The organism is Lentzea aerocolonigenes, from assembly GCF_000955955.1.
Taxonomy (GTDB): Bacteria; Actinomycetota; Actinomycetes; order Mycobacteriales; family Pseudonocardiaceae; genus Lentzea; species Lentzea aerocolonigenes_A.
This window is the reverse complement of sequence record NZ_JYJG01000033.1, coordinates 1-44840: the sequence shown is the minus strand read 5'-3', so window position 1 is coordinate 44840 and position 44840 is coordinate 1. Positions and strand designations below refer to the sequence as shown.

At 68.5% G+C, this 44840-nt stretch carries 43 protein-coding genes and 1 riboswitch; of the genes, 27 read left to right on the top strand and 16 right to left on the bottom strand.

All coding sequences use genetic code 11. The annotated features are described in order from the left end of the window. Together UK23_RS06670 and UK23_RS06665 are read right to left on the bottom strand one after the other, a co-directional pair. The coding region (locus tag UK23_RS06670) for an epoxide hydrolase N-terminal domain-containing protein (RefSeq protein WP_045310487.1) at positions 1–312 on the bottom strand (312 nt) is incomplete at its 3' end. A 45-nt stretch (positions 313–357) separates the two neighbouring features. After that, positions 358–1029, bottom strand: a complete 672-nt coding sequence (locus UK23_RS06665) for a FadR/GntR family transcriptional regulator (protein ID WP_045310486.1) — start codon at positions 1027–1029, stop codon at positions 358–360. Positions 1030–1134: 105 nt separating this feature from the next. On the opposite strand from UK23_RS06665, the gene UK23_RS06660 reads away from it, so the two are divergent. Continuing rightward, complete coding sequence (locus UK23_RS06660) at positions 1135–2322, top strand: CynX/NimT family MFS transporter (protein WP_231114401.1); 1188 nt, start codon at positions 1135–1137, stop codon at positions 2320–2322. A 4-nt stretch (positions 2323–2326) separates the two neighbouring features. Next, positions 2327–3613 (top strand): BTAD domain-containing putative transcriptional regulator, encoded by a 1287-nt coding sequence (locus UK23_RS06655; protein WP_045310485.1) that lies wholly within the window; start codon positions 2327–2329, stop codon positions 3611–3613. On the opposite strand, the gene UK23_RS06650 is transcribed toward UK23_RS06655, so the two are convergent. Next, positions 3610–4176 (bottom strand): CHAP domain-containing protein, encoded by a 567-nt coding sequence (locus tag UK23_RS06650; RefSeq protein ID WP_196777642.1) that lies wholly within the window; start codon positions 4174–4176, stop codon positions 3610–3612. The two genes, UK23_RS06655 and UK23_RS06650, sit on opposite strands and share 4 nt — an antisense overlap. Before the next feature lie 176 nt (positions 4177–4352). Here UK23_RS06650 and UK23_RS06645 point away from each other — a divergent pair, with 176 nt between their 5' ends. Continuing rightward, positions 4353–4757, top strand: coding sequence for a VOC family protein (locus tag UK23_RS06645; protein ID WP_045310483.1), 405 nt, complete (start codon positions 4353–4355; stop codon positions 4755–4757). Here the strand turns inward: UK23_RS06645 and UK23_RS48335 are convergent. From UK23_RS48335 to UK23_RS06630, 3 genes are all read right to left on the bottom strand, one after another. Next, positions 4754–5167: a flavodoxin domain-containing protein gene (locus tag UK23_RS48335; protein ID WP_052684429.1), complete on the bottom strand. Its 414-nt coding sequence runs from the start codon at positions 5165–5167 to the stop codon at positions 4754–4756. The genes UK23_RS06645 and UK23_RS48335 overlap by 4 nt on opposite strands. Before the next feature lie 64 nt (positions 5168–5231). Then, on the bottom strand, positions 5232–6605 hold the full coding sequence (locus UK23_RS06635; RefSeq protein WP_045310482.1) for a mycothione reductase: 1374 nt from the start codon (positions 6603–6605) through the stop codon (positions 5232–5234). Positions 6606–6663: 58 nt separating this feature from the next. Beyond that, positions 6664–7629, bottom strand: coding sequence for a GlxA family transcriptional regulator (locus tag UK23_RS06630; protein WP_045310481.1), 966 nt, complete (start codon positions 7627–7629; stop codon positions 6664–6666). A gap of 71 nt (positions 7630–7700) precedes the next feature. On the opposite strand from UK23_RS06630, the gene UK23_RS06625 reads away from it, so the two are divergent. Then, the gene (locus UK23_RS06625; protein ID WP_045310480.1) at positions 7701–8612 is read left to right on the top strand and encodes a DMT family transporter; all 912 of its coding nucleotides are present in this window, start codon (positions 7701–7703) and stop codon (positions 8610–8612) included. Here UK23_RS06625 and UK23_RS06620 read toward each other — a convergent pair. Next, on the bottom strand, positions 8590–9117 hold the full coding sequence (locus tag UK23_RS06620; RefSeq protein WP_045310479.1) for a YbhB/YbcL family Raf kinase inhibitor-like protein: 528 nt from the start codon (positions 9115–9117) through the stop codon (positions 8590–8592). The genes UK23_RS06625 and UK23_RS06620 overlap by 23 nt on opposite strands. Positions 9118–9208: 91 nt before the next feature. On the opposite strand from UK23_RS06620, the gene UK23_RS06615 reads away from it, so the two are divergent. The 3 genes from UK23_RS06615 to UK23_RS06605 all read left to right on the top strand — a co-directional run bounded on the left by UK23_RS06615 (position 9209) and on the right by UK23_RS06605 (position 11010). Further along, positions 9209–9979 (top strand): polysaccharide deacetylase family protein, encoded by a 771-nt coding sequence (locus UK23_RS06615; RefSeq protein WP_045310478.1) that lies wholly within the window; start codon positions 9209–9211, stop codon positions 9977–9979. A 26-nt stretch (positions 9980–10005) separates the two neighbouring features. Further along, positions 10006–10470, top strand: coding sequence for an AMIN-like domain-containing (lipo)protein (locus tag UK23_RS06610; protein WP_156212879.1), 465 nt, complete (start codon positions 10006–10008; stop codon positions 10468–10470). Between the two features lie 63 nt (positions 10471–10533). Further along, positions 10534–11010: an AMIN-like domain-containing (lipo)protein gene (locus UK23_RS06605; protein WP_156212877.1), complete on the top strand. Its 477-nt coding sequence runs from the start codon at positions 10534–10536 to the stop codon at positions 11008–11010. A gap of 142 nt (positions 11011–11152) precedes the next feature. Here UK23_RS06605 and lon read toward each other — a convergent pair whose 3' ends face one another. Further along, positions 11153–13501 (bottom strand): endopeptidase La, encoded by a 2349-nt coding sequence (lon, locus tag UK23_RS06600; RefSeq protein ID WP_045310477.1) that lies wholly within the window; start codon positions 13499–13501, stop codon positions 11153–11155. Between the two features lie 145 nt (positions 13502–13646). Here lon and UK23_RS06595 point away from each other — a divergent pair, with 145 nt between their 5' ends. Next, entirely contained in the window at positions 13647–14441 is a 795-nt protein-coding gene (locus UK23_RS06595; RefSeq protein ID WP_045310476.1) for an SAM-dependent methyltransferase, read from the top strand. Here UK23_RS06595 and UK23_RS06590 read toward each other — a convergent pair. The 5 genes from UK23_RS06590 to UK23_RS06570 all read right to left on the bottom strand — a co-directional run bounded on the left by UK23_RS06590 (position 14414) and on the right by UK23_RS06570 (position 20953). Continuing rightward, positions 14414–15442, bottom strand: a complete 1029-nt coding sequence (locus UK23_RS06590; protein ID WP_045310475.1) for a hypothetical protein — start codon at positions 15440–15442, stop codon at positions 14414–14416. The two genes, UK23_RS06595 and UK23_RS06590, sit on opposite strands and share 28 nt — an antisense overlap. A 129-nt stretch (positions 15443–15571) precedes the next feature. Continuing rightward, the gene (locus UK23_RS06585; protein ID WP_045310474.1) at positions 15572–17452 is read right to left on the bottom strand and encodes a patatin-like phospholipase family protein; all 1881 of its coding nucleotides are present in this window, start codon (positions 17450–17452) and stop codon (positions 15572–15574) included. 66 nt (positions 17453–17518) lie between these two features. After that, positions 17519–18154 carry a CatB-related O-acetyltransferase gene (locus UK23_RS06580; protein ID WP_045310473.1) on the bottom strand — a complete coding sequence of 212 codons (636 nt, stop codon included), beginning with the start codon at positions 18152–18154 and terminating at the stop codon, positions 17519–17521. Beyond that, on the bottom strand, positions 18151–19983 hold the full coding sequence (locus UK23_RS06575) for an ABC transporter ATP-binding protein (RefSeq protein WP_419503869.1): 1833 nt from the start codon (positions 19981–19983) through the stop codon (positions 18151–18153). The genes UK23_RS06580 and UK23_RS06575 overlap by 4 nt, the downstream gene beginning before the upstream one ends. A 76-nt stretch (positions 19984–20059) precedes the next feature. Next, on the bottom strand, positions 20060–20953 hold the full coding sequence (locus UK23_RS06570; protein WP_196777641.1) for an alpha/beta hydrolase: 894 nt from the start codon (positions 20951–20953) through the stop codon (positions 20060–20062). A gap of 69 nt (positions 20954–21022) precedes the next feature. Between UK23_RS06570 and UK23_RS06565 the strand changes: the two genes are divergently transcribed. The 3 genes from UK23_RS06565 to UK23_RS06555 are packed head-to-tail and all read left to right on the top strand — an operon-like array spanning position 21023 to position 23582. Then, a complete protein-coding gene (locus tag UK23_RS06565; RefSeq protein WP_045310472.1) occupies positions 21023–22045 on the top strand; it encodes a M48 family metallopeptidase in 1023 nt (340 codons plus the stop codon). 15 nt (positions 22046–22060) lie between these two features. Next, positions 22061–22837, top strand: a complete 777-nt coding sequence (locus UK23_RS06560; RefSeq protein ID WP_045310471.1) for a S1 family peptidase — start codon at positions 22061–22063, stop codon at positions 22835–22837. Between the two features lie 22 nt (positions 22838–22859). Continuing rightward, complete coding sequence (locus UK23_RS06555; protein ID WP_052684430.1) at positions 22860–23582, top strand: S1 family serine peptidase; 723 nt, start codon at positions 22860–22862, stop codon at positions 23580–23582. On the opposite strand, the gene UK23_RS48330 is transcribed toward UK23_RS06555, so the two are convergent. Together UK23_RS48330 and UK23_RS06545 are read right to left on the bottom strand one after the other, a co-directional pair. Further along, complete coding sequence (locus UK23_RS48330; RefSeq protein WP_052684426.1) at positions 23570–25777, bottom strand: tetratricopeptide repeat protein; 2208 nt, start codon at positions 25775–25777, stop codon at positions 23570–23572. The two genes, UK23_RS06555 and UK23_RS48330, sit on opposite strands and share 13 nt — an antisense overlap. Before the next feature lie 15 nt (positions 25778–25792). Then, a complete protein-coding gene (locus UK23_RS06545) occupies positions 25793–26428 on the bottom strand; it encodes a LysE family translocator (protein WP_231114400.1) in 636 nt (211 codons plus the stop codon). Positions 26429–26549: 121 nt separating this feature from the next. Here UK23_RS06545 and UK23_RS06540 point away from each other — a divergent pair, with 121 nt between their 5' ends. Beyond that, positions 26550–27284 carry a serine protease gene (locus UK23_RS06540; RefSeq protein WP_045310468.1) on the top strand — a complete coding sequence of 245 codons (735 nt, stop codon included), beginning with the start codon at positions 26550–26552 and terminating at the stop codon, positions 27282–27284. Between the two features lie 13 nt (positions 27285–27297). Next, positions 27298–27756, top strand: a complete 459-nt coding sequence (locus UK23_RS06535) for a GNAT family N-acetyltransferase (protein ID WP_045310467.1) — start codon at positions 27298–27300, stop codon at positions 27754–27756. Here the strand turns inward: UK23_RS06535 and UK23_RS06530 are convergent. Beyond that, the gene (locus UK23_RS06530) at positions 27710–28903 is read right to left on the bottom strand and encodes an 8-amino-7-oxononanoate synthase (protein WP_231114399.1); all 1194 of its coding nucleotides are present in this window, start codon (positions 28901–28903) and stop codon (positions 27710–27712) included. The genes UK23_RS06535 and UK23_RS06530 overlap by 47 nt on opposite strands. A 43-nt stretch (positions 28904–28946) precedes the next feature. Here UK23_RS06530 and UK23_RS06525 point away from each other — a divergent pair, with 43 nt between their 5' ends. The 14 genes from UK23_RS06525 to UK23_RS06460 all read left to right on the top strand — a co-directional run bounded on the left by UK23_RS06525 (position 28947) and on the right by UK23_RS06460 (position 44666). After that, positions 28947–30008 carry a cytochrome P450 gene (locus UK23_RS06525; protein ID WP_196777640.1) on the top strand — a complete coding sequence of 354 codons (1062 nt, stop codon included), beginning with the start codon at positions 28947–28949 and terminating at the stop codon, positions 30006–30008. A gap of 22 nt (positions 30009–30030) precedes the next feature. Continuing rightward, positions 30031–30990, top strand: coding sequence for a threonine aldolase family protein (locus UK23_RS06520; protein ID WP_045310466.1), 960 nt, complete (start codon positions 30031–30033; stop codon positions 30988–30990). A 30-nt stretch (positions 30991–31020) separates the two neighbouring features. Continuing rightward, a riboswitch (cobalamin riboswitch) is annotated at positions 31021–31155 on the top strand. 40 nt (positions 31156–31195) lie between these two features. After that, positions 31196–33100 (top strand): putative cobaltochelatase, encoded by a 1905-nt coding sequence (locus UK23_RS06515; RefSeq protein WP_045310465.1) that lies wholly within the window; start codon positions 31196–31198, stop codon positions 33098–33100. Between the two features lie 12 nt (positions 33101–33112). Then, positions 33113–33727, top strand: coding sequence for a cob(I)yrinic acid a,c-diamide adenosyltransferase (gene cobO, locus UK23_RS06510; protein ID WP_045310464.1), 615 nt, complete (start codon positions 33113–33115; stop codon positions 33725–33727). Positions 33728–33773: 46 nt separating this feature from the next. Then, entirely contained in the window at positions 33774–35153 is a 1380-nt protein-coding gene (locus tag UK23_RS06505) for a cobyrinate a,c-diamide synthase (protein ID WP_045310463.1), read from the top strand. Positions 35154–35181: 28 nt separating this feature from the next. Then, positions 35182–36216 (top strand): cobalt-precorrin-4/precorrin-4 C(11)-methyltransferase, encoded by a 1035-nt coding sequence (locus tag UK23_RS06500; RefSeq protein WP_045310462.1) that lies wholly within the window; start codon positions 35182–35184, stop codon positions 36214–36216. Positions 36217–36221: 5 nt separating this feature from the next. Further along, positions 36222–37037, top strand: a complete 816-nt coding sequence (locus tag UK23_RS06495) for a hypothetical protein (protein WP_156212875.1) — start codon at positions 36222–36224, stop codon at positions 37035–37037. Positions 37038–37101: 64 nt separating this feature from the next. Then, positions 37102–38358, top strand: a complete 1257-nt coding sequence (locus tag UK23_RS06490; protein ID WP_045310461.1) for a cobalamin biosynthesis protein — start codon at positions 37102–37104, stop codon at positions 38356–38358. A 103-nt stretch (positions 38359–38461) separates the two neighbouring features. Then, entirely contained in the window at positions 38462–39832 is a 1371-nt protein-coding gene (locus tag UK23_RS06485; protein ID WP_045310460.1) for a M36 family metallopeptidase, read from the top strand. Positions 39833–39959: 127 nt separating this feature from the next. Further along, the gene (locus UK23_RS06480) at positions 39960–40736 is read left to right on the top strand and encodes a S1 family peptidase (RefSeq protein WP_045310459.1); all 777 of its coding nucleotides are present in this window, start codon (positions 39960–39962) and stop codon (positions 40734–40736) included. Positions 40737–40812: 76 nt separating this feature from the next. Then, entirely contained in the window at positions 40813–41709 is an 897-nt protein-coding gene (locus UK23_RS06475; RefSeq protein ID WP_045310458.1) for a cation diffusion facilitator family transporter, read from the top strand. Beyond that, the gene (locus UK23_RS06470) at positions 41702–42415 is read left to right on the top strand and encodes a PIG-L deacetylase family protein (protein WP_045310489.1); all 714 of its coding nucleotides are present in this window, start codon (positions 41702–41704) and stop codon (positions 42413–42415) included. The genes UK23_RS06475 and UK23_RS06470 overlap by 8 nt, the downstream gene beginning before the upstream one ends. Positions 42416–42466: 51 nt before the next feature. After that, the gene (cobA, locus tag UK23_RS06465) at positions 42467–43675 is read left to right on the top strand and encodes a uroporphyrinogen-III C-methyltransferase (RefSeq protein WP_045310457.1); all 1209 of its coding nucleotides are present in this window, start codon (positions 42467–42469) and stop codon (positions 43673–43675) included. 124 nt (positions 43676–43799) lie between these two features. Beyond that, positions 43800–44666 (top strand): RICIN domain-containing protein, encoded by an 867-nt coding sequence (locus tag UK23_RS06460; RefSeq protein ID WP_231114398.1) that lies wholly within the window; start codon positions 43800–43802, stop codon positions 44664–44666. The last annotated feature ends 174 nt before the right edge of the window (positions 44667–44840 follow it).

The following is a 44840-nucleotide window of genomic DNA, read 5'->3' as shown; positions in this document are numbered from 1 at the left end:
GCCCGGCCAGCCGTGGATCAGCAGCAACGGCAACGCGTCCGGCTTCTGCGAGCGGACATGCACGAAGTGGATGCGCTGGTCGCTGATCTCGGTCGTGAACTGCGGGTAGGAGTTGATCCGCTCCTCCTGCGCCCGCCAGTCGAACTCGTCGGCCCAGTACGAGGCGAGCGGGCGCAGGTAGCTCAGCGGGATGCCGTAGGACCAGCCGACACCGGGGAGGTCGTCCTCGGGCCAGCGCGTCCGAGCCAGCCGGGCGCGGAGGTCGTCGACCTCGGCCTGCGGGACCTCGATGCGGAACGGCGTGATCTCCATGGCCCCCACGCTATGAGCTCATGCGGACAACTTTCGTCCGCGTTTTCAGCAGAACTTCTCGATCAGCTCCTCGAAGAACCCGCCTGCCTCGATCGCCGCCTTCTCCTGGTCGCCGTCCCGCACCGCGTGCAGCAGCCCGGTGTGCGACACCTGGTCCTGACCAGGCTGCGTGGTGTCGACAGATGCCGCCACCGAAGCTTTGACCGCCTCGGTCAACCCCTGGTAGAGCTCCGCTAGAAGCGTGTTGTGCGAGCACTGCACGAGCAGCACGTGGAACGCGGTGTCGTGCTCGATCACCTCGGCCCACTGCTCGGCCTCCATCGCCGCGTCGCGCTTGCGCAGCAGCTCGGTGAGGCGCGTCAGCTCGGCGTCGGTGCGGTGCTTCGCGGCCAGGCGCGCGCCTTCCATCTCCAGCGTGCGGCGGACCTGGAGGACCTCTTTCAGCTCGGTCCCGCACATGCGGCGGACCGCGCCGGAGATCTCGCTGGTCGCGCGGACGAACGTGCCGTCGCCCTGCCGCACCTCCAGCAGGCCGGCGTGCGAGAGAGCGCGCACGGCTTCACGAACCGTGTTCCGACCCACCCCGAGCGCGGTGACCAGCTCGGGCTCGGGCGGGATGCGCTGCCCGACGGGCCATTCGCCGCTGGTGATCGCGCTTCGCATCTGCTCGATCACCTGGTCGACGAGGCCTGCACGTCGGGTAGTGGCCAACGGCACAGCGTCATCCTTTCATCCGAACATCCCATGTCTGCGATAGTGGTGCACGTGACGATTCAGCAGACGACTAGTGCCGCACAGACTGCCACCGATCCGGGTCGCAGGGTGACGGTCGTCAAGAATCGTCACGTTCCGCTGGTCGGGTCCACGCTGCTCGCGATCGGGGTCGCCCTCGCGGCGGCGAATCTCCGCCCTGCGGTGACCAGTCTGGCCTCGGTGCTCGTCGATGTCCGCGCCGCCCTTGGGGTTTCGGCCGCTTGGACCAGCGCGTTGACGGCCGTTCCGGCGCTCTGCTTCGGCTTCGCGGCGTTCGCGGCCCCCTGGCTGGGTCGCCGCCTCGGCATGGCCCGTGCGATCGGACTGTCCTTGGGGGTGCTGACGCTCGGCCTGGTGCTGCGCGTGATCGACGGTCCGTGGGTCGTGCTGGGCGGCACCTTCATCGCGTGTGCCGGTATCGCGGTGTCCAACGTGCTGATCCCGGTGGTGGTGAAGGCTTCCTTCCCGGACAAGGTCGGCCTGATCACGGGTGTCTACACGGGAACGCTCTCCGCGGGCGCCGCGCTGGCCGCCGCTCTCACGCCACGGCTTGAGGACTTCTTCGGCTCCTGGCGCCTGGCCGTCGGGGTGTGGGCGCTGCTGTCCGCCGGAGCGGTGATCGTGTGGTTCGCCGGTGCACGCCACGGCTCGGAAGCCTCGGTGGTCCGCTCGGCCGCCCCGGCCGAGAAGCGGTCGTTGCTGCGCAGCCCGCTGGCGTGGGTGATCACGGTGTTCTTCGGCCTGCAGTCGCTGTTCGCCTACACCGTCATGGGCTGGTTGCCCGCCATGCTCGTCGACTCGGGCGTGGACCGCAACACCGCCGGCATGCTGCTCGCCGTCTCGATGCTGCTCAGCGTCCCGGTCAGCTTGTTCGTGCCGCCGATCGCCGCTCGCTTCAAGAGCCAGGCGCCGATGGTGCTGGCGCTGGGCGTGCTGTCGTTCGCCGGCATCTTCGGCATGCTCGTCGCGCCGTCCGCCGCGCCCGGCCTGTGGGTGGTGCTGATCGGGTTCGGCATGGGCATGTTCCCGCTGGCGCTGCTGGTCATGTCGTTGCGCACGAAGTCCACTTCGGACACCGCGCGGCTCTCGGCGATGGCGCAGAGCCTCGGCTACCTGATCGCGGCGAGCGGGCCGTTCGCGTTCGGCGTGCTGCGGGAAGCCACCGGTTCGTGGACCACGTCGCTCGTGCTGCAGCTGGTGCTGCTGGCCGCGTTGACCGTTCTGGGCATGATCGCGGGCCGTCCTCGCTACGTTTGACCCCGTGAGACTGGGGTTCGGATTTCTCGGCGACGTCGTCGTCACGCGGGACGGGCAGGAGCTGAAGGTCGGGCACGCACGTCAGCAGTGCGTTCTGGCCGTGCTGGCGGTGGAGGCCGGGCGTCCGGTCTCGCTCGACCAGCTCACCGACCGGGTCTGGGGTGACGATCCGCCCGCCAAGCCGCGAGACGCGCTGCACGGTTACCTCTACCGGTTGCGGCAGGTGCTCGGCGACGACGTGATTCTGCGGAAGTCCGGCGGTTACGCGCTGGTCGCCGACGACGTGGACCTGCACCGGTTCTCGAAGCTGATCTCCGCCGGGCAACACGCGGAGGCGCTGCAGTTGTGGCGCGGCGAGCCGTTCACCGGGTTGCAGTCGCCGTGGCTCGACTCCGTGCGAGACCGGTTGTTGCAGGAGAAGCACGTCGCCGAGACCGAATGCGCCGAGGTCGCGCTGAAGGAGGGCCGGCACGGCGAGGTGCTCCCGGCGTTGCTCACCCGGGCCGCTGACCACCCGCTCGACGAACGCGTCGCGGGCCAGCTGATGCTCGCCCTGCACCGCAGTGGACGCTCAGCCGAGGCGCTGGAGTCGTTCGAACGCCTTCGCCGCACCCTCTCCAACGAGCTGGGCACGGACCCGAGCGCACTTCTGCGCGACCTGCACCACCGCATCCTGACGGAAGCCGAACCGCCCCACGCGGGGCCCTCTCGTGTGCTCCAGCCGAACGAAAGCGCCCCGCGTGCGCTCAAGCGACGGCATGCGGTGGTGTTCGCGGTGGCCGGGGTGGCGGTGGTCGCCTTGATCGCAGTGCTGGTCAACCAGGGCGCGCCCACCACGCCGTCGTCCGCGCCCACCGGCAAGTACGCAGCCCGGTTGAAGGCGGGTGATCTCTGCGTGACCGAGGGCCGCGACCGGCAGACGCACGACGGCCCGCCGATCGCCGTGCAGGGCGCGTGTTCCAGTGAACCGCCCAAGACGTTGATCGAACCGATCGGCGGAGACAACGACAGGATCTGGTGGGACCACCCGGCGAACGGCCTGGGGTGCCTGAGCGCGATGGGAGGTTCGGTGCGGGAAGGCGCACGGCTCGAGCCGTGGGACAAGTGCCGTGACGACATGGCGTTCCAGCAGTTCCGGTTCGAACGCGTCGGCCAGGACCGCTACCGGCTGCGGCCCCTGCACACCGACCTGTGCGTCGGAGTGCAGGAGCCGCTGGCACCGGGTGCCGAGGTGGTGCTGGAGCAGTGCACCGGTGGTGCCGATCAGGAGTTCACGGTCGAACGTCTCTAGAACGTCGGCTTCACGTAGCCGTAGACCGCGCCGCCGTTGGTGGTGGCGGTCTTCGGGTCGATGGTGCGCTTGGTGACCTTGTCGGACAGGTTGCCGTCGATCGTGGTCAGCTTGCCGTCGGCGTGCACCTTCACGACGAGCCCGACGTGGCCGTTGAGGCTGCCGGGAACGCCGAACACGATCGCGTCACCGGCCTTCGGGGATCCTCCGCGGGTGCCGGCCGGACGCTTCTTGAGCAGCCCCTGGTCCGCACCCCACTTGGCCCAGTACGTCGCCACCCACGCCTTGCCGTAGCCCGCCGGCGGGAGCTTCTTCACGCCCGCCTTGTTCCACACCCACCTGGCGAACATGCCGCACCAGGCCGCGCAGTCGCCGCTGTACTTGTTGCAGTTGTTCGCCCGCTCCTTGTAGCCCACCTCGGCGGTCGCGATGCGCACGATGTCGGCAGCGGCCGAGATCTGCACTTCCTCGGTGGGTGCGGCGGTTGCGGATGAGCCCATCAGCAGCGTGCTGATGATCGCGGACAACACTCCCGCGATGAACGTCTTCTTGATGGATCGCACGTTCTTCTTCGCCCCTCGCATGTCGTCTTGCGGTGTCCGTCCGGACGCCGGGATGAAGTCGACACGGAGGCTCTGGGACGCGTCTGGATCACGCTGGGACGTGACTGGAACGCCTGGTCAGAAGGTGGTCAGGAATCGAGAAGCGGGGTGCACGCGGTGCTTCTAGCGTTGTCGGCATGGACATCGACATTCACGCCACGTTCCTCCCGCACACCGACCCCGAGGCCTCGCTGGCGTTCTACCGCGACCTGCTCGGCTGGGAGGTCCGCGTCGACGTCGGCCAGGGCACGATGCGCTGGATCACCGTCGCCCCGGTGGGGTCGACGACCTCCGTCGTGCTTTCCCCGCCGGCCATGGCGGAGGGCCTCACGGACACGCAGAAGACCGCTATCGCCGAGATGATCGACGCCGGCTCGTACGGGTACATCCAGCTGGCCACGCCGGATCTCGACGGCGTGTTCGACAAGCTGCAGGCGAGCGGCGCCGACGTCGTGCAGGAGCCGACCGATCAGCCGTGGGGCAGCCGCGACTGCGTGTTCCGCGACCCGGCCGGCAACAACGTCCGCATCCTGCAGGCCTAGTTCGACACGAACCCGCGGTGCAGCACCGTGAGCTGGTCGGCGAGGTAGCGGGCCCACGCCTTCGCCCGATCCCAGTCCGGTGCCGCACCCGCGAAGCTGACCGGCCCACTGGCCCCCAGCTTCCGAACCATGCGGGTCACGTCGTTGGGCACGGGTGGAGTGCCGCGGTGGAACAACCACATGGGCGTGTGTTTCAGCGAAACCTTGTGCCGCCGCACGAACCGATGCGCATCGCGGGCCGCGGCGTCGCCCATGATCACGGCACCGAACCCGTGCAGCGTGTCGGCGGCGGCGACCGAGAGCACGGTGACTCTCAGCCCGCAGCCGGCGAGTTCGGTGCCGATGATCTCGGCGATCTCGTCGGTGGCGGCGATCTTCGAGGTGTACGCGACGAGGACTCTGTCAGTCATCGCTGCATGGTTGTTGGTGAATGCGGTTCCCGACAGCGGCGGAAGTCCCTGTCGGCCAAGGCATTCAGTCCAGCGGCAGGTTGAGAAGGGCGTTCTCGACCAGTTCGGGCATCGCCGGATGGATCCAGTACTGCCCACGTGCCATGGACTTCGCGTCCAGGCCGAAGCTCATCGCCTGGATGAGCGGCTGGATCACCGTCGACGCCTGCGGGCCGATGATGTGCGCGCCGAGCAGCTGTCCGGTGGCGGGATCGGCGATCAGCTTCGCGAAACCGGTCGTGTCCTCCATCGCCCAGCCGTACGCGATGGACGCGTAGGCCTGCGACGAGGTGACGTAGCGAATTCCCTTTGCCTTGGCCTGTTCTTCGGTGAGCCCGACGCTCGCGATCTGCGGGCTCGAGAACACGGCGGCCGGCACGAACCGGTGGTCGCTGGCCTTGGGCTCGTCCGGGTTCAGCAGGTTGTGCTGCACGACCTTGGCTTCGTGGTTCGCGACGTGCTTGAGCTGGTAGTCGGAGCTGATGTCGCCCAGCGCCAGGATGTGCGGCTGGCTGGTGCGCTGGAACTCGTCGACCTTGATCCGGCCGTCGTCGTGCAGCTCGAGCCCTGCCTTGCCCGCGTCGAGCAGGTCCGTGTTCGCCTGTCGGCCGACCGCGACGAGAAGCTGAGCCGCCTCAACGGTTTCCGCGCCGTCCGGGCCTTCCATGTGCAGCCGGACACCGGTCTCGGTCTTCTCCGCGCGGATCGTCTTGCGCTGCAGCCGGACGTCCCACTTGTGCTTCACGACGTCGGTGAACCGCTCGGCGATCTCCAGGTCCTCGTGGCGCAGCAACAGGTTCGAGCGCGCGATCATCGTGACCTTCACGCCGAAGCTGCTGAACACGTGCGCGAACTCGGACGCGATGAAGCCGCTGCCCAGGATGATCAGGCTCTCCGGCAGCTCGTCCAGGCGCATGATCGTGTCGCTGGTGTGGAAGCCGGTCGTCTCGATGTCCGCGATCTCGGGGACCGTCGGCCTGCTGCCCGCCGCCACCACGATCCGGTCGGCGGTGATCGTCTCGCCGGTGCCGGTGTCGATCGTGTGCGCGTCGATGAACTTCGCCGTGCCCTCGTAGACCGTGACGTTCGCGTTCTCGTTGGCGCGCCAGTTGCGGCCGCCCTCGGCGATCGGGTCGATCCGCCCGAAGACGCGGTCGCGGATCTGCGGCCAGTGCACCGCGTCGAGGTGCGCGTCCACGCCGAGCTTCTTGGCGTTCGCAGGCGCCGCGGCCTGGTCGGCGGTGTGGACGAACATCTTGGTGGGGATGCAGCCCACGTTCAGGCAGGTGCCGCCGAAGGTCCCCTTCTCGAGGATGGCGATGTTCCAGTCCGCCATCGAGTCGTTCGGGATGGAGTTGCCGGAGCCGGTACCGATGATGACCAGGTCGAAGTGCCTCACGTGTCGATCCAACCATCTGCCGCGAGCCGGTGTTCCCCGATCAGGTGTTACGCAGGTCTTACGCCGAGGTCGGGGTGCTGTTGGAGAAGGTGCGGCGATAGGCGTTGGGGGAGACGCCCACGTCCTTGTAGAAGTGGTGCCGCAGCAGGGCGGCCGTGCTGAACCCGCTGCGCCGCGCGATCTCCTCGACGGCCAGCGAGGTCTCCTCGAGCAGCTTGCGGGCGTGCAGGACGCGTTGCGCGGTCAGCCAGCGGACCGGGGTGGTGCCGGTCTCCGCGACGAACCGCCGCGCGAAGGTGCGTTCGGAGAGCCGTGCGCGGCGGGCCAGGTCGGCGACCGTGTGCTCGACGTCGAGAGACTCCAGCATCTGGTCGAGCACCGGCTGCAGGCTCATCGCCGCGTTCGTCGGCACCGGCATCTCGATGAACTGCCGCTGCCCGCCTTCCCGCTGCGGCGGCACGACCATGCGCCGGGCGATCGCGGTGGCCGGGCCGGTGCCGAGCTCGCGGCGCACGATGTGCAGGCACGCGTCGATCCCCGCCGCCGTGCCCGCGCTCGTGACGATGTCGCCGTCGTCCACGTAGAGCACGTTCGGGTCGACCTCGGCGCGGGGGAAGCGCTCGGTGAACGCGGCGGCGTGATGCCAGTGGACCGTGCACGGCCGGTCGTCGAGCAGGCCGGCCTCGCCGAGCAGGAACGCCCCGCTGCACACCGAGAGCAGCGTCGCGCCGTTCGCGTGGGCCTCGCGCAACGCCTGCAGCACGGCCGGTGGGTAGTGCTCGCGCAGCCTCGCGGCGGGCACCGCGATGAGGTCGGCGTCCTTGAGCGCGTCCAGGCCCAGCTCGGGGATCAGCTGCACGCCGACGTTGGTGCGCAGAGGCTCGCCAGGCCGTTCCCCGCACACCCTGAACTCGAACGGCGGCACGCCGTCCTCGGTCCGGTCGATGCCGAACACCTCGCACACGACACCGAACTCGAACGGCGCGACCCCGTCGATCAGGACCACGGCAACACTGCGTAGCATGGCAGGATCTTAGCGAAGGGTGTCAACGCTGCCACTGTTGGCGGTATGTGAGCCATCGCAAACTTAGTGCCATGAGCATTCAGGCGGCTGAGCTGCGGAAGAAGGGGATCGTCGAGCTGACGATCGCCATGGTGTTGTCCGGGACCATCGGTGTGTTCGTGTTCGAGTCCGGCGCGCAGCCGTTCACCGTGGCGTTCTGGCGGTGCGTTTTCGGAGCTGGGGCGCTGGGCCTGTACTGCTGGATCCGGGGCTTCTTCAGCGACACCGGCTTCACCCGAAAGACGTTCCTGCTCGCTCTGCTGGGCGGCGTCTTCATCGTCTACAACTGGGCGTTCCTGTTCTCCGCCTACGCGAAGACGTCGATCTCACTCGCGACCGTCGTCTACCACACGCAGCCGTTCTACGTCGTGCTGCTGGGAGCGTTGGTGTTCAAGGAAAAGCTCACCGCGGCCAAGCTCGGCTGGGTCGGTGTCGCGTTCGCCGGAGTCGTGCTGGTCACCGACATCACCAGTGTCACCGTGAGCGGTTCCTACCTGCTCGGCATCGGCCAGGCACTGCTCGCCGCGTTGCTCTACGCGTTCGCCACGATCATCGCCAAGCAGCTCAAGGGAATCCGCCCGCACCTGATCGCTCTCGTGCAGGTGACCGCCGGCATCTTCCTGCTGCTGCCGTTCGTCGACTTCTCCGGCACCGCGTCGATCGGCAACGGCTGGGCGTGGCTCGTCGGCATCGGCGTGATCCACACCTGCGTCATGTACGTGCTGATGTACTCGAGCTACCAGAAGCTTCCGACGTCGCTGATCGCGGTGCTGTCGTTCGTCTACCCGGTGGTCGCGATCATCGTCGACATGTCGGTGTACGGCACCAGGATCCACCCGCTGCAGATCGTGGGCATCCTGCTGATCTGCGGCGCGAGCCTGGCCAACTCGCTGGGCACGTCCCAGCGAGCCGGCCGCTTGCTCAATGCTGGTAAGTCGGCGTGATGATCGCCCTGGCCAGCGTGTGGAACGCGAGGTTGAAGCTCACCACGGCAGGCGAGGCGTCCCCGTCCACGTCGAGTTTGTCCACGTCGACCGCGTGCACCACGAAGTAGTAGCGGTGCGGGTGGTCGCCCTTGGGCGGGGCCGCGCCACCGAACGCACGCGTGCCGAAGTCGGAGCGCACGTGGAAGGCGTCACCCGGAAGTGTGCCGTCGTCGTTGCCCGCGCCGGTGTCCAACGAGGTGGTGGTCGCGGGGAGGTTCACGGCCACCCAGTGCCAGAAGCCGGAGGGGGTGGGGGCGTCGGGGTCGAAGCAGGTGACCACGAAGCTGCGCGTCTCGGCGGGGAAGCCGGACCACGAGAGCTGGGGCGAGGTGTTGCCGCCCTCGAAGACCTGGGCGTCGGGGAGCTGCTCGCCGTCGCGCACGTCCGACGACGTCACGTCGAAGGTGCCGACCTGCGGGAGCAACTGGTAGGGGTCGGGAGCGACTGGGCGCTCGAGGCTCATCGTTTCTCCTCCTCTTTGTGATCAGTTCGAGCCTATCCCCGTGCAACCATGAGGGCCTGCGCGGCGTCTTCCGCGTGGAGGGGGAAATACGATGTCCAGGTTGCGGCTTGCTGCTGCATTTGTACTGGTTGCCGGGCTCGTCTCATGCGGAGAGGCGCCCGACGCGCAAACCAGTGGTCCCGTTCTCACGACGTCCTCGCCGGCGCCGACGACGACCACTCCGGAGCGGCCGAAGCGCATGTTCGAGCCGCCGTACCCGTACGGCACGGTGCAGGCTCACGCGCCCGCGACCGCCGACGGCATGGTGCCCGTGGTCACGCACATCGCGACGGACAAGCCGTACGTGTTCATCACGATCGACGACGGCGCGGTGCAGCACCCGAAGGCGCAGGAGCTGATGATCAACGCCGGCGTGTGGCCCTCGTTGTTCCTCAACACCAAGTACGCCGAGGGGCACAAGGACTACTTCAAGCAGTTACCGGCCACGATCCACAGCCACACCACGAACCACCCGAACCTGCAGGGCAAGCCGTTCGAGTTCCAGAAGCAGGAGATCTGCGGCAACGCGGACTTCCTGGCTCACGACTACGGCAAGCGCCCGACGCTGTTCCGGCCGCCGTTCGGCAACTACGACGCGACGACCCGCAAGGCCGCCGCGAGCTGCGGGTTCAAGGCGCTCGTCAACTGGACGGCGGCGGTCAACGACGGCCACGTGCAGTTCCAGATGGGGGACAAGCTCAAGCCGGGCGACATCGTCCTGATGCACTTTCGTACAACGTTCGTCGAGGATTTCACGGCGTTTTTGAACCGCGCCAAGCAAGATGGGTTGACTCCAGTGCCACTGGAGGACTTTCTGGGGTAGCCAGATCCGTGAAGAGGGGGATCTTCATGAAGAAGTTTCTTGCTGGGCTCGCTGCTGTCGTGATGGCGGTGACGATCGTGCCGAGCGCGTCGGCGGCCGGCACCACGCTGCTGACCAACGTTCGGACGGGACACCACCCGACGTTCGACCGCGTGGTGTTCGACCTGACCGGTGCCGAGCCGGGGGCCAGCGTCACGCGGACCACCGAGCCGACGAGCTGCGGCTCGGGCAAGCCGGTCTCGGCACTGGGCGAGGAGTTCCTCGAGGTGCGGCTGCAGCCGGCCGCCGCGCACGAGAACGGGCACTCGACCTACCCCGGATCGCGCAAGTTCGAGACGGGTCTGCCGACCGCGCAGAGCGTCGCGTTCACGTGCGACTTCGAGGCCGTCCTGTCGATCGCGATCGGCGTGAACCGGAAGAACGCGAGCTACCACGCGTGGTTCACGACCGATGGCCCGTTGAGGTACGTCGTGGACATCGACCACAACTGACGCAACTGTGACGCGGGTCACGCGTCTGTTCTTATATCGAGAAGCCCTGAGAGGGGGCCAATGATGAAGAACAGACGCGTGGCCGCGGTGCTGATGGCAGTGCTCGCGGTCTTCACGTTCATCCCGACGGCGTCAGCGCAGAGCGTGCCGACGCTGTCGAACATCCGAACCGGCGCACACCCCGACTACGACCGGGTGGTGCTGGACATGTCCGGCGTGACTCCGGACTACCGGGTCAGGGAGGTCGCCGGTGTCGCCAGCTGCGGGTCCGGCGCCCCTGTCTCCATGCCCGGCAGCAACGAGGTCCTGTCGATCTACGTGCACGGTGCCGCCGCGCACGACGACAACGGGAACCCGACCTACACCGGGTCGCAGAACTTCGCGACGCCCGGCCTGAACAACGTCCGCAGGGTCGCCCTCCACTGCGACTTCGAGGCAGTGCTGGGAATCGCCGTGGGTTACGACAACGCCGGCACCTGGCACCGGGTGTTCCAGCTGACGAACCCGAGCAGGCTGGTCATCGACATCGGCCGCTACTGACGCGAAAAAGCCTCGTGGGGACAGCAGTCGCCGCTACTGCCCCCACGAGGGGTGAGTGGTGTGTCCACGGACCCTCGCCGGTCTGTCCCACCTGGACACGAACCAGGCCGACGAGGGCCCGTGGACACACCACGCGAAACTCTTACGCCGCAACGACTGCGACGTTCTCCTGCGAGAGCGCGTGTTCCAGCACCTCGGACACGTCCGACACCAGGTGCACGGTCAGCTGTTCGCGCACCGACTCCGGCACGTCGTCCAGGTCCGGCTCGTTGCGCGACGGCAGCAGCACCGTCGTGATGCCCGCGCGGTGGGCGGCGAGCAGCTTCTGCTTCACGCCACCGATCGGCAACACCCGGCCGGTCAACGAGATCTCACCCGTCATCGCCACGTCGGAGCGCACCGGGCGGCCCGACAGCAGCGACGCCAGCGCCGTCGTCATCGTGACGCCCGCGGACGGACCGTCCTTCGGCACCGCACCCGCCGGGACGTGGATGTGCACGCCACGACCGTCCAAAGCAGCCGCCTTGTCGTCGTGCGAGCGCAGGTACGACAACGCGATCTGCGCGGACTCCTTCATCACGTCACCGAGCTGACCGGTCAAGGTCACACCGGAAGCTCCAGTGTCCTTGGGTGCCAAGGAAGCCTCGATGAACAGCACGTCGCCACCGACACCCGTGACGGCCAGACCCGTTGCCACACCGGGAACCGAGGTGCGCTCGGCCGACTCCGGGGTGTTCTTCGGGCTGCCCAGGTACGACTTCAGCGACGGCTGGTCGACCACGACGGGCAGTTCCGAATCGCCCAGAGCCACCTTCGCGGTCACCTTGCGCAGAACCCGTGCCAGCGCACGTTCCAGTTGCCGCACACCGGCTTCACGCGTGTACTCGCTCGCCAGCTGGTGCAGCGCGGGCTTCTCGAACTTGACGTCCTCGGAGGTGAGGCCGGCGCGGTCGAGCTGGCGCGGCAGCAGGTGGTCGCTGGCGATCGTGACCTTCTCGTCCTCGGTGTAGCCGTCGAGCTGCACCAGTTCCATGCGGTCGAGCAACGGCGCCGGGATCGACTCCAGCACGTTCGCGGTCGCGAGGAACACCACGTCCGAGAGGTCCAGCTCGACCTCCAGGTAGTGGTCGCGGAACGTGTGGTTCTGCGCCGGGTCCAGCACCTCGAGCAACGCCGCCGTGGGGTCGCCGCGGTAGTCGGAGCCGACCTTGTCGATCTCGTCGAGCAGCACGACCGGGTTCATCGACCCGGCCTCGCTGATCGCGCGGACGATCCGGCCCGGCAACGCGCCTACGTACGTGCGACGGTGGCCCCGGATCTCGGCCTCGTCCCGCACGCCACCGAGAGCCACGCGCACGAACTTGCGGCCCATCGCGCGTGCCACGGACTCGCCGAGCGACGTCTTGCCGACGCCGGGAGGGCCCGTCAGAGCCAGCACGGCACCGGAACGACGTCCACCGACAACGCCCAGACCGCGGTCGGCGCGACGCTTGCGCACGGCCAAGTACTCCGTGATGCGCTGCTTCACGTCGTCGAGCCCGGCGTGGTCCGCGTCGAGGATCTCGCGCGCGGCCTTGATGTCGTAGGAGTCCTCGGTCCGCTCGTTCCACGGAATCTCGAGAACGGTGTCGAGCCACGTCCGGATCCAGCCCACCTCCGGCGACTGCTCCGAGGTGCGCTCCAGCTTGTCGACCTCGGTCAGCGCGGCCTTGAGCACCTTCTCCGGCAGGTCGGCGGCCTCGACGCGAGCCCGGTAGTCCTCCTGCTCGGTGGCGGGCTTGCCGTCGAGCTCGGCCAGTTCCTTGCGGATCGCGGCCATCTGCTGGCGCAGCAGGAACTCCCGCTGCTGCTTCTCGACGCCTTCCTTGACGTCCTTCGCGATCGTCTCGTTGACGTCGAGCTCGGTCAGGTGCGCCTGACCCCACTCGAGCAGCTTCTCCAGCCGCGTGGTGACGTCAGCCGTCTCCAGCAGCCAGATCTTCTGCTTCTCGTCGATGTACGACGCGTAGCCGGCGAGGTCGGCCAGCGCCGACGGGTCACTGATCTGCTGCACCGAGTCGACCATCTGCCACGCGCCGCGCGTCTGGAGGATGTTCGTCACCAGCGCCCGGTACTCGCGGGCGAGCTCACGGGTCCGCTCGGTGATCGGGGACTCGTCCGCGATCGTCGCGTTCACCCACAGCGCCGCGCCCGGCCCGGTGGTGCCCGTGCCGATGCGCACGCGCTTGGTGCCGCGCACGACAGCCGCGCGCTCACCACCGGGCAGGCGTCCGACCTGCTCGATCTCGGCCAGTGTTCCCACTGCCGCGTACTTCCCGTCCAGCCGTGGGACGAGCAGCACTTGATGGTTCGCGGCCGTCGTAGCAGCGTCCACGGCCGCGCGGGCCTCGGCGCTCGCGTCCGCACCCGAGATGCGGATCGGCACCACCATGCCGGGCAGCACCACGACGTCGTCCAGCGGCAGTACCGGCAGGGCCAGAGTCTCGCCCATCTCGTCACCCTCCAAAGTTGAGTCTGTACCGCTCAACCATCTGGAGCGTGGTGGTGTTCCCCTCCGCTGTTCGCTGTGAGCGAGCGCGGCGCAACGGGTGACGTCGGTGGACACTCGTGTGCACACGAGTAAGGATGCGCGCGTGATGGAAGAGCTGAAGTGGGTCCCGTCCACTGTCGACGTCACGCGCCCGAGCGTCGCGCGGATGTACGACTACTACCTGGGCGGCTCGCACAACTTCGAAGCCGACCGCGCCGCCGCCAAGCAGGTGGAGCAGATCTTCCCCGGCGTCGCCCAGAGCGCCCAGGCCAACCGCTCGTTCATGCGCAGGGTCGTCCGCCATCTCGTCTCGCAGGGCGTCGACCAGTTCCTCGACCTGGGCTCCGGCATCCCGACCGTCGGCAACGTCCACGAGATCGCCCAGCACGACAACCCGGACGCCCGCGTGGTCTACGTCGACTTCGAGCCGGTCGCCGTCTCGCACAGCAACGCGCTGCTGGCCGACAACCCCAACGCGAACGCCATCCTCGCCGACCTGCGCGCGACCTCCACGGTCCTCGAAGGTGCCCGCGAGACGCTCGACTTCTCCCGCCCGATCGGCGTGCTGATCATCGCGGCGCTGCACTTCGTCCCCGACGCGGACGGGCCCTACGAGGCCGTTGCCGAGTACATGTCGGCTCTCGCGCCCGGTTCGCACGTGGCCATCACCCACGCCAGCTGGGACGGCCTGAGCGACGAGGAGAAGGCCGAGGCCGCACGCGTTGCCAAGATCTACAACAACTCCGACAACCGGCTCACCATGCGCACGAAGGACCAGGTCAGCCAGTTCTTCGAGGGCATGGAGATGCTGGAGCCGGGCGTCGTCGCGGTCAACGACTGGCGCCCGGACTCCTACGAGGACTGGACCAGCATCTACGGCGCTGTCGCCCGCAAGCCCTGAAGCAGCCGGTCCCGTATCTCGTTCGTCTCGCGGTCGGTGAGGGTGCGTTCCGGCGCCCTCATCGTCACGCGGATCAGCACGTTCTTCTGCCCGGGCCTGGCTTCCAGGCGTTGTTGGACGTGTTCGGGCAGTTCCTCGGCCGGCGTCTCGCTCAGGATCGCGATCTCCTCGATCACGTCCTCCGGAGTGAGCGCCCGGATCTGGTCGCCGAGCGTCTCGATGTCCTCGCTCTCGTGAGCCATGATCGAGATGTCCCTGATCGCGGCGGGATGCCGTGAGATCGGCCGGTACTCGTCGAGGTCCAGCATCTGCGTCGCGATCCGCGGGTCCTCGTTGCGCAACAGCCGGATGTCCGGGATTCCCTTGCGCAGCATCAGAAGCCGGTCCAACCCCCAGCCCGTCGCGAGGCCGTGCGGGTGGTCTTCGAGGACGTGGCGCGCGGTCCGTCCGCCCTCGCCGATCTCCACCCATTCACCGTCGTGCCAGACGTCGATCTGCTTGCCGTGCGTCGTGTACGGGTGTTGCGCGTCGACCATCCGATAACGCTTGCCGGGCAACAACGTCGTGACGACGACGTCGACCAGTTCACCGAAATCCTCCTGGCTCCTGCTGATCCGCCAGACGTCCAGCTGGTGCGGGGTGCCGGTGTGCAGGCGGTCGACCGTGTCCCGGCGGTACACGAGTCCAGGGCAGACCAGCGTCACGTCCGGTGTCGACGCCCGCATCGCCGGCGGGATCATCGCCGTCGTGTGGCTGCGCAGCATGCACGTCTCGCTGACGTACCTGGTGTAGCGCGCTTCCCTGGTGACCGCGTCGGCCGGATAGCCGAGCCGCTCGTAGTTGTGCTCCACCGGCACGAGCGGGTGATGGCGGACTTCCCGCGGGTTGTCGAGGACGGCGTGCAGATCTTTGACCAACAACTGCATCGCGTGCGGCCCCTGCGCGGGATCGCTGAGGTCGCGCACGCTCAGAGCGCGCACGAGTTCATCGGTGCGGTACATGGGGTTCTTCCCGTTCTACTCGGTCTCTGTGGGATGCGGAGTCCCCCGACCAACGGGAAGGTTCTAAGCGCGCGCCACCGCCGCAGGCCGGGGGTGGCTAAATCGCGTCACGCACCCAGGTTACCGCTCCTACTCGGGTGGCGTCAGGCGCAAATCCGGATCGACCGGCGCCACGCCGTCGAACGGCCCGTCGTCCTTCAACCGCCCGACGTCGTCAAGCGCGACCTCGATCTGGGCCTTGTAGGGGTCACCGTCGGCCGGGGGAGTCGTGAACCACTCGTGCAGCTCGGCGGGAATCTGGAACCGTGCGAGCAGCTCCTCGTACATCGCGTCCCGCTCCGCAGCCTGCACGCCGAGCTCCTGGTACTCCCGCACCGCCATTCGCAGCCGGATCCACCGGTACCGGTCCGTGTTCGCCTGCTGTTCGAACCGCTCCCGCAGCAGATCCCCGGCCTTCTGCCCGCGCAACGCCAGCTTCCTGATCGTGGCCGGCGGCATGAACAGGTTCGTGCCGCCCTCGTCCTCGGCCTGGCGCACGTGCGCGATCCGCCCGCGATAGCCCGGCAACGCCGACTGCATCGTGTCCCGCCAGTCCAGGAACGTGTCCAAAATGGACACCAGGAACTTCGGCATCGACGTCAGCGGCGCGTAGTGCGCACCGGCGGTCGACGCGTCCTGCTCCGGCAGCCACACCTCGTTCGTGTCGCCCGGCGGATACGGCTGCAGGCTCAGCCCGAACGTGGGCCAGCGCGGCAGCAGCGAGTCGAAGAAGTGGATCGGGAAGTTGCTGGTGATGCCACCGTCCGAGAACCAGTGCACCCGCCCGTCCCGGCACAACGGCACCGCCGCGATCAGCCCGGGGAACGACAGCGACATCCGCACGGCCAGCACCACCGGCAGGCTCTCACGGCCCGGCAGTTCCCTGAGCGGCATGTGCGCGTGCTCGGGACACCTGTCGCCGGTCTCAGGTCCGTTCATCTGCTCGACGACCCGGCTCGGCAACACGTACCCGAGGCACTCCTCGCAGTACTGCCACTCACCCTTGAACGGCAACCGGTACGGCCGCCCCTCGGACAGATCCGTCGTCATCAGCACCAGGTTGATCTCGCCGAGATCCCCGAACGTCAACGCCCGCTCGGTCCCCGCGAGGTCGTCCAACTGATCCGCGATCCAGTCGGCCAGCGGCGGCACCCCGGTCGGCTTCGGCATGCCCGCCAACCGATCCAGCCACGACGGCGTGAAATCCCCGGTACCCGGCACGAGTCCGAAGTGGATGGCACGCGCGTTGTTCCGCATGTACCGCTGCATCGCGTACCCGTACGTGACCGTCAACGCGCTGACAGCAGCCAACGTCAACACGAGCCACACCAGCAAAACCACCGCAGCCGTCGCATAGTGCCTGGAGAACGCCAACCCGAGCACCAACGGCACGATGACGAACAACACCGCAGGCCAAGGCAAACTCCCGCGCAACGGCCACAGCACAATCACAATGCACGCGAGCGCGAGCAACACGACCAGCACCGCCAGCCATGTCGGGTACTGCTCGGGCGCCAGCCAGGCGGACCACAACACGGGCCCGCCCAGCCACAACAACGCCATCAGCCCGAGCACACCCTTGGCGCGCAACCCGACAGCTCCGAGCAACGCGAAGAACAAGCACGAGATCGCACTGCGTCCGGTGGTGTCCCGCCTCTGCATCGTCGCCACGACGATCCGGTACAGCGCCCGCGTCTTCTCGTTGGGCTGGAACAACTGCGCCAGCCGCCACTGCTCCGCCCCGGTCCCGGACGTGAACCAGTCGATCAGCTTGGTGAGCTTCTCGAACCCACCGGAACCACGCCCGCGCTCGGCGGCCGCGGTGAACGCCGCCGCGATCGCCCCGGCGGACGCCCCGCCGATCTGCTTGAACTCGTAGTGGCGCGCCAACGACGCAACCGCCAGCGGATAGACAACACCGCTGGTCGTGCCGCCGCGCATCGTCAGGTCGCAGTAGCGGTCGTACTCCATGTGCTCATGGTCGCGCGCTCAAGACCATTCGCCGCCGAAGTTCACTCGGTCGCCACCAAACCGATCTCAGCCCGCCACCTCGGCCAGCTCGGCAGGCGTCCCGGCCATGATCACCCGGACGTGCTCGGTGACCTTCTCCACCGGCCAGTCCCACCAGGCGATCCGCTCCAGCAACTCGATTTCCTCGTCGCTGTACCGCTTCTTCAGCATCTTCGCCGGATTCCCGCCGACCACGCCGTAAGCCGGCACGTCCGACACCACCACGGACCCGGACGCGATGATCGCCCCGTTCCCGATCCGCACCCCCGGCATGATCAACGCCTGGTACCCGATCCAGACGTCGTTGCCCACCACCGTGTCTCCACGAGAAGCCGCCCCCAGCGCGATGTCGAGGGTCTTCTCACCCCACGCGCCACCGAAGATCGTGAACGGGAAGGTCGACACCCCGTCAGTCCGGTGATTTCCACCGGACATGATGAACCGGACGCCCTCGGCCAGCGCGCAGTACCGCCCGATCAACAGCTTCTCCTCGCCGAAGTTGTAGAGCACGTTGCGGCGCTCGAACTCCTCGGCGTGGAACGGATCGTCGTAGTACGTGTACTCACCGACGATGATCTGCGGGTTCTTCACCAACGGCCGCAGTTGCACGGTCCGCGCGATGTCCGGCAACGGGTAGAGGTTGTCGGGCGAGGGAATGGTCATGGCGTTCCGATCGGCTCTTCGCTGAACTGCGTGCGGTACAACTTGGCGTAGTGGCCCTCCAGGGCCAGCAACTCCTCATGCGTACCACGCTCGACGATCGCGCCGTGATCAACCACGAGAATCTGGTCCGCGGCCCGGATCGTCGACAGCCGGTGCGCGATCACCAGTGACGTCCGCCCGGCCAGTGCCTCGACCAGCGCTTCCTGCACCGCCGCTTCAGAACGCGAGTCCAGGTGCGCGGTCGCCTCGTCCAGGATCACCACGCGCGGCTTGGCCAGCAGCAACCGCGCGATCGTCAGCCGTTGCCGTTCACCACCCGACAGCCGGTAGCCGCGTTCACCCACCACGGTGTCCAGCTGATCCGGCAACGACGACACCAGGTCGGCCAGCCGCGCCCGCGTCAGGGCGTCCCAGATCTCCTCGTCGGTCGCGGCAGGTGCCGCCAGCCGCAGGTTCGCCCCGATCGACTCGTGGAACAGGTGCCCGTCCTGCGTCACCATGCCCACGGTCTCGCGGATCGAGTCGAACGACAGCTCGCGAACGTCCACACCGGACAGTCGCACCGCGCCGGAGTCCGCGTCGTACAACCGAGGTACCAACGAGGCAACGGTCGACTTGCCCGCGCCCGACGCGCCGACCAGTGCGATCAACGATCCCGGCTCGGCGACGAAGGAAACCCCACCGAGGATTTCCTCGCCTCCACGGGTGTCGAGCGACGCGACCTCTTCCAGCGAAGCCAGCGACACCTTGTCCGCGGACGGGTAAGCGAACCGGACGTCCGAGAACTCCACCGAAACCGGTCCGTCGGGCACCGCGACGGCGCCCGGCTTCTCCTTGATCAACGGCGGCAGGTCCAGCACCTCGAAGACCCGTTCGAACGACACCAGTGCGGTCATCACGTCGACCCGTGCACCCGCCAACGCGGTCAACGGCGCGTACAAGCGCGTCAACAACAGGGCCAGCGTCACGATCGTGCCCGGCGCCATCTGCCCGGCGATCGCGAAGTACCCGCCCAGCCCGTAGACCAGCGCGAGCGCCAACGACGACACCAAGGTCAACGCGACGAGGAACAACCACTGCGCCACGGCAGTCCGCACGCCGATGTCACGCACGCGCCGAGCGCGCGCCCCGAACTCCATGCTCTCCAACGACGGCCGGCCGAACAGCTTGATCAACGTCGCACCCGGCGCCGAGAACCGCTCGGTCATCTGCGTCGTCATCGCCGAGTCGAGGTTGGCGGCCTCGCGGTGCATCGACGCCAAGCGCTTGCCCATCCGCCGCGCCGGGATCAGGAAGATCGGCAGCAGCACCATCGCGAGCACCGTGACCTGCCACGACAGCGTCAGCATCACGGCCAGCGTCAACACCAGCGCGATCACGTTCGTGACCACCCCGGAGATCGTCTCGGAGAACGCCCGCTGCGCCGCGATCACGTCGTTGTTCAGCCGCGACACCAACGCTCCGGTGCGCGTGCGGGTGAAGAACGCGATCGGCATCCGTTGCACATGGTCGAAGACGGACTGCCGCAGCCGCAGGATCAGGTCCTCGCCCACGCGCGACGACTGCCACCGCTCGGCCAGCGAGAAGCCCGCCTCCAGCACCGCCACCCCGGCGATCGCGACAGCCAGCCACACGATCACACCGAGGTCGCGCCCACCGGTGATCTGGTCGATCACGCGACCGGCCAGCACGGGCGAGGCGACTGCCAGCACAGCGGCCACCGCACTGGTGGCCAGCAACGCGTACACGGCACGGCGCTGCGGCCGTGCGAACCGGGCGACGCGCTTCAACGTCGCCCGGCTGACGCGGCGATTTTTCTCGTCCTGCATCGCGCTTTCGAGCGCGTACCAGGCGTTGAAGTCGATGTTCATGACGACCAGTCTCGAACCTCGACCTACGACGAGGTCAAGCCGATTTCAGGAACTCGTCGATCTCGGCGAGCGCTGCCGCACGTACCGGCTCGGACGACAGGAACAGGTCGTGCATGCCGTCCTTGATCTCCACGACCCGGACCGATGATCCGATCTTCGGGCCCCACTTCCGCATGCCCTCGACGTCGAGCACAGCGTCCGCCTTGGACACGTCCTCGCTCCACGCCTTGGCGTTCAGCATGCTCTTGTCCGAGTGCAGCACCAGCACGGGCACGCGTACGTCGAGTCCGTTGTGGACCTTCTCCTGCGCGATCAGGATCGCCCGGATCCACCCGGCGAGCACCGGGAACCCCGCGAGCGGCTTCCATTTCAGGTCGAAGTCCCACTCGCCGTTGCGCGAGTTGTGGATCGCCGACCCGTAGGCGTCGCCGAGGTTCGCGCGGATCTTCACCTTGGGCGCGACCTGACCGATCAAGCGAACCAGCTGACGCATGAACGGCGGCTCGACGACGTCCAGCCACGGGCTGTTCAGCACCAACGCGCTGATCAACTCGGCATCCCGCCGTTCGTGTGCCCACAACGACGTGGTGAGGCCACCGGTAGAGTGGCCCATCAGGACGACACGCGAATGCTCTTCGCGAACCTTGGCGATCGCGGCGTCGATCTCCTCGAAGTACACGGCCATGTCGGTCGTGTAGTTCGGGACCTCGCCCTCGCGCAGCGAGCGGCCGTATCCGCGCAGGTCGACCGCGTAGAAGTCGTAACCCTGGGCGGTGTAGTGCTCGGCCACGTGCTCCTGGAAGAAGTAGTCGGCGAACCCGTGCACGTAGAGGATCGCGCCGCGGTCGTTGGCCGCGGCACGCCTGCGGACCAGGGTCGCGGAAGCACCGCCACGCAGCGGCAGGACGGTGGTGTCTTCGTCGGTCACCGCGCCAGTTTGCAACCAACCGGCGCCGATTCCGTGCACCCTTGTCCGGATCGTGTCTAACCTGGGGGTGTGACGGGGGATATTGAGCAGTCATCGAGGGTGCGGTTCCCGGGGATCAGCCCGCGCGCCTATGAACATCCTGCCGACCGAGGCGCCCTCGCGGTGCTGAGGGCGGTGCCCGCCGTGGCACCGATCCTCAAGGCGGTCGCCGGAGCCTTCTCCGAGCGTGGTGAGCGCCTGCTTCAGGTGGCTTCCTCCGTGCGGGTCGGCCCGAAGCAGTACCCGTTGATCGACCGGATCCGCAACGAGGTGGCGGCGACGTTCGACCTCGACGAGGTCCCCGAGCTCTACGTCGAGCGCAACGCGCAGGTCTACGGCTTCACCTACGGCATCGACAAGCCGTTCATCGTGATCAGCACCGGTGCGGTCGACCTGCTCGACAACGAGTCGCTGCGGTTCCTCATCGGTCACGAGATGGGCCACGCGATGTCGGGCCACGCGCTCTACAACACGCTGTTGCGCCGGCTCATCGACCTCACCACCTCGTTCGCCTGGGTGCCCGCGGGCGCGATCGCCATGCGGGCGGTCATCGCGGCGCTGCGCGAGTGGCAGCGCAAGACCGAGCTGTCCTGCGACCGCGCGGGCCTGCTCGCGTGCCAGGACCCGCAGGCCGCGTTGCGCACGCACCTCGCGATGGCCGGCGACCTCGGCGGCCAGGTCGACATCGCGTCGTTCCTCGCGCAGGCGAAGGAGTACGAGGAGGTCGAGGACATCCGCGACAGCCTCCTCAAGCTCCTGCACACCGAGCACCGTTCGCACCCGCTGGTCGTGGTGCGGGCCGCCGAGCTGCAGCGCTGGTCGGCGACCGAGGAGTACCGCGAGATCCTGACCGGCACGTACGCGCGCCGCGAGGACGACAGGCCGGCGAGCAACCTCACGGACGATGTGAAGTCCGCCGCGAAGTCGTACAAGGAGTCCATGAGCAACTCCGCCGACCCGTTGATCAAGACGATCAACGACATCGGCGAGTCCGTCATGGGTGCCGCGGGCAGGATGTGGAGCAAGGTTGCTCCGAACGGACCAGCGGAGTAGCTACCATCTGGAGTCATGAGACGACTCCTGGTGCTGGTTGCGGCCGCGATGCTGGTGTCGACAGGCACCGCCGCCGCCGGTGAGCAGGTCATCGGCGGCGAGCGGGCCTCGATCGAGGCCAACCCGTGGGCGGTCTACCTGACCGACTCGGGCGGCGCGCAGTTCTGCGGCGGCACGATCGTCGCGCCGTCCAAGGTGCTCACCGCGGCCCACTGCGCCCTGGGTCGCAGTCCTCGTGAGCTGCGCGTTGTCGCCGGTCGCGAGGACAAGCAAGATCGTGGTTCCGGGGTGTCGGTGACGCCGGCGGACATCTGGATCCACAAGCAGTACGTCTCGGCGGACGAGGGCGAGGACGTGGCCGTCCTGACGCTCAAGAGCCCGCTGCCGTACGCGCCGCTGCCCATCGCCGAGCTGACCGATCGGGCGCTCTACCAGCCCGGCACGCCGTTGCGCGCGCTCGGCTGGGGCCGCACCAGCGAGAACGGGAAGACGTCGCGGTTCCTCATGCAGGCCACGGTGCCGGTGCTGCCGGACGACTACTGCGTCGAGGCGTACCCGCAGTTCGTGAAGACGGACATGTTCTGCGCGGGCTACGACGGCGGCAAGATCGACACCTGCCAGGGCGACTCGGGTGGCCCGATCGTCGCGGGCGGCAAGCTCGTCGGCGTCACGTCGTGGGGCGAGGGCTGTGCGCGCAGGGGCAAGCCCGGCGTCTACGTCCGGCTCTCCCGGTACGCGAAGGACCTTCACCCGGTCGTGGATGCTTTGCCGACTGGAGTTGTCGGCTCCTAGACCCCTGGGTTCAGTGGGGTCCATGCGTCTGCCGGCTGTGGTTCTGGCCCTGCTCGTGATCACGGTGACCCCCGCTCACGCCGAGCCCAGAGTCGTCGGCGGTGTCGTGGTGGAGGACGTGGACGAGGCGCCGTGGATGGTCGCCCTGACCACGTCGTCGGGCTACCAGTTCTGCGGCGGTGCGCTGGTCGGGCCCGATCTCGTGGCCACGGCGGCGCACTGCGTCTACAGCCGCACGCCCAGTTCGATCACCGTGGTCGGCGGCAGGCTCGACCTCCGCACGGACGGCGGATCCTCGTCCGTCGTCACGCAGTATCAGATCGCGGACGGCTACTCGACTCCCTCGCGCGGCAAGGACATCGCGTTGCTGACCCTCGCTCGGCCCATGCCGTACCGGGTGCTGCCCGTCGCCGCCACCACCGGTGTGTATGACGCGCGCAAGGTCGGCGTCGTGTACGGGTGGGGGCGGCAGGAGGAGAGCAATACGGACAAGAGTCCGTTGCTGCACAAGGCCTCCATCCCTGTCATGGCGGACGAGCAGTGCTCCGCGGCGTACGCGCGGTACGACGCCGGAGCCATGTTCTGCGCCGGCTATCCCGAGGGCGGGGTCGACTCGTGCATCGACGACTCCGGCGGCCCGTTCGTGGTCGACGGCCGGTTGGCGGGCATCGTCTCGTGGGGCATCGGGTGCGCACGTCCGAACACGCCTGGCGTCTACACGCGCGTGACGACCTACTTGAGCTGAGCGCGCACTCGGTCGGCGCGGTAGCGGAGCCCGGCCGCCTCCGCCCGTTCGATCGCCTTGTGGCACAACGTGTCCGCGGCCTCCGTGTCGCCGCTTTCCCGCAGCAGCGCCGCTTTGCCCGCGAGCGCGAGCACCTCCAGGACCCGGAACCCGGCGTCGGCCGCGCGCCGGTGCACCTCGTCGTACTCGGCGATCGAACGGTTCAGCTCCGCGAGCACCAGGCAGGCGTTGACCTCGATGAACGGGTTGTCCTGCCCGGCCAGTTCGAGCGCGCGCGAGGCGTGGTCGCGGGCCTCGTCACGTCTGCCCGTGGTGGCGAACATCTCGGCGAACTCGACCAGCACGAACATCTCGATCGGACGCAGGCCGTGTCGCACGGCCAGTTCCAGCGCCTCGCGGAAAGCCTCCTCCGCGTCCGCGAACTTCTGCCGCACGGTCAGCACCGTGCCGAGGTTGCCGAGCTGGTTCGCGAGCTGGCTCACGAAGTCGATCTCGCGCGCCAAGCCGACCGAGCGGCGTTCCGTCTCCTCGGCGGCGTCGAGGTTGCCGAGCTCCATCTCCAGCAACCCGAGATTGCCGAGACCGCCGATGAGGTGCGGCTTCAGGTCGTTCGCCAGGTACAGCTCGATCGCCGCGCCGAGATGCCTGCGCGCGAGATCCAGCTCGCCGAGGCTGTGATAGGCGCCGGCGAGCATGTTGAGCGCCACGGACTCCTCCGCCTGCCGGTCGGCTGCCCGGAACTCGGCGATCGCCCGCTCGCAGTGCTCGATGGCGGAGCGGTGGTCACCGAAGCGGTAGTCGAGATACCCGAGGCACACGCGCATCGCGGCCGCGCGTTGGCCGGTCTCCCTGGCCAGCGCGGCACGGGCGATCGAGCGCAGGTCGGCGAAGTGCCCGGTGAGGGACAGATGTGCGCGCAGAGCGGTGACCAGAGCGGCGTCCGGTTGGTCCTCCGCCAGTGCGACGAGGTTCGCCCGCTCGGTCTCGAACCACGCCTGGGCCTCGCGCTCGTCCGCGCACGGCACGGCCTCCGGGACGGGCGGCAGCAGGCGGGTGAACCCGGCGTTCAGCGCGGCATCGGCACCGTCCGCCCTGGTGAGGTACCAGTCGAAGACGGTGCGCCGGTCTTGTTGCGTCGCACGGGAATGTGCGTACAGGCGCAGCAGGTCGTGCATCTGGTAGCGGTCGGTTCCGTTGCCCTGCACCAGGTTCGCCGCGACGAGCTCGTCGATCGCGTCGCCGGCGAGTCCGCGTGGGATGTCCGGGCCGGGCACGGCGCCGAGGAAGTCGAACGTCCGCCGAGCCCGTTCCGACAGCTTCCGGTAGGAGAGGTCGAACGCCGCCCGCACGGCGGTGTCGTCCTCCTCGATCTCCAACGCCTCCAGCCGGTGCTCGCGCAGTTCCGCCACGTAGTCCGGCAGGTGGCGGCCGGCGAGGTTCGCCCCGGCGATGCGCAGTGCCAGCGGCAGTCGCGCGCACAGCTCGATCAGCTCGCCAGGGTCGCCCTCGACGCGCATTCGCTCGAGGAGCTCGCGTGCTTCCCGATCCGCCAGCACACCCAGGTTGATCTGCGCGAACCTCGGCAGTTCCGCGCGGCTGGTGATCAGTGCGACGCAGCCGGGAGCCTCCGGGAGCAGCGGGGTGATCACGTCCTCGGTCGCGTTGTCGAGCACCACCAGCACCCGCCGGTTGCGCAACAGCGCGCGGTAGTCATCGTCCGGGCCGCCGCCGAGCGCCTTCACGAACCTGGCGCGCGCCTGCTCGACGGTCATCGACGGGCCGGTGGAGTAGCCGCGGAGGTTGACGTACAGCTGGCCGTCCGGGAACTGCTCGCGCAACCGGTGCGCCTCCCGCACGGCGAGCACGGTCTTGCCGACACCCGGCAGGCCGGTGATCACCCGCACCGGCGCGTTCAGCAGCTGCAGCTTTGTGATTTCCTCTTTCCTGCCAACGAAATCCGGCAGGTCCGAGGGGAGCTGGCAGGGCGCGGGCGGGCGGGGGACGAGCCGGTAGCCGGACGGTTCGGTGATCACCCGCTCGGTGGCGCGAAGCCGTTGGACCAACGTGCGCAGCGCCGCGCGCGGGTGCTTCGGCGGATCGTCCTGCCAGACCTCGGCGACCAGTCGGTCGAACGGCACGGGTTCACCGGGGTGCGCGGCCAGTGCGTCGCGCAGGGCCTGCAGTCGATCCGCCACGGGAGCGAGTCTGCCTCAGAGCACAAGCCCCACGGACATGGTCAGGAACACCGCCGCGCAGACCGCGTCCAGCGCCGTCGTGACGCCTGGGCGCTTGAGCTTCTTGGCCATCCGGGAGGCCGCCAGCACGATCATCAGCTCCCAGACCGCGGCGAGTCCGAGGAAGACCGCCGCCAGCATCGCGAGCTGAGGTGCCGGTTCACCCGATCCGATGAACTGCGGCAGGAACGCGAGCGAGAACAGGATCATCTTCGGGTTCGTGATGTTGGTCAGGAAGCCCTGGCGGAACGGCCGGTTGCTGATGGCCTCCTCCGGTTGGTCCGCGGCTCGCTTGATGAGGCCCCGCGCGATGGAAACCGCGAGGTAGAGCAGGTAGGCGGCGCCGATCCAGCGCAGTGCCGTGAGCACCATCGGATACCGCGCGAGCACCACGCCGAGCCCCGAGATCACCAGTGCGACCTGGACCGCGGCTGCCGAGTGGATCCCCGCGAGGGCGAGCAGCCCGGAGCGGGTGCCGGACCGCAGTGACGTGCGCAGCAACAGGAACGCGTCAACACCGGGGGTCACGATGACGACCACGCACGCGATGAGAAAGGCCGGAACCTGGCCGAAGTCGAACAACACCGTACATACCCCCGTGATCTGTGCCACTGACCGCAAAATCTCCGGCCTAACGGGACACTAACACGAGAATCTCCGGTTTTGACGCCGTCCTAGCGCGATCGCTACCGTAGGTGACCGATCGTCCACCTGGCGCAACGAGGAGTGGTCCGTGAGGGGTAAGCGGTTTGCCGTGCTGGCGACGCTGATCGCGCTGGTCAGCGGTGCTTCTTCCGCTGATGCGATCGTTGGGGGGACACCCGCGCGGGTGTCGGACACCCCGTGGGTTGTGGCGATCACCACCACCGACGGCCAGCTGATCTGCGGCGGCGCCCTGGTAGCTCCGGACAAGGTCATGACGGCCGCCCACTGCGCGACCTTGAAGGGCGTGATCGGCAACAACCAGCGCCCGGCCGCGCAGTTGCACGTGGTCGCGGGCCGCACCGACCTGCGCGCGCACGGCGACGGCATCGAGGTTCAGGTCGCCGACGTGTGGCGGCACCCGGAGTACCGCGAGGTCACCAAGGGCGACGACGTGGCCGTGCTGACGTTGGCGCGTGCGTTGCCGTACCGGACGATCTCTCTGGGCGAGGCCGGCGACGAGGGCACGGTGCTGGGCTGGGGCCGCACCGCCGAGAACACGCCGCCGTCCATGACGCTGCGCAAGGTGACCGTGCCGATCTTGTCAGACCAGGAGTGCATGATTAAGGAGCCGGACTACCGGCCGGGTGCGATGTTGTGTGCAGGACGAGGAAACCGTGACGCGTGCACGGGCGATTCCGGCGGCCCTCTGGTCGTCCGGGGCAGGCTGGCCGGCGTCGTGTCGTACGGCCGAGGCTGCGCGCGCCCCGATGAACCGGGCGTCTACACCCGGCTGGCTCACTACCGGTCCGTGCTGGGCTTCTGATATCCAAGGTGCGGTGCGAACCACACAGTTTCCAGCCACCCTGCGCCGGCAGTGGGGCCTCGACCTGAGCCCCGCCCAGCTCTACGCCATCCTGCGGCTGCGCCAGGACGTCTTCGTAGTCGAGCAGAACTGCGTCTACGCCGACGTCGACAACCGCGACCTGGAACCGGGCACCCGGCACTTCTGGCTGGAAGCCGACGGCTCGCACGACCCGCTCGCGTACCTCCGCCTGCTCGAGGAGCCGGACGGCACCTTCCGCATCGGCCGGGTGGCCACTGCCCGCATGGCTCGCGGCCGCGGCTACAGCCGCCGGCTGATGCAGGCTGCCCTGGCGGACGTCGGCACCACGTCGTGCGTGCTCGACGCGCAGACGTACGTGGCGGACTTCTACGCGTCGTTCGGCTTCGTGGCGGAGGGGGCGGAGTTCATCGAGGACGGGATTCCACACCTGACGATGCGGCGCACTCCCTGATCACGCGCACCGCGCGCTCGATGTCGGCCTCGGTCAGATCAGCGCGCGCGGTCAGCCGCAGCCTGCTGATCTGGTCCGGCACCGAAGGCGGCCGGAAGCAGCCGACGATCACGCCCTGAGCCCGGCAGTTCTCGGCCCACTGGAACGCCTGCTCAGGCGACGGCGCCCGCACGCTCACCACGGCGGCCGTCGGCGTGCTGACGGCGAAACCGGCTTCCTTCAGCCGATTCGACAGGTCGTGCGCCACGGTCAGCGCGCGCTCGGGCCGGTCCGGCTCCTCGCGCAGGATCTTGATCGCCGCGAGAGCAGCCGCCGCGCTGGAAGGCGCCAGGCCGGTGTCGAAGATGAACGTGCGCGCGGTGTCGATCAGGTGCTTGATCACCCGGCTCGGGCCGAGCACCGCACCGCCCTGCGCACCGAGCGACTTCGACAGCGTCAACGTGGTGATCACGTCCGGCGCCTTGATGATGCCCGCCTCGGCGACCGCACCCCGTCCGCCGGGCCCGACCACACCCAGCCCGTGCGCGTCGTCGACCACCAGAGCGGCACCGTTGGCACGGCAGGCTTCGTGCAGTTCGTTGAGAGGCGCGATGTCGCCGTCCACCGAGAACACCGAGTCCGTCACCACGATCGCCCGCCGCTTGCCGCGGGTCTCCAGCGCGTGCCGGACCTTGCCGACGTCGCAGTGGTCCGCGACGACGACGTCCGCCTTGGACATCCGGGTGCCGTCGATCAGCGACGCGTGAATGTGCTGGTCGGCCACGATCGCCGTGCCGGGGCCGGACAGAGCCGTGACCGCGCCGAGGTTCGCCAGGTAGCCGCTGCTGAACACCAGTGCCGACTGCGAGCCGCAGAAGTTCGCGAGCTCGTACTCCAGCTCGGCGTGCAGCTCCGTGGACCCGGTGACCAGGCGCGAGCCGGTTGACCCCGCGCCCCACTTCAAGGTCGCGGCAGCCGCGGCACCCGCGACGCGCTTGTCCTTCGCGAGCCCGAGGTAGTCGTTGCTGGCGAGGTCGAGGTCCGTCGAGTCCGAGGTGCGCGGCCGGACGCGGCGGGTCAGACCCGCCTTGGCCCGCGCTTCAGAGCGGACGTCGATCCAGTCGAACGTCGACTCACCGCCACTGGAAATCGCCTCAGTTGTGCTCACGGTCACCGCCTGAGTCTCCCATCCGCCGACTAGCGTGCCGCTCGTGGACCTGTTCACCTTCACGCGTGCCGAGCTCACCGAACCGGTGCGGTTCTGCGACGGCCGCTGGGTGGTGTCGGCCTACGACGACGTGCGTGCGATCCTCGCCGACCCCGTCACCTACCTGCCCGACAACGCCCTGACCGCCGTCACCCCGGTCGCGCCGGCCGCGTTGCGTTCCCTGGTGAGGGCGCGCTTCTCGCTGCCGCCGACCCTGGCGAACAACGGTTCCGAGTCGCACGCAGGCCTGCGCAGACTCGTCGCGTCGTTCTTCACGCCGGTTCGGGTCGCCGCCGCGGAGCCTCGCATCCGTGAGCTCGTTTTGGAACGCCTGGGTGGTACGGATCTCGTGCGCGACCTCGCGTGGGACCTGCCCGCCATCGTGCTGATGGAGCTGCTCGGCCTGGAGAACGTCGACATCCCGACGCTCAAGCGCTGGAGCACGGGTTCGCTGGAGTTCTTCTGGGGCAACATCTCCACCGAACGCCAGCTCGAACTGGTCGACGACGTGGGCGACTTCCACCAGTGGCTGATCAAGCGCTACCACGCCCGCGACGGCGAGCTCTTCCACGCTCTCGCCGACGCCGGCGTGTCCGCCGAGGACTCCGCGGGCCTGTGCTACTTCCTGCTCATCGCGGGCCAGGAGACCACGACCCAGCTGCTCTCCACCGCCCTCCGGCGCGCCCTCCAGGACCGCGATCTGTGGGCCCGCCTGCCAGACCGCGACGTCGCCGAGTCGTTCGTGGAAGACGTGCTCCGAACCGAAACCCCGGTCGTCACCTGGCGCCGCCTGACCGCCCGTGAGGTGGTCCTCTCCGGCACCCGCATCCCGCAAGGCGCCGAACTCGTGTTGTTGTTGAGCGGCAAGGAATCCGACCCCAAGCACCTCGCGTTCGGCTACGGCCGCCACTTCTGCCTCGGTGCCGGCCTGGCCCGCCTCGAAGCCGCGGTGACCCTGCAGACCGTCGCCGCGCACGAACCGTCGCTGCACCTCCTCGACGACACGCCCGAGTGGCTCAACCTGCTGTCGTTCCGCGCCCCGAAGTCGGTGGCAGTGAGCCGTTGACCTGAGGTTTGATGCCCAGGTGATGAACCGACAGCTCTCCGGGGTCAGGAAGCGGACACTTCTGGAGACGCTCGGCCCCGTGCCGGACGTCGAGCCCGACCGCTACGGCGACGGCGGCCCGGTAGGCGCCCTGGAGACGCGGGTGGCGCAGTTACTGGGCACCGAGGCCGCGCTGTTCGTGCCGACGGGAACCATGGCGCAGCAGATCGCCCTCAAGTGCTGGGCCGACCGCACCCACAACCCGATCGTGGCGATGCACCCCCAGGCCCACCCGCTGCACCACGAGGACGACGCGCTGACCGTGCTGTCCGGCCTCCGTCCGATCAAGGTCCGCAACGACGAGGTCGCCACCTGCCCGGAACCGTTCGGCACGCTGCTGCTCGAGGTCCCGGACCGCGAGGCCGGCTTCATCCTCCCGACCTGGGACGAGCTGACGGCAACGGTCGACGCCGCCCGCGAACGCGACGCCGTGGTGCACCTCGACGGCGCCCGCCTGTGGGAGAGCACCCACGGCCTGGGCAAGCCGCTTCCCGAGATCGCGGGCCTGTTCGACTCGGTCTACGTGTCGTTCTACAAGTCGCTGGAGGGCATGTCGGGCGCGGCACTGGCCGGCACCCAGGACTTCATCGACCAGGCACGCGTCTGGCGCCACCGCTACGGCGGCATGCTCTTCCAGCAGTGGCCGGCCGCCCTCTCCGCAATGCACGGCCTCGACACCGTGCTGCCCCGTCTCGGCGCCCAGGTGCAGCACGCCAAGGTCGTGGCGGAGGCGATGGGCCTGCCGGAGCCGCACACCCACCAGTTCGCGCTGCACCTGCCCGGCGACCCGGCCCGGCTCAAGGAGGTGAGCGGCGAGTTCCTCGGCGGCTTCTGGAGGGACGGAACGCTCGCCAAGACCGAGATCACGGTCGCCGAACCCGCGCTGGAGTGGACGGCGGACGAGGTCAGGGAGGCCTGGGCGGAGTTCCAGAGCCTGATCTAGGGCGATGTCGCTCACCTGGCTGTTGGACCGGCAGGTGCGAAATGCGACGATGCCGGGGCTGTGAGGGGAGCGCGAGGAAGCCGGTGTGAATCCGGCGCCGTGCCCGCGACTGTGACCGGACCTGGATCCGGGAGTCAGGAACTCGTCCCCCTCGTCACTCGACCGGACACGGGCGTGGACCACCCGAGGAAGGACTCCCTGGAGCATGTTCCCCTTTTCGGCTGTCGTCGGACATGACGACCTCCGGCTGGCCCTGCTGCTGAACGCGGTGCACCCCGGCATCGGCGGCGTTCTCGTCCGCGGCGAGAAGGGGACCGCGAAGTCGACCATCGTGCGTGCCCTCGCCGCGTTGCTGCCCGAGCTGGACGTCTCGCAGAACTGCCGCTTCGGGTGTGTCCCCGGCAGCACCGACTGCCCGGACGCGCCGCACGAAGCCGCCGAGCGACGCCCCGCCAAGCTCGTCGAACTGCCGGTCGGCGCCACCGAGGACCGCCTGGTCGGCTCGCTCGACCTGGAGAAGGCGCTGACCGAGGGCGTGCGGGCGTTCCAGCCCGGCTTGCTCGCCGCCGCGCACCGGGGCGTGCTCTACGTCGACGAGGTCAACCTGCTCCACGACCACCTCGTCGACCTGCTGCTCGACGCCGCCGCGATGGGCCGCGCACACGTGGAACGCGAAGGCGTGTCCATCTCCCACCCGTCCCAGTTCCTGCTGGTCGGCACGATGAACCCCGAGGAGGGCGAGCTCCGGCCGCAGCTGCTCGACCGGTTCGGGCTCACGGTCGCGGTCAAGGCCGCGCGGGACGTCGGTGTCCGCACCGAGGTCATCCGGCGCCGCCTCGCCTACGAAGCCGACCCGGCCACGTTCGCCGAGAAGTGGGCCGACGAGGACGCCAAGCTCAAGCAGCAGATCACCCAAGCGCGCGAGAACCTGCGCCAAGTGTCCCTTCCGGACAGTGAGCTGCGCCGGATCGCCGCTGTCTGCGCGGCTTTCGAGGTCGACGGCATGCGCGCGGACCTCGTCGTCGCCCGCGCCGCCACCGCCCACGCGGCCTGGCGAGGCGCCACGCAGGTCGAGGAGATGGACGTCGAGACCGCGGTCCGGCTCGCTCTTCCGCACCGGCGCAGGCGTGACCCGTTCGACGAGCCGGGCATCGAGGAGCAGCAGCTCGAAGACGCGATGCGCGAGGCAGCCGAGCACGCCGAAGAACCTGACGACGGCCCGGACGACGACGGCCCCGGCGGTGGCGAGCTCCCTGAACCGCAGGAAGGCCCCCAGGGCAACGGAAACGCGCCCAACGACCGTCCGGCCCCGGAACCCGCCCCGGCGTTCAAGGCCAGGCTGCTGGAAGTCCCCGGAGTCGGGGAGGGCGCGCCGGGCAAGCGTTCCAGGGCCCGGGCCCGCACCGGCAGGATCGTCCGTTCCTCCAAAGTGGACGGATCAGGCCTCCACCTCGTCGACACGCTCCTGAACGCCGCACCACACCAGCAGGAACGCGGCCGCAGCGGCCCTGGACTCCTCCTGACGGCAGCAGACCTGCGCAAGGCCGTGCGGGAAGGCAAGGAGTCCAACCTCATCCTGTTCGTGGTCGACGCCTCTGGCTCGATGGCCGCCCGCCAGCGCATGTCCGCGGTGAGCGGCGCGGTCGTGTCCCTGCTCCGCGACGCCTACCAGCGCCGCGACAAGGTCGGCGTGATCACGTTCCGCGGCAACGACGCCGAAGTCGCCTTGCCCCCGACGACTTCGGTCGACGCGGCGGCGACGCGCCTCAAGAAGATGCGCACCGGCGGCCGTACGCCTCTCGCGGACGGCATTCTCAAGGCCCACAAGATCCTGGAGATCGAACGGCTCAGGGACCCGCAGAAGCGCCCCCTGGTCGTCCTGCTCACCGACGGCCGCGCCACGTCGTCAGGGCTTGGCGGCGACCCGACCAAGGACGCGCTGAAAGCCGCGGGCCTGCTCGAACAGACCGCCGTGGTGGTCGTCGACTGCGAACAGGGCCACATCCGCCTCGGCCTGGCGCAGAAGATCGCCGAAGCCCTGCAGGGCACCTGTGTCCGCCTCGACCAGCTCAGCGCCGACCACCTCGCCGGCGTCGTCCGCGCCGCATAAGGAGAAACCCCAGTGCCACAGGGACAGCCCACCGAGGTGCCCAAGGACGGCCTGACGACGAGACAGCGTCGCAACCGGCCGTTGCTCATGCTGCACACCGGTGAGATGAAGGGGAAGTCGACGTCGGCGTTCGGCATGGCGTTGCGCGGCTGGAACCAGGGCTGGGACATCGGCGTGTTCCAGTTCGTGAAGTCCGCCAAGTGGAAGGTCGGCGAGGAGTCCGCGTTCAAGGCACTCGGCAGGCTGCACGACGAGACCGGCGAGGGCGGCGCCGTCGAGTGGCACAAGATGGGCGAGGGCTGGTCCTGGACCCGCAAACAGGGCACCGAGGACGATCACGCGGCAGCCGCCAAGGAAGGCTGGGAAGAAATCGCAAGGCGACTGCAAGCCGAACGCCACGGCTTCTACGTCCTCGACGAGTTCACCTACCCGCTGCACTGGGGCTGGATCGACGTCGACGAGGTGGTCGACACGCTCGCCAACCGCCCGGGTCACCAGCACGTCGTGATCACCGGCCGGTACGCGCCCGACAAGCTCATCGCCGCGGCCGACCTCGTGGTGGAGATGACCAAGGTCAAGCACCCGATGGACGCCGGGCAGAAGGGCCAGCGGGGGATCGAGTGGTGACGCGACTGACGGGCGCCGCCGCCGGTCAGGGGCAGCGGAGGACCAGGTGGTGAACAGGCTGGTCGTCGCCGCCCCCGCCTCGGGCAGCGGCAAGACCACGGTCGCGACGGGCCTCATGGCCGCGTTGCGCCGCGCCGGGTCGCGGGTCGCGCCGTTCAAGGTCGGCCCGGACTACATCGACCCCGGCTACCACTCGCTGGCCACCGGGAAACCGGGTCGCAACCTCGACCCGGTCATGGTCGGCGAGAACCGGATCCCCGGCCTGTTCGCGCACGGTTCCAAAGGCTGTGACATCGCGGTCGTCGAAGGCGTCATGGGCCTCTTCGACGGCCGCGTCGACACCGCAGGCGTCGGCTCGACCGCCCATGTCGCCAAGCTGATCAACGCCCCGGTGCTGTTCGTCGTGGACGCAAGGGGCCAAAGCCGATCACTCGCGGCGCTGCTGCACGGTTTCCGCGGGTACGACCCGACGGTCCGGCTCGGCGGCGTGATCCTCAACCAGGTCGGTTCGGAACGCCACGAGCAGGTCCTCAGATCAGCGTGCGACGAGGTCGGTCTCGACGTCCTCGGCGTGCTGCCACGAGACCCGCAGTTCTCTTTGCCCTCAAGGCATCTCGGCCTCGTGACGGCAGCAGAGCACGGCTCGGAAGCAGTCCGGGCGGTGGACGCGATCGCCGCCGCGGTGGCCAAACACGTTGATCTTGATGCCGTGCGCAGACTGGCATCGTCCGTGCCCGCGATGGCCGTGGCCGCCTGGGAACCCCAGGTCGAACCGGTCACCGACGAACCGTTGATCGCCGTCGCAGGTGGAGCGGCTTTCACGTTCGGCTACGCGGAACACGTGGAGGTGCTCAAGGCAGCAGGCGCGGCCGTGGCCGTCGTGGATCCGCTCAACGACGAAGATCTCCCGCCGGGAACCGCGGGCCTCGTGCTCCCCGGCGGCTTCCCGGAGCAGCACGCGGAAGCGTTGTCGGCCAACGCGAAGTTGCGCGAAGCCGTCGCGCGGTTCGCTCGATCGGGTGCGCCGGTCCACGCCGAGTGTGGTGGACTCCTTTATCTGGCAAGATCACTTGACGGCCACCCGATGTGCGGCGTGCTCGACGCCGAGGGCTTCATGACGCCGAAGCTGACCTTGGGCTACCGGGACGCGGTGGCCTCGGCGAGTTCACCGCTGCACCCGCCCGGCAGCCGCGTGACCGGCCACGAGTTCCACCGCACGCAGTTGTCCACACCGCACTCGACCCCGCCCGCATGGCACTGGCGCGGCGTCGATTCCCGGCCGGTCGCGGAAGGATTCGTGGCCGGGGGAGTGCACGCGTCGTACCTCCACACGCACCCCGCGGGTGATCCGGAAGCCGTGGCCCGGTTCGTGCGAGCCTGCCACCCGTTCGTGGCCGGAGCGGCAGACGGTACGGTCTTCGCTTAAGCCAAAGCCGAACCCCTGTGGAGCTGTCGTGACGACGACCGGTCGGGTCTCCTTCGTCGGTGCCGGTCCGGGTGCCGCCGACCTCATCACTCTCCGAGGCGCGCGCCGCATCGCGGAAGCGGACGTCGTCATCTGGGCACCCGCTGCGGTGGACGCCGAGTGCGTCCGCGAGCACGCCCGTGCCGACGCCGAGCTGGTCGACTTCTCGCGCGTCACGCAGGAGGAGATCACGGACATCTACCGCCGTGCCGCCGCGTCGCGCCAGACGGTCGTCCGTCTGCACGCGGGTGACGCCGCGACCGGTGGTCGTGTGCAGGAGCAGCACGACCTGTGCGTGCGCCTCGGCCTCGAGGTCGACGTCGTGCCCGGTGTCGCCGTGGTCGCCGCCGCTGCCGCCAAGATCGGCCGCGAGATCACGCTGACCGAGGCGTCGTCGACCGTGCTGATCTCGCCGGAGAGCAGCGAGCTGGTCGCCGAGTTCGCCGCGCTGCAGACCACGATGGCCGCCACGGTCTCGGGCGCGCGCACCGGCCAGTTCGTCGAGAAGCTGCTGCAGGGCGGCTACTCCGAGCAGACCCCGGTCGTGGTCGCGTACAAGGTCAGCCAGGCCGACGAACTGGTCGTGCACACCACGGTCGGTGAGCTGGAGTCGGTCGTGAAGAAGCACAAGCTGTACCGCCCGACGTTGTTCCTGGTCGGAGCGGCCGTGAAGCAGCCGACGCGGCGTGTCTCCACGTCCGCCACGTCGTCGGTGGACGAGCCGATCCGCGCCGCCCGGCCGACCCGCTGGTCGCGCCGTGCCGCCACGCGCATCTCGACGCGCGTCGACGAGCCCGTGCCCGCTGCTGCCGTGACTGCTGCTGCCGTGACCGAGCCGAACCCGGCGTGGACGGCGGTCGAGGAAATACAGCAGTCGGTGCGCAAGCCGGCCGAGGAGCCGGCCCCCAAGCCGAAGCTGACCGTCGTCGCGGCGGAGAAGCCGAAGCCGCCGACGGTCCGCGCCTCGACGTCGACCGCGAAGAAGAAGCCCGCCGCTCGCAAGCCCAAGCGGCCGAATAGCTGATGACAGTGGAGAAGCTGCAGGAGGTAGCCGGGCGTCCCGTCGAGATCGTCGACGCGGCGGACGGGCTGCGTCCCGCGCTGAACGTGTGCCGCGCCCGCTCCGCCGTGATCGTCAAGCTCGCGGACGGCATCGGTCCCGCCGAGATCGGGGCGGGTCTCGCGGGCTGGCGCCGCACGTTGACGGTGTCGGACTCCGGTGAACTGTCCACTGTGGACCCAAGAGACGCGGTGACCCGTCGCTGGACCGCGCCCGACGCGGTGTTGTGCCTGGCGGACAACGAGTTCCTCCAGTCGAACGACGGCTGGGCACTGCCGGACGACTCCTTCGCGAGTCGCACGCACGTGCTCGGCGCCGAGGTCCGCGCGTTCGTGCTGGCCCGCCTCGCTCCGCGGCCCGGCGTGCTGGTGTGGGACGTGCTGGCCGGTTCCGGCGCGGTGGCCGTGGAGTGCGCCCGGCTCGGTGCCGCGGTGCTCGCGGTCGAGCCGGATCCCGTGCAGTGCGTGCGCATCATCGCGAACGCGGCGGCGCACGGCGTCGACGTGAGGGTCGAGGAAGCCGAACTGGACACGGCCGCGTTGCCCCGCCCGGACGCGGTGTTCGTCGGCCGAGGTCAGCTCGCCGAGGTCAAGGCGTGTGCGGCCGTGAACGCCCGGCGCGTGGTCGTCGTGACCGAGAGCGTGGACGAGATCGTGCCCGCCCGCGATGCGTTGCAGGCCGCCGGCTACGAGGTGGAGGGCGTGCACTGGACCGCTTCCCGCCTGCTCGACTCGGGTTTCGCTCCGGCGGTTCCCGTGACCGTGTTGTGGGGAACCAAGAAGTGACTGGTGTGCTGGCCGGGTGCGTCTCCGCTGCGGTGCCCGCAGCGGGGCTGCGGGGTGGCTGGGCGTGATCGGTGTCTTCGCCGGGGTGACTCAGCGCGGTGACGCCGCCGACCTCGCCGGACTGCTGGGTGCGGACGCGGTCGTGCCGGACGGCCCGGTCAGGCCCGCCGTGCAACGGTTGTGGGCGCGCCTGGGTGCCGCGGTGCTGTTCCTGGACGCGGGCTCCGCGGTCCGCTTGATCGCGCCGTTGTTGCGGGACAGGCGATCCGACCCCGCCGTGGTGTGCGTGGACGCGCATTTCGTGGTGGCACTGGCGGGTGCCGCGGACACGTTCGCCCGCCAGGTCGCGGACCTGTTGAACCGCACGGCCGTCGTCACGGGCGGCCCGTCGATCGACTCGGTGCTGGACGAGCTGGTCGAACAGCTCGACGCCACCGCCGACGGCGACATCGAGGCCTGCACCGCCGCCATCGAGGCGGGCGACAAGGTCGTGCTGCGCAACCCGCTGGGCTTTCCGCTGCCCGCCCTGCCGCCCAACGTCGTCGCCGGGGGCGAGGACGCCAGCTGGGTGATCGTCGTCGACGACCGGGCCGCGAGCGCCAAGGACAACGTGCTGCGGATCGTCCCGCGCACGCTCGTCGTCGGTGTGGGGTCGACTCGCGGTGCGTCGGCCACGAGCGTTGGTGCCGCACTGTCGGAACTGGACGCACAGGGTGGTCTGGATCTGCGTGCCATCAAGGCATTTGCGACCGCGGACGCCAAAGCGGACGAGCCCGGCATCGTGGATGCCGTGGAGGACTGGGGTTTCTGGCACGGCGACACGGCCGAGCTGCTGACGTTCCCGACCGACGAGCTGGCCGAGATCGGCGTGCCGAACCCGAGCTCGGTGGTGCGCAACTCGATGGGCACCGCGAGCGTGGCGGAAGCGGCGGCGTTGCGCGGCGCCCAGATCATCGGGCACGGCGCGCCGGTCGAGCTCGCGGCCGAGAAGTTCAAGCGGGACAACGTGACCGTGGCGGCGGCGCGAGTGCTGCCACGCGGCAGGCTGGCATTGATCGGACTCGGGCCGGGCGATGCGGAGGAACGCACGCCCCGTGCGGAGGCGGAGATCCGGCGCGCGGCGTTCGTGGTCGGAACGCCAGAAGCGATCAACTCGGTCTCGCCCATCCTGCGGTCCGGCACGGAGGTTCGGCACGAGGGCGCGGGTGATCTTGCCGCGCACGGTGCGGCGGTTGCGTTCGTCGCGTTCGGAACCGGGCCAACGTTGGACAATCCGGTCGAAGCCGACGTAATTGTTGTTCCCGGAGTGTGGGATCGCTGAGGTTTTTCCTTCTTTCGTAGGGTCTCTGTTCAACTTTTCTTGATTAGCGTCGCCATGCACACGGCCCTCCCCCTGCCTTGGGCCCGAAGCACTGGAGACCGACATGAGATCGCGTCGTCTCGTCGCAGTCGCCTGCACCGCCGGCGTCGTCCTGTCCATGCTGACCGTCAACGCCCAGGCCGCGGCTCCCAAAGAAGGTCTGCGGCTGCTGACCGTCAAGGATTCGCTGACCGCCACGCACACCTGGTACGAGCAGACCTTCGACGGAAAACCCGTGCTGGGCGCCTACTACGTCGAGCACGTCGACAAGGCGACCGGTGTGAAGACGGTGGACGACGGCCGTCTCGCGGTCGGTTCGGTGGACGTCACGCCCGCCGTCACCGCCGAGTCCGCGAAGACGAAGTCCGCTGGTGTGCCCGAAGGGGCAAACCTCAAGGTGCTGCCGGGCACCGGACTCGTCTACGAGGTGATCTCCGACAACGGCAAGGGATCCGAGCGCACGCTGGTGCACGCGGAGACCGGCGCTGTGGTGAAGTCGGAGAGCCTGGTCAAGCACGCCGAGGGCACCGGCAAGGTGTTCAGCCCCAACCCCGTTGTGGCGCTGCAGAACGAGAGCCTCACGGACAAGAACGACGCGGACTCAGCGGTGCCCACCACCGCGTACAAGTCGGTCACGCTGTCCAACTTGGGCACGTCCGGGTACCTCAGGGGCGACTTCGCGTCGATCACGGGCGCCACGAGCAAGCTGGCGAAGAGCTCGACGAGGAAGTTCGAGTACACCCGCCACAACCCGTTCTTCGAGCAGACCAACGCCTACTGGGGCATCACCGAAGCCCAGAAGTACATCCAGAGCCTCGGGTTCAAGAACGTCAACAACGAGGCCCAGAAGTTCACGACGCTCGGTCTGACCGAGGACAACTCGTTCTACGACCCGTCGAAGGACCAGATCACCTTCGGCACCGGTGGGGTGGACGACGCCGAGGACCTCGAGGTGGTGTGGCACGAGCTCGGCCACGCGATCCAGGACGCCCAGGTGCCGGGCTTCGGCTCGACCGAGGAGGGCGGCGCGATCGGTGAGGGCTTCGGCGACTGGTGGGCGTTGATCATGGCCTCCCGTGACTCGAAGGACACGGCGACGACCCCGTACGCGTGCATCATGGACTGGGACTCGACGTCCTACACGACCACGACGCCGCACTGCATCCGTCGCACGGACACCAACAAGACCATCGCCGACAAGACCGGTGAGGTGCACGACGACGGCGAGATCTGGTCGCGTGCGCTGTTCGACATCTACAAGAAGTTCGGCCGCGAGAAGGCGGCGAAGATCGTGCTGGAGGCGCAGTTCTCCTACTCGCCGTCGACCGACTTCGCGAAGGCCGCGAACGCGACCGTCGCCGCCGCCAAGAAGCTCTACGGTGACGCGGATGCCGCCGCTGTTACGACGGCGTTCAAGGACCGCAAAATCATCTAGTAGTCAACTGTGAAGTCGGACATGTACGACTAATGGCGGTTATGCCGCCGAATCCTCGCCCGTGACGCTGTGTGTGCCGCCGCTCGACACCGTGCACACACAGCGTTATCGGGAAGGACTGGCAGCTATGGCGAAAACCCTGCATCGCCTGATCTTGTCCGTTGTGGTCACTGCCCTCGCGAGCATCTTCATGACTGCTCCCGCAGCGAACGCCGACGACGTGTCGCCGATGATCGTCGGCGGTACGCGAGCCAGCACCGCGACGTACCCGTGGGTCGTCATGCTGACGACGACCGCCAACTTCCAGTTCTGCGGCGGCACTCTCGTGAAGGCCAACAAGGTCGTCACCGCCGCACACTGCGTGAAGGGCCGCACGCCCGCCAGCACGCGCGTCGTCCACGGCCGTGACGACAAGCAGACCACCGTCGGCACCACGGCCAACGTGACCAAGATCTGGGTCCACCCGAGCTACACCACCGCGACCGCCGGCTACGACGTCGCCGTGCTGACGCTGGACCGCAACATCAGCTCGGCCACCCTGCCGCTCGCCACCCCGGCCGACACCGCCCTGTACGCGGCGGGCAACTCGGCGCTGATCCTCGGCTGGGGCACCACGTCCTCCGGCGGTTCGGCCTCCCGGTACCTGCTGAAGGCCAACGTGCCGCTGACCTCGGACGCGACCTGCAAGACCGCGTACTCGCAGTACAGCAACACCTCGATGGTGTGCGCGGGCTTCCCGCAGGGTGGCGTGGACACCTGCCAGGGCGACTCCGGTGGCCCGCTGGTGTTCGGTGGCAAGCTCATCGGTGACACGTCGTGGGGCCAGGGTTGCGCGGCGCCGAAGTACCCCGGTGTGTACGGCCGGATCGCGCCGTACTACTCGGTCATCAACGCCCAGCTCTAGTTGTAACTAGCCTTTGGCAGTAAGCAAACCTGTGCATTAGTCCACAGTGGACAATTTCGGGGTAGCGTCTCCTGTCATGGGCTTCGGGCACGGACACGGGCATGGACACGGCCACCACACCGATCCGCAGCACACGGTGTGGTGGTCGTTCGCCGTTCTGATGGTGACGGCACTGATCCAGGCCGTCGTCGTGGTGTTCAGCGGGTCGGTGGCGTTGCTCGCCGACACCGTGCACAACTTCGCCGACGCGCTGACCGCTGTGCCGCTGGGCATCGCGTTCTGGCTGAGCCGCCGGGCCGCGTCGGTGCGCTTCCCGTACGGCTACGGGCGGGCTGAGGACCTCGCTGGCGTGGCTGTGGTGGTGTTGATGGCGTTCTCCGCCGTGTTCGCCGGGTACGAGGCGGTGGCGCGGCTGCTCGACCCTCGTCCCGTGTCGGCTGTTCCGGCCGTTGCGGTGGCGGCGGTCGTGGGGTTCCTGGGCAACGAGTTCGTGGCGCAGTGGCGGATCCGTGTGGGGCGACGGATCGGTTCGGCGGCGTTGGTGGCTGACGGGCTGCACGCGCGTACGGACGGGTACACGTCGTTGGCGGTGCTTGCTGCTGCGTTCGGCTCATGGCTGGGTTGGTGGTGGGTCGATCCGTTGGTCGGCCTGGTGGTGGCCGTGCTCATCGGCATGGTGCTGGTCGACGCCGGACGGCAGGTGTTCTCGCGGTTGCTCGACGCGGCTGACCCGGTGGTGGTGGGCAAGGCGTCCGAGGTCGCGGGCGGCACACCGGGCGTGCTCGCCGTTGAGGACGTGCGGATGCGCTGGTCCGGGCACGGTCAGCTGGCCGAGTTGACCGTGGTGGTGGCGCGGGAGACTTCTCTCGTGGAGGCGCACCGGATCGCGCACGACGTGGAGCACCGGCTGCGGCATTCGGTACATCGGTTGCAGCGTGCGCACGTTCACGCGCATCCTGCGGGGCATGGCTGATCTACAAGCGGTGCCGGAGGACTGGTCGAGCGCGCTGGTCGTCGTCGCTCATCCCGATGACATGGAGTACGGCGGTGCGGGCGCCATCGCGCGGTGGACCGCACAGGGCAAGAACATCGCGTACTTGCTCGCGTGCCGTGGCGAGGCGGGCATCGACACCCTCGAACCGTCGGTCTCCGGGCCGTTGCGGGTCGAGGAGCAGATTGCGTCGTGCGCGGCCGTGGGCGTCTCCGTCGTCGAGTTCCTGGACCACCAGGACGGCGTGATCGAGTACGGCGTGCCGCTGCGGCGCGACATCGCGGCGGCGATCCGGCGGCACCGGCCCGAGTTCGTGATCGTCAGCAACTTCCGCGACACCTGGCCCGGTGGTGGGTGGAACCAGGCGGACCACATCGCGGTCGGTCGTGCGGCCGTGGACGCCGTTCGCGATGCGGGCAACCGGTGGATCTTCCAGGACCTGGGCCTCGAGCCGTGGAATGGCGTTCGGTACGTGGCGGCGGCGTCCTCGCCGTTGGCCACGCACGCCGTGGACATCACCGACTCGTTCGACGCTTCGGTGGCCTCTCTGCGCGAGCACAAGGCCTATCTGGCTGCGCTGGGTGGCGACATGGCCGAGCCGGAACCGTTCCTGCGTCATGCCGCGGAGGCCGTGGGTGAGCGGTTCGGCGGCGTTCTCGCTACCTCTTTCGAGCTGTTGAGCCTGTGACCATGTTCCCTTCGGCTGGACACGGCGTGTCCGGTGTGGATGCTTCTACCCATGCCGTTTGAACAGCACTACCTGGCCGGCCTCGATCTCCGGGGCCGGCGCGTCCTCGTGGTCGGCGGAGGCACGGTCGCCCAGCGCCGCCTGCCTCGCCTGATCGCGTCCGGCGCCGCCGTCGAGCTCGTGTCGCCGTCCGTCACGCCCGCCGTGCAGGGCATGGTCGACGCGGGGGAGCTGACGTGGCACCAGAGGCGTTTCCAGCCGGGTGACGTCGAGGGCGCGTGGTACGTGGTGGCGTGCACGTCCAACGTCTCCGTGAACACCCAGATCGGCGAGGAGGCCTCGTCGCTGCGTGTGTTCTGCGTGCGCGCGGACATCGCCGTCGAGGGCACGGCCGTCACTCCAGCCGTGGGCACGCACGACGGCCTTGTGCTCGGCGTGCTGGCGGGTGGCGAACACCGTCGCTCGGCTTCCGTTCGCGACGGGCTCGTGGCTGCTCTGCGGGACGGGCGAATCGCGGACCAGGCTGCCGCACCGGTCGGCGTGGCGCTGGTGGGTGGCGGCCCTGGTGACGCTGAGCTGATCACCGTGAAGGGCAAGCGTTTGCTGGCCCACGCGGACGTGGTCGTCGCCGACCGGCTGGCCCCGCGCGAACTGCTGGAGGAACTGCCCGCGCACGTCGAGGTCGTCGACGCCGCGAAGATCCCCTACGGCCGCGCGGCCACGCAGGAGTTCATCAACCAGACGCTGATCGACCGCGCCAAGGAGGGTAAGTTCGTCGTCCGCTTGAAGGGCGGCGATCCGTACGTCTTCGGTCGCGGTTTCGAGGAGCTGCTGGCGTGCGCCGAGGCCGGCATCCCCGTGACCGTCGTGCCAGGCGTGACGTCAGCGTTCGGTGTGCCCGCATTGGCCGGTGTGCCCGTGACGCACCGAGGCGTGGCGCACGAGGTCGTTGTCGTCTCCGGTCACGTGGCTCCCGACGACCCACGCTCTCTCGTGGACTGGCCGTCGATCGCACGCCTGCAAGGCACCGTCGTGCTGATGATGGCCGTAGAACGCGCTGGTGCCTTCGCTTCAGCTTTGATGGAAGGCCGCCCCGGTTCCACCCCCGTCGCCGTCATCCAGGAAGGCAGCACGGCTTCTCAACGCGTCTTCCGGTCCACTTTGGACTCACTCGGCGCCGACGTGAAGCGCTGGGAAGTCCGTCCGCCCGCGATCATCGTGGTGGGTCCGGTAGCCGATATTGCTTCCGCAAATAGTTAGATAAGTTTCTTTACAAAAGCCGCTCGGCCGGTGGACTCTGCATGCACGCCGCCTAAGTCCACCGGTTCTTGCGGAGGCATGCATGAAACGCGCCCTGTCTGTGGCGGCAGGTATTTTGCTCATGATGTCCGGTTTGTTCGCTTCGTCACCCGCGAGCGCCGCAGCATCACAACAGGTCTTCTGGACCTTCTACGGCTGGTACGACAACACCCCGCCCGGCGGCGACATCGCGTACCCGAAGATCCACGACACCGCCGGCGGCAAGGGAACCTGGTCGGACCCGATCACGTTCGCGACGTCCAGCAAGGAAGCCAAGCCGGGCACCAAGATCTACTTCCCGCGCGTCAAGAAGTACTTCATCATGGAGGACTCCTGCTCCTCCTGCGAGCAGGACTGGAACGGCAACGGCCCCAACGGCGGCCCGAAGCTGTGGCACTTCGACGCGTGGGTCGGCGGCAAGGGCGGCAACGCCATGAACGCCATCGACTGCGAAGACGCGCTGACGAACTACCACGACGACGGCAAGCCGGTGATGGAGGAGACCATCCTCAACCCGCCGTCGAACCTGACCGTGGACTCCACGCCGATCTTCAACACCTCCACCGGTGAGTGCTACGGCGGCGCCAAGCCGAAGACGACCAACGGCGAGTACAAGAACGTGTCGACCGGGAAGTGCTTGCAGGGTGGGGCTTCTGGGTCGCAGCTGACGACGGCGGCGTGCAACGGGTCGGCGGCGCAGCAGTTCAAGTTCCACGGCGCGTTCATGGAGCAGGGGTCGCCTCAGCTGTGCACCACGTTGTCGTCGGGGAAGGTGCTGCTGAAGAAGTGTGATGGCGGGCCGGCGCAGCAGTGGTCGATCAACCCGAACAAGACCATCTCGGACATGCAGTACAACACCAAGTGCTACCGGGACGGGTCGGGGAAGGTCACCGCGGCTTCCTGTTCTGGTGACGTGGCCAAGTGGGACTTCAAGGCAGCAGCCAAGAAGTGACCCGCTGATCCGCCGATTTAGCTGTTCTGACTGTTCTGACTGTTCGAAGGCCGCTTCTCGTTGTGAGGGGCGGTCTTTGGGCTTTTCGCGCCTGTCGGCGGGTGCGTCGGGTTCCTGTTCCGTGTCCGTAGGTGGCTGGGTTGCGTAGTCAGAGTTCCGGTTCCGTGCTTCCCC

Excerpts from the sequence above, each read along its gene's own strand:
- UK23_RS06645 (WP_045310483.1), top strand. The coding sequence starts at position 4,353 with ATGGACATCGACATTCACGCCACGTTCCTCCCGCACACCGACCCCGAG.
- UK23_RS48335 (WP_052684429.1), bottom strand. The coding sequence starts at position 5,167 with ATGACTGACAGAGTCCTCGTCGCGTACACCTCGAAGATCGCCGCCACC.
- UK23_RS06630 (WP_045310481.1), bottom strand. The coding sequence starts at position 7,629 with ATGCTACGCAGTGTTGCCGTGGTCCTGATCGACGGGGTCGCGCCGTTC.
- UK23_RS06625 (WP_045310480.1), top strand. The coding sequence starts at position 7,701 with ATGAGCATTCAGGCGGCTGAGCTGCGGAAGAAGGGGATCGTCGAGCTG.
- UK23_RS06620 (WP_045310479.1), bottom strand. The coding sequence starts at position 9,117 with ATGAGCCTCGAGCGCCCAGTCGCTCCCGACCCCTACCAGTTGCTCCCG.
- UK23_RS06615 (WP_045310478.1), top strand. The coding sequence starts at position 9,209 with ATGTCCAGGTTGCGGCTTGCTGCTGCATTTGTACTGGTTGCCGGGCTC.
- UK23_RS06610 (WP_156212879.1), top strand. The coding sequence starts at position 10,006 with ATGAAGAAGTTTCTTGCTGGGCTCGCTGCTGTCGTGATGGCGGTGACG.
- UK23_RS06605 (WP_156212877.1), top strand. The coding sequence starts at position 10,534 with ATGAAGAACAGACGCGTGGCCGCGGTGCTGATGGCAGTGCTCGCGGTC.
- lon (WP_045310477.1), bottom strand. The coding sequence starts at position 13,501 with ATGGGCGAGACTCTGGCCCTGCCGGTACTGCCGCTGGACGACGTCGTG.
- UK23_RS06595 (WP_045310476.1), top strand. The coding sequence starts at position 13,647 with ATGGAAGAGCTGAAGTGGGTCCCGTCCACTGTCGACGTCACGCGCCCG.
- UK23_RS06590 (WP_045310475.1), bottom strand. The coding sequence starts at position 15,442 with ATGTACCGCACCGATGAACTCGTGCGCGCTCTGAGCGTGCGCGACCTC.
- UK23_RS06585 (WP_045310474.1), bottom strand. The coding sequence starts at position 17,452 with ATGGAGTACGACCGCTACTGCGACCTGACGATGCGCGGCGGCACGACC.
- UK23_RS06580 (WP_045310473.1), bottom strand. The coding sequence starts at position 18,154 with ATGACCATTCCCTCGCCCGACAACCTCTACCCGTTGCCGGACATCGCG.
- UK23_RS06575 (WP_419503869.1), bottom strand. The coding sequence starts at position 19,983 with ATGCAGGACGAGAAAAATCGCCGCGTCAGCCGGGCGACGTTGAAGCGC.
- UK23_RS06560 (WP_045310471.1), top strand. The coding sequence starts at position 22,061 with ATGAGACGACTCCTGGTGCTGGTTGCGGCCGCGATGCTGGTGTCGACA.
- UK23_RS06555 (WP_052684430.1), top strand. The coding sequence starts at position 22,860 with ATGCGTCTGCCGGCTGTGGTTCTGGCCCTGCTCGTGATCACGGTGACC.
- UK23_RS06520 (WP_045310466.1), top strand. The coding sequence starts at position 30,031 with ATGAACCGACAGCTCTCCGGGGTCAGGAAGCGGACACTTCTGGAGACG.
- UK23_RS06515 (WP_045310465.1), top strand. The coding sequence starts at position 31,196 with ATGTTCCCCTTTTCGGCTGTCGTCGGACATGACGACCTCCGGCTGGCC.
- UK23_RS06485 (WP_045310460.1), top strand. The coding sequence starts at position 38,462 with ATGAGATCGCGTCGTCTCGTCGCAGTCGCCTGCACCGCCGGCGTCGTC.
- UK23_RS06480 (WP_045310459.1), top strand. The coding sequence starts at position 39,960 with ATGGCGAAAACCCTGCATCGCCTGATCTTGTCCGTTGTGGTCACTGCC.
- UK23_RS06475 (WP_045310458.1), top strand. The coding sequence starts at position 40,813 with ATGGGCTTCGGGCACGGACACGGGCATGGACACGGCCACCACACCGAT.
- UK23_RS06470 (WP_045310489.1), top strand. The coding sequence starts at position 41,702 with ATGGCTGATCTACAAGCGGTGCCGGAGGACTGGTCGAGCGCGCTGGTC.
- cobA (WP_045310457.1), top strand. The coding sequence starts at position 42,467 with ATGCCGTTTGAACAGCACTACCTGGCCGGCCTCGATCTCCGGGGCCGG.
- UK23_RS06460 (WP_231114398.1), top strand. The coding sequence starts at position 43,800 with ATGTCCGGTTTGTTCGCTTCGTCACCCGCGAGCGCCGCAGCATCACAA.